This is a genomic window from Sphingomonas sp. Sph1(2015), assembly GCF_001970915.1.
Lineage (GTDB): Bacteria > Pseudomonadota > Alphaproteobacteria > Sphingomonadales > Sphingomonadaceae > Sphingomonas > Sphingomonas parapaucimobilis.
This window is the reverse complement of sequence record NZ_MQUI01000028.1, coordinates 1-50457: the sequence shown is the minus strand read 5'-3', so window position 1 is coordinate 50457 and position 50457 is coordinate 1. Positions and strand designations below refer to the sequence as shown.

Here is a 50457-nt window from a genome sequence, read left to right as displayed (position 1 = left end):
TCGGGCTACGCCCGCCCTACGCCGCAACCAGCGCGAACGGTGCACCCGTCATACCCGTCACGCTGCTCGACGAAGGGGGTCCCTTTTGGACGCCGATAGGGGGTCCTTTTTGGACGCCGATTGACACCCAGCGGTTGGGAAGCGCCTCGCAAACTTCTCGAAAACGCTCCACGTGGTCCTTGGTAATGCCCTGGATGGTCATGTTCCCGCCGCACGCAAAGTCGAACAGGCGGACGGCGGTACGGACCTGCTCGATGCTGTTACGGCTCCAGGCTTGCTCAGATTGAAAAGCTGTGACGCATTCCTCCATTGATTCCGTGAGCAGCTTCGAATGCTCCGCCTCGACATTCGGGGCCAGCTGGACGGGTGGCGGGAAAACGTCCGCAGATTTGGCAGATGAGGGAGGCGTAGCTTCAGCAGCAGCGGCTTTAGGTGTGACGCATGCTTCGAAAATTAGCGGATCGTGCGCCGCGAGTGCTTCTTTGGCCCATTGACCAAGATCGCCAGGTTCAGTGCCGAGGTGGTCGTTAGCTGCATCGCAAGCGGCCGCTCTCGCGCTAAAGACCACTTGTTGAACGCGCGCGTGATTGACGGGCGATAATTCGAAGCCGAAGTGCTCGGCATAACTTTGAAGTTGACGGAGGGAAACGAGAGGACCGCTATGCCGGTCCACTTCTTCCAGCAGGAGCTCAACGTCCGCATCCGACCATCCGCTGCGGATCAGGCGCTGTTGATCGTCATGCGGCCATCGGGCATCGGGTCCATGGTTCGCGCGGTGACGCCACAGTTCGGCATAGATGCGGTTGGTCTGTCGATGAGCGGCCACAGGCTCGATACTGCCGATCTGGCTTTGCAGGATGCGGTCCAGCTGCCACCGCATCGCGTCTTGAAAGATTCGCTTGAGCGTTACGGCGTCGATTGAGGACCCACGTTGTCCGTACGCCAATCGCAACTCCTCCAAAGCGCCACCAAGGCGTTCGGCGATACCGCGGGCATGGTAAAAATTTGCTGTACCTAGCGGTAGCCCGATTTGGATCGTCGTACCGTGAAGGGTGAACTTGCGACGCCACCAAAACAGGTGTCCGCGTCGTGTGAGGTTTGGATGCTTCATCGCATGCACGTCCGTGTACAGCGAGGGAGACACTCTGGGGGACAGAGATACCCTCGTGAAAGTTTAGGACGTATTCACAACGACTTAAATGCGTGTGGTCGGGGAGAGAGGATTCGAACCTCCGGCCCCTGCCTCCCGAAGGCAGTGCTCTACCAGGCTGAGCTACTCCCCGACTAGAGAGTACGGATCGGTTTTCAGAGCCTTTCGGGAAGGCCGATCCGTGCTGGAGGCGCGCCAATAGCCAGCGGCTCCGATGGGTGCAAGAGGTTTTTTATCCGTCGCCCGATTTATTACAGATTTCGCCCCAGTCGTCCCGCCAGATCGACGATATATTGCCATGCCACGCGTCCCGAACGGCTACCGCGGCGGGTTGCCCAGTTGACCGCCTCATGGCCGTCGAACGGCAGGTCATGGCGTGTCGCATAGGCGCGCACGATCGCCAGATATCCGTCCTGATCGAGCGTGTGGAAACCCAGGCTCAATCCGAAACGGTCGGCGAGGGCCAGTTGGTCGTCCACCACATCGCGCGGGTTGATCGCGCTGTCCTGCTCGCTGAGATCACGAGGCAGCAGATGGCGGCGGTTGGCGGTAACGAGCAGACGGACATGCGCCGGTCGCGCCTCCGCCCCGCCATCGAGCAACGAACGCAACTTGCGCGCCTCACCCGCTTCCTCAAAGCCCAGATCGTCGATGAAGACGGCAAAGGCCCGGTCGACGCTCTCCAGCATCGCGAACAGTTCGGGCAGGCTATCGAGCGTGTCCACCGACACCAGGGCCAGCCGCCCCGGACGATCCGCCTGAACGGCGGCGACGCCCGCCTTGACCAGCGCCGACTTGCCGGTGCCTCGTGCCCCCCACAGCAACACGTCCTGCGCGGCATGTCCGTCCGCCAGACGCGTCAAATTCGCGAGCAGAGCCGCACGCTGCTGGTGAAGCCCTTGCAACAGGTCGAGCGGCACCGGTGCGAAACCGCGCGCGGCATGCAGCGCCCCGCTCCGCCAGATATAGGCCGGATGCGCCAGCGGATCGGCGGACGGCGCCAGCGGCGGCGCCAGCCGTTCGAGGGCGGCGGCGATACGTTCCAGGACGGGGGTGGCGAGGTCGGTCATGGCGCCGCTGGTACGGCACCACTCCCCTCCTGCCAAGCGCGCCGCGTCAGAGTTGGGCGCGGTGTGCCAGGATCGTGGGGTCACCCGGTGCGAGGGCCAGCGCCTTGTCGAACAGCTGCCGCGCGCCCTCGCGCTCACCCGCCACGGCCAACGCTCGGCCATAGGCATCGGCCACGCCCGCATTCATCGGCGCCAGTCGATAGGCCGCCGCTGCATAGCGCCGCGCGACCACCCCATCCCCCGCCTCGGCATAGGCGACGGCCAGATCGTGGAGCAGCGCCACGTCGCGCAGACCGAGCTGGGTACGCAGCCCCTCCAGCGTCTCGATCGCATCGTCCCAGCGCCCGGCGGTCATCTGCCACTCGGCGAGCAGGCGGCGGGCGGGGATGCTCTGCGGATTTTGCGAGAGATACAGGCCCAGGCTCACCGCCGCGTCACGGGCATGTCCGGTCCGCTGATAACCGTCGATCAACCGCAACATGGTCGGCGCGTCAAAGGTCAGGTCCGCCGCCCTGGCATAAGGACCCAGCGCGGCGGCATGTTGCCCGGCGGTGGCCAGCGCATCGCCATAGGCCAGCTGCGCCGCCGGAGCACCCGGGCTTGCGCGGACCAAGGACCGGGCGACTTGGATCGCCCCAGCATGATCGCCCTGGCTCGCCAGCCCCCGGATCAGGCCGAGCGCATAGGTCGGGTCCGTCGGGGACTCGGCCGCCGCCATCTTCAGGTCGTCGACGGTGCGGTCGGGGCGGAAGATCGCGGCGTCGCCCCGCTGCCCCGCCGCCGTTCGATCGGTCAGCGTCAACGCGTTCTCGGGATCGGCTATCATGCCGAGCCGCAGCGCATATCCATCCGCATCGGCCCGCGTCAGGATCGGGCGCAGCGTCGCCAGCGCGGCGGGCCGGTCCCCCACACCGAGCTGCGCCGCCGCCAGCAGCTCGCGGGCGGCCACGTTCATCGGCTGCATCGTCACCAACCGCGTCCAGGCGCGCGCCGCGCGCTGCGGCCGTCCCTGCGCATAGGCGATCGCGCCCTCCAGCATCGCCGCGGCGGGACGCATCCGCAACGCACCGCCGGTAAGCTGGAGCAGTTGCTGCGCCAGTGCATAACGCCCCGCCCGCGCGGCGATCACGGCCTGAAGGTAGAAGGCGTCGGGATTGCCGGGCTGCGATACCAGCGCAGAGCGGGTCGCCGCCAGCGCCTCGCTCGCGCGCCCCAGATCACCCAGCGTCGCGGCATATTGGATGAGCGCTCGCAGATGATAGGCATCGCGGGCCAATGCCGCCCGAAACCAGGGCAGGCCCGCCGCCAGTCCGTAGCGGGCGCGCAGCACCTCGCCCTGCAGCGTCAGTGCATCGGGATCCGCAGGAGCCAGGGCCGCCGCTCGTGCCGCCGCCTGCGACGCTCCGTCCATATCGCCCGCACCGAAGCAGCTGCGCCCCAGATCGGTCCAGATGCGTGCGTCATCGGGATAGAGGGCGACAAGGCCTTGCAGCGCCTGTCGCAGGGGAACGCCGCCATCCTCTTGCGCCGCCACCTGCGCCGCGATCCGCGCCATCGCCGCGTCGCGCTCAACAGGCATATGGTCGACCGCATCCTGCGCGCCTGCCAGATCGCCCTGGAGAAAGCGCGCCTCGGCCCGCGCCGCCAGCGTCTGGTCCCGCGGCACGCCGTCCTTCAGCGCCCGGTCGAGCGCGGCGTCCGCCGTCACGCCCTCGCCCAGCAACAGGCTGGTCCGTGCCAGCATCATCTGCGCCGCCTGCGACCGGGGGGCCGCCTCGGCTGCCTGCCGGGCCTGGTCATGCGCCGCATGGTAATTGCCCGCGTCCAGCGCCGCCGTGGCGCGCCGCAGCGCCTGGGCCGGATCGACCGGCGGCTTGCTGGTGTAGACAAGGGCCAGCAGCCCCGTCACGGCCATCCCGATGACGCCCAGCACAGCCAGGATGCGGAGACGCCGCTGGACCGAGCGCCGCCGCCAGATGCGCCGCTTGCGCCGCATCATCGGATAGGGATGCGACCGCCGCCGGTCGCGTCCCCTTGATATCGCCCTCCTGTCCTCGCTCACGATCAGCGCGCGCCCGAGGGCCAGAGGATCACCCGCAACGTCTGAAGCAGGATCAGGGCGTCGAGGAAGGGGGAGTAGTTCTTGGCGTAATACAGGTCATATTCCAGCTTGTGCCGCGCATCGTCGATCGAGGCGCCGTAAGGATAGTTGAGCTGTGCCCAGCCGGTGATTCCCGGCTTCACCATATGACGCTCGGCATAGAAGGGAATTTGCTGCTCCAGTTGCTCGACGAATTGCGGACGCTCCGGGCGCGGGCCGACGAAGCTCATCTCGCCCATCAGCACCGACCAGATCTGGGGCAGTTCGTCGATCCGCACCTTGCGGATGAAACGCCCGACACGGGTGATGCGCGGATCGTCCTTCTCCGCCCAGACCGCCTGCCCGGCCAGTTCGGCATCCTGCCGCATCGAACGCAGCTTCGGGATATCGAAGGGCTGGTTGAACAGGCCGACGCGCCGTTGCCGATAGAAAGCTGGTCCGCGCGATTCCAGCCGGATCAGGATGGCCGTGACCAGGATTACCGGCACCGCGAAGACCAGCAGGATCAGGCTGACCGAAATATCGAAGGCGCGCTTGGCCATAGACGACCACATGCGGCCCGACGCGAAGCCATCGGAAAAGATCAACCAGCTGTGGCTGACCGAGGCGAGGTCGATACGGCCCGTCTGCTGCTCCAGAAAGGTCGATATCTCCGATACATGGACGCCCGTCGTACGAACGCGCAGCAAGTCCTGATAGGGCAGCGAGCCGCGTCGTTCCTGAAGCGCCAGCACCACCTCGCCCGCTTCACGCTCGAGCACGAAGGCCGACAGGCTCGGGATGGCGGAACGCGGCACGGCGCGCGGGACCGCATTCTCCTCCGGGCGCATCGCGATCGCGCCTGCGATCACGAAATTGGAGCCCGGCCGTTCCGCCAGCGCGGCGATTTGCGCCGCCCGCGCGCCCGCACCGATCAGGACCACCCGCCGCTTGAACCGATCCCCCCCCAGATATCGCCCGAGCAGCCCACGCACCACGACCAGAAGCACCGATGCGAAAACCATGGAAAAGAACAAGCTGGATCGCCAGTAGCTGACACTGGGAAAGAAGAAGAAGATCAGCGAAAGGAAGATCACGCCCAGCGAGATCGCCACCATCAATCGCGCTGCCGCGAACCGGAGCGACAGGAAGGACGCCGCCGTATAAGCCCCGACCGCCAGCAGCGAAATCTGAAGCGGGATCGCGAAGCTGAGCACCTGCGGCAGCCGTTCGGCAAAGCTGCCGACAGGATAGTCGATCTGATGCGCGCGCAGGACCCAGCCCAGCTCCGCCGCGACCATCAGCAGCAGGAAGTCGGCCAGGCCAAGCAGCAGCGCCGCATGGGGGACATAATGTTTGAACAGACGGATCATCTAATGGACCGGCTTCCCCGACGCACACCCTGAGCCCCGTCATTGGAGCGATTTTCCATATTTTTGCAAATAATGACAAACGAACCGTGAAGATATGCGTTATGCAGGCGTTACAACCGATCCCGCCGCCATGTCATTCCCGTCTGGCGCGGACAATCCTGAGGGGCATTCATGCATAATCCGATCGTGCCGGTCATCCTTTCCGGCGGATCCGGCACACGCCTGTGGCCGATGTCGAAACCGGAAATGCCCAAGCAGCTGCTGCCGCTGACCTCTGACGAGACGATGTTGCAGCTTACCGCGCAACGAACCATTTCCAACGACTTCGCCGCGCCGATCGTCGTTGCCGGACAGCGCCACGCCGACATCGTCGAGGCGCAGCTGACCGAAGCGGGCACGCCGCCCCAGGCACTCATCCTTGAGCCGGTGGCGCGCAACACCGCCCCCGCGATCGCGCTGGCCGCCCTGGCCGCCAAGCCCGAGGACGTGCTGCTGGTCATGCCGTCGGATCACGTCATCGCCGATCTCGACGCCTTCCACGCCGCCATCCGCTCCGCGCTGCCGATGGTGTCGCAGGGCTGGCTCGCCACCTTCGGCATCGCGGCCGACAAGCCCGAGACCGGCTATGGCTGGATTCAGGTGGGCCGCGAGATCGCGCCGGGCGTGCATCAGGTCGCGCGCTTCGTCGAAAAGCCCCGGCTGGAACGCGCAGAGGCCATGCTGGCACGCGGCGACTATGCCTGGAACGGCGGCATCTTCCTCTTCCGCGCCGACCGGTTCCTCGAGGAACTGGGCCAGCACGCCCCCGAAATGCTCGTCGCGGCCGAAAAGGCGATGCGTGCCGCCAGCCATGACGGCAAGCGTATCTGCCCGAACGAGGCCGATTTCGCCGCCTGCCCGTCGGACTCGATCGACTATGCCGTGATGGAGCGCGCGGACCGCGTCGCGGTCGTACCCGTCGCCATGGGCTGGAACGATGTCGGCAGCTGGGACGCGCTGCATTCGATCAGCGAGCTGGACGGCTTCGGCAACGCGCATCGCGGCGAAGTGCTGGCGATCGATACCAAGAACTGCTTGATCCGCACCGACCGGGTCCGGGTGGCGGCGGTCGATGTTCAGGACCTGATCGTCGTGGCCAGCGGTGACGATATCCTGATCCTGCCGCGCGGCCGCAGCCAGGACGTCAAGAAGCTGATCGAGGCGATGAAGCGCTGATAGCGGCGACCGGGCTGCCCGTACCCGGCAGCCCGGTCATCCGGTGACGGCCAGAATCTCGTCGATGGTCGTCGCGGTCACGCCATGTTTGGCCAGCCGCTCAAAGGCCTGATCCCACCACCGATCGAACATCGCCCGGTCGCGCGCATCGCGGACATAGGGCGTATGCCCCGGCTCCAGCGTCGGCGAGTGGAAGGAGAAGGTCAGCAGCCGCACATCATCGTCCAGCGCCCGGTCGATCCCCGCCAGTGCGTCGGTGATGCCCACGCCCTCGGGCGTCAGCGGAATCCGGTTCAGCAGCCCGGCCCGGGCGAGGATACCGTGCCCGCGCGGCCAGCGTCCTGCCCGGCGATACAGCCCCGCCCCGCCCCGCCGGAGCAACCCGGTATAGACACTGGTCAAGGGCAGTTCGACCATCCCCTCGCGGCGAAAGCCATGCGCGTCGATCGCGCTGAAATCCATGCCGCCGCCTGGCTCATAATCATGGCAGGCCCGCATGGAACTGTCGATCCGATAGCCCCGGGAAGCCAGTAACGCCAGCGAGGCGGGACCCAGGCCATAACGGCCCGACCGGAAGAAGCGCGGCCGCGCGCCAAAGGCCTGGGCGAGCCTGTCCGTCAGCGTGTCGAGCTTGGCGGCTTCCCATTCGAGCGGCAGATTGCCCGCATGGCTGGTGAAGGGATCGACAACCTCATGATAGGGCGGCGTTACCCAACCATGGAGTTGCGCCCCGATCTCGGAGCGGCCATCGGCCAGGCATTCGGACAATATGTCCACGGCGGCGGGGTCCACCGCGACCGGATAGTCCACCATGCAGGCCAGGCCGACACCTGCCTCGGCAAAGCGGCGATGGGCCGGACCGAAAGCCCGCATCGCCTTGGTCGAACGATGGCGCGGATCGAGCGGCGCGGTCCAGTCAAACTCCTCCTCGACATCGACCGTCACCAGGAACCGCCGCCCAAAGGCTTCGGGCCAGACGATCCGCTCGGCAGCGGAGGCGGCCTCATGGCGCCGGGGGCGAGCGGCGTTGGGCATGATCAGGCGTTCGACGCCTGCCCTGCGCGCTGGTCGCCACCGATGGGCAGCGCCAGTACGACCCGGTGCAGACCGATGGTCAGGCCGCCCCCCATCTCGGCCCCCAGCTTGTCGATCAGGCGCAGCGAGAAGCCCGTGCCCAGCAGGGGCGCGCCGTCGCGCTGTTCCTCGTCCCCCGCCTCGCTGAGCAGCGCGGCATCCGCCTCGACGGTCAGCGCGAGCGGGCGATCGATCCGCAGCGCCGCCATATCCTGGTCGACCGACAGGCTGGCCGACAGACGCTCTCCCACCACGCAATTGGACAGGAGCACCGAGAACAGACGGGTCAACAGCCGCTCGCACGCCCGATCATCGGCCAGTGCCGACAGGTTCGCGGACGCCGGATCGAAACGGATTTCGGCACGGCGCAATTGAGCCAGTGGCCCCAGTTCGGCCAGCACCCGCTGGATCAGCGGCGCGAGCGGAACGATGGTCGGTCGCAGCTCCAGCACATGCCCCTCGATCCGCGCGGCGGTGTCGAGATCCTCCACCGAGGCCAGCAGATCGGCAGCCATGGCGCGGATCGCGCTGGCACGATCGCGATAGACGGGCGCCACCGGCCCCAGCAATTCGCTTTCGATCAGTTCGGCAAAGCCCGCGACCGCATTGGCGGGCGTGCGGAGCTCATGGACCAGCTGGCGCAGCGAGTCGGAAGAGGACGTCTCGGGCGCTGCCTCGACCACATTGGCCATCTCGTCCCGGCGCGGGCGACGTCCGCTGCCGCGATAGCCCGCATAACGCCCCGACGCGGGGTCGAAAAAGGGCATGGCGGAGACCCGCCACGATCCTGCCGCCGCCGAACTGCCGCCGATTTCCAGCCGCGCGTCGCGAAAACCGGAGCGGCGGCGAAATGCGCCCATCGCCACGCCGTCGAACTGCGCCAGGCCCTGCATCGCGGTCTCGGCGATGCTGACGCCGACCAGCGGCCCACGCGTGACGCCCTCGACGCCCAGGATCAGGCCGTTGGCGTCGGTCTCGAAATCGAAATGGGCTGGTCCGGCATCATTCTGCGTCGCGCCGGTCACTTCCTCGCGCCGCTGGTTGAAGGCGTCGATACGCGCCACGAGATCCGCGATCTCGTAACGTGGCGGCGCGGCTGGCGGCGGGGCGTGGCGCATCGCCTCGGCCATGAAGGGCAAGCTGCGTGCAACCTGGCCCAGCGCGACGAACGGCGTGGCCGCCTGGGTCGGCAGCGGGTCGAGCATGATCGACACCGGCGCGGCGTCGGGTTCTTCGACGGGCTGCGGAGCCATCACAGGCTCCCCCCCTACGGGCGCGGCGGGGACCGGCTCGACCAGCGGTTCGGACACGGTTTCCAGCGGCACCGCGGCGACGTGCGGCGCTGGCTCGGCCGCGCCGGCGAGGTGCGGCAGGACAAAATCGACCGGGCCGAAACTCTCCAGCCCGCGAATCACCCTATCGGACAGATCACGACGGTGCCGCAGGACCGAGCGGGTTCGCGGGTTCAATGCGGGGAGGATGGCCAGCCAGTCCTCATCCGCCAGTTGCGCGCTGCGCAGCACGGTCGCGGCGACAGGTAGCGTGTCCTGGGCGAAGAATGCCACCAGCGCGATGGGCGGGCGACCGGTACTCAACATGCGTGCGCTGGCGATGCGCACCCCTTCGGCCACCCTGTGCCGCAATTCGGCGAGCCGCTCCAGCATCGGCGGATCGGCGGGCACGCGCCCACGGCTCATCAGGTCGATCAGCTGCCGCCAGGCAGTCTGCGCGCCGAAAGGCGTCGCAGTGTCGGCCGATAAAATCGTCGCCAGACTATCGTCGAACCGCACTGAGCTCCCTTCACGCATGGCCGATTGGCCCTAACGCCCCTGTCTTAACGTCCTTATCCTTCCAACTGGTAACCTGCAAATATCCTTATTGGTGGCGTTGCAATGCCCGAGAATTACGGTAGTGCGTAATTTTCTTATAGTACGCCGTCAAAGAGCATAGGGATTCGGCAGTTTATGTGGAGTATCGTGTAATGGCGCTCGATCGCATCGATCGGCAGATCCTGGCGCTGTTGCAGGCCGATGGCCGTATGACCAATGTGGAGCTGGCCGAACGCGTCGGACTGACCGCCCCGCCCTGCCTGCGCCGCGTCCGCGCGCTGGAGGAAGCTGGCGCCATTCGCGGCTATCATGCCGACCTCGACGCCGCGCGCCTGGGCTTTCCGATCACCGTCTTCGCGATGGTATCGCTGCGCAGCCAGGCCGAGCATGACCTCGCCGCGTTCGAGGCGCATGTCGCGGGCATCCCCGAAGTGCGCGAATGCCATATGCTCAACGGCGAGATCGACTTCATCCTGAAGATCGTCGCCTCGGACCTGAAGAGCTTCCAGGAAATCCTGACCGGCCATCTGACCCCTGCGCCGAACGTGGCCAGCGTCAAGACGTCGCTGACCATCCGGACGGCCAAGCAGGTTTCGGGAATTCCGATCGAAGCCGACTGATCCGGTTTTGGAGGCAATAAAAGGCCGGTTCTCCGTTCGGGAGGACCGGCCTTTTTTGTTGGCGCTTTGGCGTGGCCTTCGACTTCGCTCAGGCTGAACGGATGTGGGGTGTTGCGCCGATAAACAGCAACCGCCGCTCAGCCTGAGCGAAGTCGAAGGCCACGCCCCGCACCTCGCCAAGAAAAAAGACCCGCGCCGTCCCCGACGCGGGTCCCCATTCCTTACGCCTGGGTCGACAGCCAGGTGTTCCAGAAGCTCGCCAGATCGGCGCGCGGCGCGCCCTTGACGGCGTCGAACGCAGCCTTGGCACCCGCCTTGTCGCCGCTGGCGGCAAGTGCGATGCCGAGGCGGGTGTTCACCTCATTGGCGTCGACGCCGCCCTTTTGCAGCGCCAGACGATACAGCTCGGCCGCCTTGGCGTAGTTGCCCTGGCCGTAATAGGCCTCGGCGGTCAGCGCGGCGAGCTTGCCGTCGGCGGCCGACTTGGCGCGTGCCTCGGTCGGGGCGAGCGAGCCTTCCTGGCGGTTCTTGGTCTCGGCGGCGGTCAGCATCGCCTTGGCCGTGGCATTGCCGGCCGGGATCTTGCCGGTCGCCATGCCTTCCTTCAGCACGGTCGCGGCTTCGGCGGGCAGGCCCTTGTCGGTCGCGTACTGCGCATATTCCATATAGTCGTTCTGGTCGGCCAGCGACTTGGAAGCGCGCATCAGGCGGAACAGGTCGAGCTTCTGGTTCTTGTCCAGCGTCGCCAGCGACCCCTGCTGCAGGCCATAGATGACCAGTGCGTTACGCCAGTTCTGCGGGGTCGGATAGGCCGCGAGCCACTTGCGCATCCAGCTCAGCGTCTCGGGGACCTGCTTCGCCTTGTTGGCCCGACCGATGGCGAACTTGTAATAGTCCTCCGGCGCCTTCTGGCCCGATGCGTTCATCTGGTCGATCACCGACGCCAGCTCGGCATTTCCGCCTGCGACATCGCCCGTTTCGAACTTCGACTTGACGATCAGCATCGGCAGGTTGGGATCGTTATAGCCCAGCTGCTTGGCCTGCTGGAAATATTGCAGCGCGATCGGATACTGCTTGCCGTTGAAGGCCAGCGCGCCGCGACGATAAACATAGCGCGGCTTGTCGGCCGCCGGGGTCGACGGGCTGTTGATCAGCGCATCGAGCGGCTTGGCGAGCACCGCCTCGTCGATCGGGGCGTTCGGATTGGCCTGCTGGGCCGCGAACAGCTTGCCCGATTCGAGCTCGTAGCGCATCGCCGCGGCGATATACTTGTCATCTTCGGTCTTGGCGGCGGTTTCGACCGCGGCGACCAGCGGCTCGGCGGCGGCATAATTCTTCTGCTGCAGCACCGGCTGCGCGGCCTGGGCCGCCTTCAGCGCCTCGGGGCTCAGCTTCAGACCGCCGGCCGCTTCTTCCTTCTTCTTCTGCGCAGACAGCGGCGCGGTCAGCACGACGCTGCCCATGCCCGTCGCGAGCGCGGCCGCCAGCGCGAGCTTCGGTAGGATTTTCATGCGAATTCTCTCCAAGAATACAGCCGGTCGGTCCGGGATCGTCGATGGCAGGCTTGATAGGGACAGCGCGCGTCCCGTTCAAGCAGAGCGATTGATGGATGCCCCCTCTATCCAACAACCGCTGAACGCGGATTGAACGCGAACGCTCCCGACGCTAGCGCGCACGGCATGATCGCCGTCATCTCCCCCGCCAAGACGCTCGACTATCAGAGCCCCCTGCCCGACCTCGCGCCGACCGCGCCCCATTTCGCCGAAGAGGCGCAGACGCTGGCCAAGGCAGCCTCCGGGCTGGGCGAGGAAAAGCTCGCCTCGCTGATGCGGATCTCTCCCGCGCTGGCGCAACTGAACGCAGAACGCTTCCGCGATTTCGCCACCGCGCCGGAGCGGCCCGCGATGTTCGCCTTTGCGGGCGACGTCTATACCGGGCTGGAGGCCAAGTCGCTCGACGTGCCGGCCGTCCTGTTCGCGCAAGGTCATCTGCGGATGCTGTCGGGGCTTTACGGCCTGCTCCGCCCGCTGGACGCGATGCGCCCGTATCGGCTGGAAATGGGTACGCGCTGGGCGCCGGGTGGTGGCAAGCTGACCGACTGGTGGGGCGACCGCATCGCCGAGCGGCTAACCCAGGAGGTCGAGGCGGAGGGTTCCGGCACCGTCCTGAACCTTGCCAGCCAGGAATATTGGCACGCGGTCGAGGGAAAGCTGCCCGCCGCCATCCGGGTCATTGCGGTCGATTTCCGCGAGGGCGACCGTTTCGTCAGCTTCCACGCGAAGAAAGCGCGCGGCGCGATGGCGCGCTGGATGATCGAACATCACGTCACCGAAACCGATGCGATGCGAGGGTTCGATAGCGATGGTTATGCGTTCGATGCCGAGGCAAGCACGCCGACCCTATGGAGATTCGTGCGATGAGCGAGTGGAAGCGGGCGATCGTCATCGGTGCCTCGGGCGGGATCGGCCAGGCGATGGCCGATGCGCTGGCGGAAGAAGGCGTGAGCGTCACGCGCCTCGCCCGGTCGAGCCAGGGCGAGGGCCATATCGATATCGAGGACGAGGCCAGCATCGCCGCCGCCGCCGAACGGATCGGCAAAGGCCCCGCCCCCGATCTGGTGATCGTCGCCACCGGCCTGCTCCACGACGGAGAGCGGGGACCGGAAAAGGCGATCGACCAGCTTTCGCCCGAATGGCTGGCGCGCAATTTCGCGGTCAACGCAATCGGCCCCGCGCTGGTCGCCAAGCATCTGCTGCCGCTGATGCCGCGCACCGGCAAGACGCTGTTCGCCGTGCTGTCGGCGCGGGTCGGGTCGATCTCCGACAATCGCATGGGTGGCTGGTACGGCTATCGCGCGTCGAAGGCGGCGCTCAACCAGTTGGTTCGCACGCTGGCGATCGAGCATAAGCGGCGCAACGACCGCTCGATCATCGTCGCGCTGCATCCCGGCACCGTCGATACCGCGCTGTCCCGGCCGTTCCAGGGCAATGTCCGCCCCGGCGGCCTGTTCGCCCCCGACCGCGCGGCGGTCCAGTTGCTCGACGTCATCGATGGACTGAAGGCGCCGGACAGCGGCAAGCTGTTCGATTGGGAGGGGAAAGAGGTCCAGCCTTAGGCGGAAGACCGATCAACCCCATCATCCGTTCGCGCGGAGCGTAGTCGAAGCGCACGCCCGGCCATCGCGGCGTGGCCGCCGTCATCCCTTGGCCTTCGACTTCAGCGCGATGCGCCGAGTTTATCCTGAGCGGCTGGCTTGCCAGCCAGCCGAAGGGCTCAGGCTGAACGGAGGTTGGGACAGGCACGCTCGGCCGAAGCGCAACGAACTCCTTATTATCATTCAGATTACAACATCGTAACATCCGAGACATTCAGCCGAAACGCCTGAAATCCCATAAGAACCGGGCTGGCCGCCGTTTACTCCCGTCGGCGGCCAGCGCCTCCAAAGTCCCGCGAACATGCTGCCGAGGGGGGAGCACATTCCGTCGGGCCTGCCCCCGCCGCCCCGTCCCGCGTCTCCACCGGTCCTCCCGACTGGCCGCTCGCGAATGGGGCGGGCGGGGGTGGTCAGGCGGCTCACGCTCGGCTAGTACCTCTGGTTCCCATCTGACCATCAAGCCGGAAAGCAACAGACTTTGGCCGACGAGACGACCCTCGCGGAACCTTCCGATATTTCGACGATCTCCATCGTCGACGAGATGAAGTCGAGCTATCTCGACTATGCGATGAGCGTGATCGTGGCGCGTGCGCTGCCCGACGTGCGCGACGGCCTGAAGCCGGTCCATCGCCGTATCCTCTATTCGGCCGCCGAAAGCGGCTTCGTCGCGGGTAAGCCCTATCGCAAGTCGGCGCGTATCGTCGGCGACGTGATGGGTAAGTACCACCCGCACGGCGACAGCGCGATCTACGACGCGCTGGCCCGCATGGCGCAGGACTGGTCGATGCGGGTGCCGCTGATCGACGGTCAGGGCAATTTCGGCTCGATGGACCCCGATCCGCCCGCCGCGATGCGTTACACCGAGGCGCGCCTGGCCAAGGTCGCCAATTCGCTGCTCGACGATCTCGACAAGGACACGGTCGACTTCCAGCCGAACTATGACGGCTCGGAGCGCGAACCGTCGGTCCTGCCCGCCCAGTACCCGAACCTGCTGGTCAATGGTGCCGGCGGCATCGCGGTCGGCATGGCGACCAACATCCCGCCGCATAACCTGGGCGAGGTGGTCAATGCCTGCCTCGCGTACATGGAAAGCGGCGCGATCACGGTCGAGGAACTGAACGAGATCGTCCCTGCCCCCGACTTCCCCACCGGCGCGCTGATCCTTGGCCGCTCGGGGGCGCGCTCGGCCTACCAGACCGGACGCGGTTCGATCATCGTGCGCTCGCGCCACGAGATCGAGGAAAGCCGCGGCGACCGTCGCGCGATCGTCCTGACCGAAATCCCCTTCCAGCAGGGCAAGAACGCGCTGGTCGAGAAGATCGCCGAGGCCGCCAAGGAAAAGCGGATCGAGGGGATCAGCGACATTCGCGACGAGTCGAACCGCGAAGGCGTTCGCATCGTCATCGACCTGAAGCGCGATGCCACTCCCGAGGTCGTGCTGAACCAACTGTGGCGGCACACCCCCGCCCAGACCAGCTTCCCGGCGAACATGCTCGCCATTCGCGGCGGTCGGCCCGAGCTGCTGAACCTGCGCGACATCATCCAAGCGTTCGTCCAGTTCCGCGAGCAGGTTATCACCCGCCGCTCGAAGTTCGAGCTGGCCAAGGCGCGCGAGCGGGCGCACATCTTGCTGGGCCTCGTCATCGCGGTGACGAACCTGGACGAGGTGGTGCGGATCATCCGTGGCTCGGCCTCGCCGGTCGCCGCGCGCGAAGCCTTGCTTGCCCGCGAATGGCCGATCGCCGAGATCGCTCAATATATCCGACTGGTGGAAGCGGTCGAGCATGAAGGCTTTGGCGACACCTATCGCCTGTCGGAGACGCAGGTCCGCGCGATCCTCGACCTGCGCCTGCACCGCCTGACCGCGCTGGGCCGCGACGAAATCGGCGACGAGCTGAAGGGTCTGGCGGACTCGATCACCGAGCTGCTCGAGATCCTCGCCAACCGCGTGAAGCTGTACGAGGTCATGCGCGGCGAGCTGGTGGCGATCCGCGACCAGTTCGCGACCCCGCGCCGCTCGGAAATCGCCGCCGCCGCCGATGGCATCGACGACGAGGACCTGATCGAGCGCGAGGACATGGTCGTCACCGTGACCATGCAGGGCTATATCAAGCGCACGCCGCTCGACGCCTTCCGCGCGCAGAATCGCGGCGGCAAGGGCCGCTCGGGCATGGCGACCAAGGACGAGGACGTCGTCACCGAGCTGTTCGTGACCAGCACGCACACCCCGGTCCTGTTCTTCTCGAACCATGGCAAGGTCTATCGCTACAAGGTGTGGCGCCTGCCCGAGGGCGGCCCGGCGACGCGTGGGCGGCCGATGGTCAACCTGCTGCCGCTGGCACCGGGCGAGGTCATCTCGACCGTGCTGCCTCTCCCTGAGGACGAGGCGGAATGGGGTGCCCTGCACGTCATGTTCGCCACCGCCAAGGGCGCAGTGCGCCGCAACTCGATGGATGCGTTCACCAACGTGCCCTCGAACGGCAAGATCGCGATGCGCTTCGAGGAGGGCAGCGAGGACCGGTTGATCGGCGTCGCGCTGCTCGGTGCTGGGGACGACGTGCTGCTCGCCACCCGCTGCGGCCGTGCGATCCGCTTTGCGGCGGACGATGTGCGCGAATTCCAGAGCCGTACCTCGACCGGCGTGCGCGGCATCGCGCTGAAGGGCGAGGACGAAGTTATCTCGCTCTCGGTCCTGCACCGGGTCGGCACCACCCAGGAGGAGCGTGAGGCGTACTTGCGCTTCGCCCCCTGGAAGGGCGAGAAGGAAGGCGAGCCGGAGCTGTCGGTCGAACGGTATGAAGAATTGCGCAATTGCGAGCAGTTCATCCTGACCGTCTGCGCCAATGGCTATGGCAAGCTGTCGTCGGCCTATGAATATCGCCGCACGGGTCGCGGTGGTCAGGGCATCACCAATATCGACAATATCGCCCGTAACGGCGATGTCGTCGCCAGCTTCCCGGCGTCCAAGGGGCATCAGCTGATGCTGGTGACCGACCAGGCCAAGCTGATCCGCATGTCGCTGGCGTCGCTTCGTGTCATCGGGCGCGGCTCGGCGGGCCTGCGGCTCTTCAACGTGGCACCGGGCGAGCATGTCGTCTCGGCCGCACGCATCGAGGAAACCGAGGAGGATGCCGAGATGAACCTGGCCGAGGGCACTCCCGAGATCGCACCCGAGCCGGATGCGGCTATCGGCGAGAATCTGGCCGCCGGACCGGAGGATGGAGAATGAGCCATCCCGCTACCGCCTACAAGGTGCTGACCGCCGATCAGATGGCGGTGTTGGAGCAGGGGGGCGTCTTTGCGGGCGCCCCGGTGGATCTGGCCGATGGCTATATCCACCTCTCCACCGCCGGCCAGCTGACCGAGACGGTGGACAAGCACTTCGCGGGACAGAGTGACCTGCACGTCGCAGCCGTCGATCTGGAAGCGATGGGCGAAGCGGTGAAGTGGGAAGAGAGCCGGGGCGGTCAACTCTTCCCGCATCTCTATGCCGACCTGCCGCTGACGGCGGTGATCGCCTATGGACCGTTGAAGCGCGACGACGACGGCACGGTCCGTCTGCCAGTGGCGGGATAATCCCGCTATCGGTTTGACCGATACCGTTCCGTAACCGAAACGTCATAAATCTATCACGGCGTGTTTACGGTCTTGTCCTATGGCGTACCGTGATGAAGCCGCCCGCCTTCTCTTCCTGGTCCGAACGTGCGGAAAGCCCGGCCATCGGGGCGGATGCGTCGCTGATCGATGCCATCGCCCTGTTCCGGCAATGCCCCGACATGCGGCTGCTGCCCGTGCTCGATACCGAAAGGCGGCCGGTCGGCGCGATCACCGAGCGTGACGTGAAGGGGTTGCTCTACAACCCGTTCGGGCACGCCCTGCTCCACAATCCGGATTTCGGCGCCAGCCTGACCGCCTATATCCGTGCGCATCCCAGTTGCGAGGAGGATGCGCCCCTGGCCGACAAGCTGGCGCTTCATGCCGATTGGGGCGCGCCCGACGCGCTGATCCTGACCCGCAAGGGGGTGTTCACCGGCCTGCTCGACGCCGCGCGGATCGCCCGGCTGGCCGCCGATGCGCAGATGGCGCTGGCGCAGGAGCGCATGGCGCGGGCGGGGCGCATCGACAAGGCCGCGCGGGCCTTCACCGCCGACATCGCCGCCCTGTCGGAGGAACTGCTGCGCGCCACTGCCGAGATGGGCGGCATGGCCAGCGACCTCGCCCGCTATGCCGGGGAGACGCAGGGGGGCGCGGATCGCATGACGGAGGCGATGGCCGATACCGGCTCCGCGCTCAGCGACATCGCGGCGCGCGGGCACGGGCTTGCCAGCGCCTTTGCCGCCATTACCCGCGACATGGACCGGTCCCGCACGATCCGCGAGGACGTGCGCCACCGGATCGCGGCGACCGACCAGCGGGCCGATGCGCTGGCGGCCAGCGCGACGACGATCGATGCGCTCCTGGCGCTGATCGAAGCCGTGGCGGCACGCACCAATCTCCTCGCCCTCAACGCCGCGATCGAGGCGGCGCGCGCTGGCGAGGCCGGGCGCGGCTTCGCCGTCGTCGCGCATGAGGTAAAGGCGCTGGCCGGGCAGACGCGCGAGGCGGCACGCGACGCCGCCCGCAACATGGGCGAGGCGAAGGGGAACCTCCATGCGCTCGTCGCCGAACAGGCCCAGCTCAACCGGGCGGTCGACACCATCGGCGGCATCTCGCAATCCATCGACGAAGCGGTGGCGGCGCAGGGCTTCGCGACGACCGGCATCGCCGCCAGCGTCGACCAGTCGGTCGCCTCCGCGCATCGCGTGGGCCAGCAGGTGCATCAGTTGCAGCAGGACGCGAGCCGGATCGACCGGGATGCCGGATCGCTGCTGACCTTGGCCCAGGCGCTGGAAAGCAATATCGGCAGCTTGCGCGACCGCACCGACGCCTTCGTCGCATCCGTCCTCTGACGGATCAGACGTAGAGATCGACGACGGTCATCCCCTCCCCCACCGCTTCCAGCAACAGCGTCCGGTGGCAACGACAGGGATCGCGCTCATAGCATAGCAGCGCGCTGGGCTTCTCTTCTGCCAGGTCGAGCATCCGCGCGGCCGCGGCCTGCGCCTCGGGCAGGGCCAGCTGGTTATCATAGACCTCCCGCAGCGTGCCAACATCACCCTTCTTCGCCGCATCGCGCCCGCGTTTGGGCGTGCCCAGATCCTTCAGATGGACATAGTCGATCCCGACCTCCTTCAACGCGGCGGTGAGCGGCGATTTGGAGAAGCCCGGCCGCCGCGACAAAGGCAGCGCACGGACATCGATCAGCCGCTCGACCCCCGCCGTTTTCAGCGTCGCAAGGAAGCCGTCGACGGTCGCGCCTTCATAACCGATGGTGAAGATCGTCGTCATCACGCCCGAAATGGGGAGCCGCGTCCCTCAAGCCAAGTCCTTCCAACCGGGACCGTCCGGGTTTAAGGCCGACCGATGACTTATGACATTCATGTGATCGGTGGCGGGCTGGCCGGATCGGAAGCCGCGTGGCAGCTGGCCGAGGCCGGGCTGAAGGTGCGCCTGTCCGAAATGCGCGGCGGCGCGGACACGACGCCTGCCCATCATGGTGGCGACCTGGCGGAGCTGGTCTGCTCCAACTCCTTCCGCTCTGACGACGCGACTTCCAACGCGGTCGGTCTGCTGCATCAGGAGATGCGTGCGCTCGGTTCGATCATCATGGCCAAGGGTGACACCCATGCGGTGCCCGCCGGGTCCGCACTGGCGGTCGATCGCGACGGCTTTTCGGGCGGCGTCACGGCGGCGCTGGAGGCGCATCCGAACATCACCATCGTGCGCGAGCGGATCGACGCCTTGCCCGAGGGTCCTGCGATCATCGCCACCGGCCCCCTGACCGCGCCGTCGCTGGCGGGCGGGATCGGCGAGGCCACCGGCGCGGAGGCGCTGGCCTTTTTCGACGCGATCGCGCCCATCGTCCACCGCGAGTCGATCGACATGGACGTCGCCTGGTTCCAGAGCCGCTGGAACAAGGGCACGGGCAAGGATTACATCAACTGCCCGATGGACAAGGAGCAATATTACGCCTTCCATCAGGCGCTGCTCGACGGCGAAAAGACCGAGTTTCGCGAGTGGGAGAAGGACACCCCCTATTTCGACGGCTGTATGCCGGTCGAGGTGATGGCCGAGCGCGGGGTCGAGACGTTGCGCTTCGGGCCGATGAAGGGCGTCGGCCTGGACGATCCGCGCACCGGACGCTGGCCCTATGCCGTCGTCCAGCTGCGGCAGGATAACGCGGCGGGTACGCTGTGGAACATCGTCGGTTTCCAGACCAAGCTGAAATATGCCGAGCAGATCCGCATCTTCCGCACCATTCCGGGGCTGGAGAAGGCCGAGTTCGCGCGGCTGGGTGGCCTGCATCGCAACACCTTCATCCGGTCGCCCGAACTGCTCGACGCGACGCTGCGGCTGAAGTCGCGGCCGAACCTGCGCTTCGCGGGCCAGATCACGGGGTGCGAGGGCTATATCGAGAGTGCGGCGATCGGCCTGCTGGCCGGGCGGTTCGCCGCTGCCGAGCTGACGGGGAAGACCATCGCCCCGCCGCCGGTCGAGACGGCTTTGGGAGCGCTGCTCGGCCATATCACGGGGTTGGCCGAGGCCGAGACCTATCAGCCGATGAACGTCAATTTCGGCCTGTTCCCGCCCATCCCCGGCCGGACCAAGAAGGCCGATCGCAAGCGCATGTACACCGACCGCGCGCGCGAGGCGCTGCCCGGCTGGCTCAACTCTCTTCCGCCGGGGCCGCCTCCGGTGCCTCAGCCTGTGCCTTTTGCCCCGGCGGACAGCCCCGCGGAACAGCCGGTCGACGCTTGACGGCGGTGGTGGCGAACTCGGTCGCATTCATCGTGCCGGATTTATCACGGTCGGCGGTGGCGAACTTGGTCGTGGCCTTGATCGCCCATTCGTCGAACGACAGCTTGCCGTCGCCGTCGCGGTCCAGCTTGGCATAGGCCTTGCGCCGCGCGGCGAGATACTCCTCGCGGGTGATGTTGCCGTCACGATCCTTGTCGTAGCGGTCGAAGCGCTTCTGCTCGCGGGTGCGGGCGGAGGCTTCGGGTAAGGGCGCGTCGTCCTCGGCGGTTTGCGGAGAGGCCGCTGTCGCCGCGCTTGCGGCGGGAAGCGGGGATGGTGTGTCGGGTCGGCTTCCCCACAGGAACAGCCCTGCCCCCACCAGTATGAGCGTGCCCAAGCCACCGGCCAGATAGCGCCACATCGGTTCCGTCTCCCCCCGTTCGACAGGTTATGGTTAACCTGGGTTGGGGATGAGCGGCAAGGGATTCCCTTGGCCTTCGACTTCGCTCAGGCTGAACGGGATTGGCAGCGTCTGCCCTGACAGCGTCTGCCCTGACCTCGCGCGTACCCCGGCGAAGGCCGGGGTCCAGTTGCTCTGCCTTATCGACGGCGCAATATGCTTGCTTACTCGCCTAGGCATGGCGCGCCACAAGCCATGTAGAAACTGAACCCCGGCCCCCGCCGGGGTACGGGCCGTACTCAATCAAACGGGTCAACGTCCCGTCAGGCCATGCCAAGCCAGTCGCGCGGCGCGCATCGGGTGGCCCGGCAAGCGATCCGGATGACGCAGACCTTCACGTGCAAGGATGGCAAGACCACTCAATCCCCGAGCCGGCTTCGGCAATTTAAATGCCAGAACCGCGTCCAGGTCCGACAGAGCCGCCGCCCTGATTCGCGTACGGGTCGCCTGACCGAAAACATGCTGCGCCAGATCGGCCCTGGCCCATGCCGCCCCCAGCGGCTCTGTACCGGGCTGCCCGAGCAACCGCCCGACGCTTCCGAACAATACGCCCCCGCGCATATCGGCATGACGCGCGATACGCTCGTCATCCAACGGTTCACCGTCATCAAGCAGCGCCTCCCACCCCTCGATCATGGGTGCCAGATCCGCGCCCCGGACCCCACCGGGCAGGACGCATTCCGCCAGCCGCTGCAACACCGGATGCGCAGGGACCGGCTCGCGGTCGAGCTTCTCCAGCGCCTCATACCACCAGGTCAGCCGCATCTGGCCGATCATCGGCTCGGTCGTGCTTTGCAGGATCGACGCAAGCTGATGGTCCAGATCGAGCAGCGCCGCGAACCCGTCACGCGCCGAGGCGGGCGCGTACCCCACCGCCAGCGCCTGTTCGCGCATGACCGCTTCGATGGCGGACGACGGAATGGTGGCAGCATCGATCATCCCCTGCCCTTCGCACAGCTAGGCCCCATGAAAAAGGGCCTCCCGGTTTCCCGGAAGGCCCCCTTCATTTCGCAAGGTTACCCCACGGCTTAGCCGCGATAGGTGACCTTCTTGACCGCCGCGACGACCTTGTTCGCGTCGACCAGCGCCAGCTTTTCGAGGTTGGCGGCATAAGGCAGCGGCACGTCCTCGTTGGTCACGCGCAGCACCGGCGCGTCGAGGTCGTCGAAACCTTCCTCCATCACCACGGCGGTGATTTCCGACGCGATCGAGCAGGTCGGCCAGCCTTCCTCGACCACGACGAGGCGGTTGGTCTTGGCGAGCGACTTCAGGACGGTCTTGGTGTCGAGCGGGCGCAGCGTGCGCAGGTCGATGACCTCCGCCTCGATGCCCTCGGCGGCCAGCTTCTCGGCGGCTTCGAGCGCGACGCCCACGCCGATCGAGTAGGAGACCAGGGTCACATCCTTGCCTTCGCGCATGATCCGCGCCTTGCCGATCGGCAGGACGAAATCATCCAGCTTGGGCACGTCGAACGAACGGCCGTACATCAGCTCGTTCTCGAGGAAGACGACCGGGTCTTCCGAACGGATCGCGGCCTTCAACAGGCCCTTGGCATCGGCCGCATCATAGGGCGCGATCACGATCAAGCCGGGGACCGAAGCATACCACGGGCCATAGTTCTGCGAGTGCTGCGCGCCGACGCGGCTGGCGGCACCATTGGGACCACGGAACACGATCGGGCAGCGCATCTGGCCACCGGACATGTAGTTGGTCTTGGCGGCCGAGTTGATGATGTGGTCGATCGCCTGCATGGCGAAGTTGAACGTCATGAACTCGATGACCGGGCGCAGGCCGCCCATGGCGGCACCCGTGCCGACGCCGGCAAAGCCATATTCGGTGATCGGCGTGTCGATCACGCGGCGGTCGCCGAACTCGTCCAGCAGGCCCTGCGTGACCTTGTACGCGCCCTGATATTGGGCGACTTCCTCGCCCATCACGAAGACTCGGTCGTCGGCACGCATTTCCTCGGCCATCGCGTCGCGCAGCGCTTCGCGGACGGTGAGCTTCACCATCTCGGTGCCTTCCGGGATTTCCGGCGAGGCGGGCGCTTCCTGCTCGGCGGCGGCGACCAGCTTCTGCGTGCCGCTTTCCTGCTCGGCGGCCGCCGCGCCTTCCGGCATCGGCGGCGCATTGTGGTCGGTCGCCTCGTTCTTCGGCGCGGCATTGGCCGCATCGCCCGAACGCGAGCCCGACGCGGCGGCGGACGCAACGTCCTCGCCCTCTTCGGCCAGCAGCGCGATGGCGGTGCCGACCTTCACATTGTCGGTGCCCTCGGCCACCAGGATCTTGGCGATCACGCCTTCATCCACGGCCTCGAATTCCATCGTCGCCTTGTCGGTCTCGATCTCGGCCATGATGTCGCCGGACTTGACCGTATCGCCTTCCTTCACGAGCCACTTGGCGAGCGTGCCCTCTTCCATCGTCGGCGAAAGGGCCGGCATCTTGATCTCGATCGCCATCTTAGTAACGCTCCACCAGCACTTCAGTGTAGAGTTCAGCCACATCGGGCTCGGGGGTCTGCTCGGCGAAGTCCGCCGCTTCGTTGACCTGCTTGCGGATATCCTGCTCCAGTACCTTCAGGTCGGCCTCGGTCACGCCCTGCTCCTCGAGCAGACGCTTCACATGATCGATCGGATCGGACTTGTCGCGCACGCCCTGCACTTCCTCGCGGCTGCGATACTTGGCAGGGTCGGACATGGAGTGACCGCGATAGCGATAGGTCTTCATCTCCAGGATGACCGGCCCCTTGCCCGCACGGACCCAGGCCAACGCCTCTTCGGCCGCGCCACGGCACGCCAGCACGTCCATGCCGTCGACCTGGATGCCGGGGATGCGGAAGCTCTCGCCACGGCGATACAGCTGGTCCTCGGACGAGGCGCGGTTGACCGCGGTGCCCATGGCATACTGGTTGTTCTCGATCACGAAAATGATCGGGAGCTTCCACAGCTCGGCCATGTTGAAGCTCTCGTACACCTGGCCCTGATTGGCCGCGCCGTCGCCGAAATAGGCGAGGCAGACGCCGCCGTCATTGCTGTACTTGTGCCCGAACGCCAGGCCGGTGCCCAGCGACACCTGCGCGCCGACGATGCCGTGGCCGCCATAGAATTTATGCTCGGTCGAGAACATGTGCATCGACCCGCCCTTGCCCTTGGAGATGCCGGCGGCACGCCCCGTAAGCTCGGCCATGATGACCTTGGGGTCGATGCCGTAAGCCAGCATGTGGCCATGGTCGCGATATCCGGTGATCACCGAATCCTTGTCGCCGTCGAGCGCCGACTGAAGACCAACCGCCACGGCCTCCTGGCCGATATACAGGTGGCAGAAACCGCCGATCAGGCCGAGGCCGTAAAGCTGACCCGCCTTTTCTTCGAAGCGGCGGATCAGGAGCATCTGCTTGTAGAAATCCAGCAACTGTTCCTTGGTAGCCTGGAACGGTTGCGGTTCGGCGGGACGCTCCCGATTGGGGATGGGGGGCTCGCTGGTACGGCTTGGAGCTTTTGCCACAGTCGGGAACACCTTTGTTTCCGTTAGGGAAGGATGGACGCCTATTGGCGTGCTTTGTCATGAAACTCAATTCCCCCTCTTAATTCCCATCGTGACAGCAGGAATTTAGGGAGGAATAGCTTTGCCTCGGTTGCCTTGTCGGCGAACCGCAGCCTACAACGCTGGCCGATTATGGATAGACCCCAACACCCGTTCCGCATCGCCAATTTCCGCAGCTATTGGCTGTCGCGGTTCAGCGGGACCATCGCCGTCTCCGCCATGTCGATCGTGATCGGCTGGCAGGTTTACAACCTGGCCCGCGAGACGATGGACGTGCGGCAGGCCGCGTTCATGCTGGGCATGATCGGGTTCGCGCAGTTCGTGCCGCTGTTCCTGCTGACCCCGATCACCGGACTGGTCGCCGACAGCGTCGACCGGCGCTGGATCGTGCGGGCGACGACGGCACTGCTGGTGCTGACCGCCGCCTCGCTCTGGTTCCTCACCTGGTCCGGGCATCTGACGCTGGGGGCGCTCTTCACCGCCGCCGTCGCTTTCGGCATCGCGCGGGCCTTTTCGGGACCGGCCTATTCCTCGCTCGCCCCCAATCTGGTGCCGCGCGAAAGCCTGCCCACGGCCATCGCGGTCAGCTCGATCGCGTGGCAGGTCGGCACCATCGCGGGTCCCAGCGTCGGCGGCCTGCTCTATGCCGTGCATCCCGAGTTCGCTTATGGCGTCGCGACCCTGCTCTTTGCCGTCGCGCTGTTCTGCATCTTCCTGATCGGTCCGGTGCCACAGCCGCCCGCGCAGACCGACCGGCGCCCCCTCACCCGAATCGTCGAGGGGTTCAGCTATGTCCGCCGCAACCGGCTGGTGCAGGCGGCGATCACGCTCGACCTGTTCGCGGTGCTGCTGGCGGGCGCGACCTCGCTGCTGCCGGTCTATGCGCGCGACATCCTGCATGTCGGATCGCAGGGTCTGGGCGTGCTGGCGGCGGGCATGGGGATCGGGGCGGCCACTACCGCGATCTGGTTCTCGTTCAGGCCGATGACGCAGAATGTCGGGGTCAAGATGCTGATCGCCGTGGTCGTATTCGGCCTGTCGATCCTGACCTTCGGCGTCGCCAGCCAAATCACCGGCGCGCTGGGCCTGGATACCGGAACGCTGGCGGTGAACGGCGTTGCTGTTTTCATCCATCCCGCCTTCCTGCTCAGCCTGATCGCGTTGATCGTCGCGGGCGGTGCGGACATGGTGTCGGTCTATGTCCGCCAGTCGCTGATCCAGCTCCACACCCCCGACGCGATGCGCGGGCGGGTGAGCGCGGTGTCGCAGCTGACCATCTCGGCGTCCAACGAACTGGGGGAGTTTGAGAGCGGGGTCATGGCCTCGATCCTCGGCCCCGTCGGCGCGGTCGTGTTCGGCGGGCTGGGCGCGATCGGGGTGACGTTGCTCTGGTCGCGGCTGTTCCCGGAACTCCGGCGCGCGCGAACCTTTGATCCGCCTGAAATCCTCAGCACCGAACCTAGCCACGGAGAAGCCAAGCCATGAAGGCCAACACCATCCTGGAAACGATCGGCAATACGCCGCACATCAAGCTCCAGCGGCTGTTCCCCGGATCGGAGGTCTGGATCAAATCGGAACGCTCCAATCCCGGCGGCTCGATCAAGGACCGCATCGCCCTCGCGATGATCGAGGCCGCGGAGGCCAAGGGCGACCTGAAGCCCGGCGGCACCATCGTCGAGCCGACCAGCGGCAATACCGGCGTCGGCCTGGCGATGGTCGCGGCGGTCAAGGGATACAAGCTGATCCTGGTCATGCCCGAATCCATGTCGATCGAGCGCCGCCGCCTGATGCTGGCCTACGGCGCGACCTTCGACCTGACGCCGCGTGAAAAGGGCATGAAGGGCGCGATCGAACGCGCGCTGGAGATCGTGCGCGAGACGCCCGGCGCCTGGATGCCCCAGCAGTTCGAGAATCCGGCCAATATCGACGTCCATGTCCGCACGACCGCGCAGGAAATCCTGACCGACTTCCGCGATTCGCCGATCGACGTCATCATCACCGGCGTGGGCACCGGCGGCCATATCACCGGCGTCGCCGAGACGCTGAAGAAGGAATGGCCCAGCCTGAAGGTCTATGCGGTCGAGCCCGCCGCCTCGCCCGTCATCCAGGGCGGCCAGCCCGGCCCGCACCCGATCCAGGGCATCGGCGCAGGCTTCATCCCCGCCAATCTCCACACCCAGGCGATCGACGGCGTGATCGAGGTCGATGCCAATGTCGCCAAGGACATGGCGCGCCGCTCGGCGACCGAAGAGGGTATCCTCGTCGGCATTTCGTCGGGTGCGACGCTGGCGGCGATCCTGCAAAAGCTGCCCGACCTGCCCGATGGCACCCGCGTCCTGGGCTTCAACTATGACACGGGCGAGCGTTACCTGTCGGTGCCGGACTTCCTGCCCGAGCAGTGAGCGACACGTCCCGGCCGCGCGGCGGCATCCGCGCGGTCTTGTTCGCCATCGCCGGTACGGCCAGCGTCGTACCGGCCTTGCTCGTGGCGAACGCGCCCGACATTCCCCGCATCCGGCATGGGTCGGCCCAGCGGGCTCGACCGGCGCCGCGCGTCGTCCCGTCCGCCGAGCTGCCCCCGGTCGAGCCGGTCGCGTTCGTCGACATGAGCCCGGACGAGGCGCGCGCCTATAATGCGGGCCTGCCCTTCTCGGCCGATCCCAACCCGGCCGCCCGGCCCTTCCTCTATCGCGGATCGGCGGAGGACAAGGCGCGGGCGCTCGACTGTCTGGCGGCGGGCGTGCTGTACGAAGCGGGCGACGACGCCAGGGGCGAACAGGCCGTGGCGCAGGTCGTGCTCAACCGGCTTCGCCATCCCGCCTTTCCCAAGACGGTCTGCGGCGTGGTCTTCGAGGGGCAGGAGCGCAGCACCGGCTGTCAGTTCACCTTCACCTGCGACGGCGCGCTGACCAAGTGGCAGCCGCCCGAAGCCGCCTGGACCCGCGCCCGCCAGATCGCGGCGATGGCGTTGAACGGCAAGGTCTTCCCGGCGGTCGGCCATTCGACCCATTATCATACCGACTGGGTCGTGCCCTATTGGCAGGCGAGCCTGGACAAGGTGGCGCGGGTCGGCAGCCATTTGTTCTTCCGCTGGTCCGGCTGGTGGGGCACGCCGCCTGCCTTCAACCGGCACATGCTAGCGGGCGAGCCGGTCATCACCCAGCTGGCGGCCTTCTCGCCCGCGCATCGGGCAGGGACCGATGCCAGCGCCGATGCCGGGGCCGCTCTGGCCGAAGGGGCCGTCGCGACGGGGACCATGGCGCCACTGGCCAGCGAGCCCGACACCTTCCTCATCACCCTGCCAGCCGGACTTTCGCCGGATGGCTTCCCGGCGCTGGCGACGAGCCTGTGCGGGGCGCGCAAGGATTGCACGGTCATGGCCTGGCGCGACGCCGCTGCAACCGCCTCCTCGGTGCCGCTCAACCAGGCCCAGATGGAGACGATGGCCTTCAGCTATTTCCGCAACGCCGGCATCGGACTGGAACGGACCCTATGGAATTGCGGCGTCTATCCGGCGTTCAAGGGGCCACGCTGCATGAAGCGCATGTCGACCGCCATCGTCCCGTTGGCCGCTCCCACGCCGCAGCCCAGCCCGACGCCGACTCCCACCGGCGAACTGACCGGCGTCCGTCGCGCTAGCACGCCACCGGCCGAGCCCAAACCCAAAACTCCGCCGCTATAAGCTTCTCCTGCCTTAAAATTTACGGCCACCCCGGCGAAGGCCGGGGTCCAGTCGCAAAACGAGGGAGTGGCTCACTGACCTCACCCCACCTGGATCCCGGCCTTCGCCGGGATGGGCGGAAAGGGCGATTCATCGCTTAGAGCGACGCGCGTCTTCCTAATCCCGGTGCGATTCGACCAGCGCGACGAACTCGGTCAGCTCGGCGATCGCCGCGTCGATATCCCGCTTCTGCGCCTGAAGCGCCTCGATCTTGGCGGTGCAGCGTTCCAGCGTCACCTCGCGCTGAAGGCGGCGGCCATCGCCCAGATCGTACAGGTCGATCATCTCGCGAATATCGGCCAGGCTGAACCCGACCCGTTTGCCCCGCAGGATCCAGGCAAGCCGCGCGCGGTCCCGTTGCGAATAGATACGCTGCGTGCCCCGCCGCTGCGGCGAGATCAGCCCCTCATCCTCATAGAAGCGCAGCGCACGGGCGGTGACGCCGAATTCGCTGCACAGCTCGGTGATCGAATAATCGTCGCGATCGACGCTGGGCAGCGGTTCGGCGGAGGCGGCGACCTGGGTCATGACAGTTGAGGCTAAATACCGTTTACGTGAACGTCAATCGGCACAAAGCGCGGTGCCGTTCGCACTGCGCAGGGTCCGCGCCTCGGCAACCGAGGCGCTGATCCGTTCGACATTCAGCGCCGAGAGCGTAGCCCGGCCGGTGCAGAAGGCATTGCAGGTGGAGGGCAATGTCGCGGGGAACTGGATGGCATCGCCGTCGAACCGCGCGGTAAAGCGACATGCACCGAGCGTCAGCTTCAACGCCGCACCCGATCGCTCCATGGTGCCGATGGCGGTGCAGCCCTGCCCCTCGCCATAATCCAGCATCACGCCGACCCGGCGGGCCGGACCCGTGCCGGCCGGCAGGATGCACATGCGATCCGTGTCCCGCGACCAGATACCGTCCAGCGGCGCAGCCGCCGGATCGGCGACCAGCCCGGCGGCGATGCTCGCCGCTTCCAGCCTTTCGCCCGCCTTGTCGTCCCCGCCCTCCCCCGCTTGCCCACAGGCGGCCAGCAGCAACAGGGACGCCAGCGCACTCGCCCGCCGGATCACGCGACCGGTGCCAGCCCGTCGCCCTCGATCCGACGATAGAAGCAACTGCGCGCGCCGGTGTGACACGCCGGACCAGCCGGATCGCAGATCAACCAGATCGCGTCCTGGTCGCAGTCGATCCGCATCTCGACCACGCGCAGCACATTGTTAGAGCTTTCGCCCTTCTTCCAAAGCCGCCCACGGCTGCGCGACCAGAAATGCGCGTCGCCGGTCGTTCGCGTGGCCTCCAGCGCCTCGGCATTCATATGCGCCACCATCAGCAACTCGCCGGACGTCCGATCGGTCACGATCGCGGTCAGCAAGCCATGGGCGTCGAATTTGGGGTCGAGCGTCAGCCCGGTGTCGCGGTGGTCGGCCATGCGGCGGGGTTAGAACGGAATGGCGTCGAAGTCATCCGCTACGAAAGATGACGCCCCTCCATCACCCGTGACCGCGAATCGCCTCGATCAATTCCGACTTGCGCATCTTCGACCGGCCCGCGATCCCGATCTTGCGCGCCTCGGCCATCAGATCGTCCTTGGTGCGATCCTCCAGACGGGTCGAATTATGCTCCAGCGTGCCCTTTGCCCTGGCATTGGCGATACGGGCCGCTTTTTCCTTGGATTGGCCCTGCTTGCGCAGCTCCTCATACAGGGCGTCATCCTTGATCTGGGCGCCGTGGTCGCGTGCCATGTGACATCTCCTGCTTTCGGCTGCGAAACGCGGTCTTGCCGAAAATGATCCCGCCAACGATGACAAACAGGCGACAAACGCGGACGACGTTCCTATATGCGCCCCGTCTGCCCCTTAGTTGCGAACGTTGCGAGCGCCTCTCCCATGCTGACCACCAACCCCTTCGACGACGACAAACTCCGCGAGGAGTGCGGTATTTTCGGTGTGACCGGCGCCGATGGCGCGGCGGCGCTGACCGCACTCGGCCTGCATGCGCTCCAGCATCGCGGGCAGGAAGCGGCGGGCATCACCAGCTTCGACGGCACGCTGTTCCATACCCACCGCGCGATGGGGCATGTCGCGGGCAATTTCGACCGTGACGACGTGATCCGTGGCCTGCCGGGCGACGTCGCCTGCGGCCATGTCCGCTATTCGACGACCGGCGACACCTCGCTGCGCAACGTCCAGCCGCTTTATGCCGATCTGTCGACCGGCGGCTTCGCCATCGCGCATAACGGCAATATTTCCAATGCGATGAAGCTGCGTCGCGAACTCGTGCGTCGCGGTTCGATCTTCCAGTCGACCAGCGATACCGAGACGATCATCCATCTGGTCGCGACCTCCAACTACCGCACGCTGCTCGACCGCTTCATCGACGCGCTGAAGCAGGTCGAGGGCGGCTATGCGCTGATCGTGATGACGCCCGAGGGCATGATCGCGTGCCGCGACCCGCTGGGCATCCGTCCGCTGGTCATGGGTCGCCTGGACGGCGCGGTGATCTTCGCATCGGAGACGGTGGCGCTCGACGTGTGCGGCGCGACCTTCGAACGCGCGGTCGAGCCGGGCGAGCTGGTCATCGTGCAGGGCACCGAGATTCGCTCGATCCGTCCCTTCCAGGCGGTCGATCCGCGCCCCTGCATCTTCGAATGGGTCTATTTCAGCCGCCCCGATTCGATCGCAGGCGACCAGTCGGTCTATTCGGTGCGCAAGGAGATCGGCGCACAGCTGGCCCATGAGTCGCCGGTCGAGGCCGATCTGGTCATCCCGGTCCCCGATTCGGGCGTCCCCGCCGCAATCGGCTATGCGCAGGCCTCGGGCATTCCGTTCGAGCTGGGCATCATCCGCTCGCACTATGTCGGCCGGACCTTCATCCAGCCGGGCGACAAGGTTCGCCATCTTGGCGTCAAGCTGAAGCACAATGCCAATCGCGCGCTGATCCAGGGCAAGCGGATCATCCTGGTCGACGATTCGATCGTGCGCGGCACCACCAGCCTGAAGATCGTGCAGATGATGCGTGAAGCGGGCGCGGCCGAAGTGCATATGCGCATCGCCTCCCCGCCGACGCGCCATTCCTGCTTCTACGGCGTCGACACGCCGGAGCGTGCCAAGCTGCTCGCGGCCAAGCTGGACCTTGGCGGCATGACCGACTTCATCCATGCCGACAGCCTGTCCTTCGTGTCGATCGAGGGGCTGTACAAGGCGCTGAACGCCTCGCGTGGCGACAAGCCCAGCTATTGCGACGCCTGCTTCACCGGCGATTATCCGACGACGCTGACCGACCATGACGAAACCGCGTCGGTCGACCAGTTCGCGATGCTGGCCGAGCGGGTCGCCTGATGGCGGGTGCGCTCGACGGCAAGCTGGCGCTCGTCACGGGTGCCAGCCGGGGGATCGGCGCGGCGACCGCCATCACGCTGGGCGCGGCGGGCGCGCATGTCGTGCTGACCGCACGTACCCCCAAGGGATTGGAGGAGGTCGAGGAGACGATCTTCAACGCCGGGGGATCGGCTACCATCGCGCCGCTCGACCTGGCCGAGAATGAGGCGATCGGGCGGCTTGCGACGGCGATCGGCGAGCGCTGGAAGGCGCTCGACGTGCTGGTCCTGAACGCCGGGATGCTGGGTTCGCTGGCCGCCGTGCCCGCGATCGACGCCAAGGAATTTGCGCGCGTGCTGACCCTGAACGTCAGCGCGCAGGCGGCGATGATCGCGGCCTTCGACCCGATGCTGCGCCGTTCGAAGGCTGCGCGGGTGATCGGCGTCACCTCCTCGGTCGGGCGCAAGCCGCGGGCTTATTGGGGGGCTTACGGCGCGTCCAAGGCGGCCTTCGAGACGCTGCTCGGCGCTTATGGTGACGAGACGTCCGAGATCAGCGCGATCCGTACCGCCATCGTCGACCCCGGCGCGACGCGGACGCAGATGCGGGCCAAGGCCTATCCGGGGGAAGATCCGGCTTCGGTGAAGGCGCCCGAGGTGGTGGCGGAGCGGATCCTGGCGCTGGCGATCAAGGGGTTCGAGCCCGGGCATTTCGAACGGGTTGGGCTGTAAAAGGGCGTCGGGGCGTGGCCTTCGACTTCGCTCAGGCTGAGCGGAGCTTGGGGTAAAGACCTTCTTCAACCTCCGTTCGGGCTGAGCGAAGTCGAAGGCCAAGGGATACCCTCACCGCCCAATCCTACCGCAACGTCGCGATGATCCCCGCCATCTCGAACACCGTCCCTTGCGCATCGAGTGACAGCCCGCGCGCCGCCCCCGCAAGGTCCTGCGAAGCGGCATAGGCATCGAGCGCCACCTTCAACCCCGGCCCCGAACGCCCCCGCGCACGGCCCGCGATAAAGGCAGGGACGCGATCCAGAAACGCCTCGTACCGCGCCTGCGACGCCTTGCCCGCCAGCGACTTGGCCAGCTTCACCCGCTCGGCGTTGCCGGGATCGCCCGTCTCCGCGATCCGCGCAATGGCGCTATCCAGCCCGGCGATGTTGAGCCCGGCAAACCGCAACGCCCGGCCCGGCGCACCGTCCGCCACCGCGACCAGCGAGGTGATCTCGTTCTCATCCGCTTCGGGCAGCTGCTGGCGCAGCACGCGCGCGACATCGGCGTCGGACAGCCGCTCGAACCGCAGCAACCGGCAGCGCGAGCGGATCGTCGGCAGCAACCGTCCCGGCGCATGGCTGACCAGCAGGAAGACCGTGCCCGCTGGCGGCTCTTCCAGATTCTTCAGCAGCGCATTGGCCCCGCCGCGCTCCAGATCGTCGATCGCGTCGATCAGGACGACCCGCGCCGGACCCATGGCGGGCGCGGTCGCGAACATCGGTTGCAGCGTGCGGACCTGCGCGATGGTGATCGACCGCGCGAGGTCCTGATCCGGTTTCTCGGCATCCTTGGGCAGCCGCGCCATCACCCGGAAATCGGGATGCGACCCCGCCGCCATCAGCCTGGCGGCCGGATGATCCTCCGGCACGGCCAGCCCGGGCGGCAAGGCCCCCGCCCCGCTCGCCCGCGCCAGCAGCCGCGTGGCCGCCGCGCGCGCGAAACTGGCCTTGCCCACGCCCTCCGGTCCGGCGATCAGCCAGGCATGGTGCAGCTTGGCTCCGCCCAGCGCGGCGGCAAAGGCGGCCTGTGCTGCATCATTGCCGACCGGCAGCATGGTCAGGCGATCAACCGAAGAACGAGGTCAGCCCGGCCCAGGCGCGACCGAAAAAGCCCGCTTCGTTGACATCCTTGTCCGCGACCAGCGGCAGGCGCTGGGCGGGCATGTCGGGCGAGGTGACGACCAGATCGGCGATATGCTGGCCTGCCTTGATCGGCGCCTTGATCGGCCCCTGATAGACGACCTTGCCGCTGATCGCGGGGTCCAGTCCGGCGGGCAGCGTCACGGTCAGCTGGCGCGGCGCGACCAGGCCGACCTTGCTCGACGATCCCATCTGGACCTCGGCATCGGCGACCTTCTTGCCCTTGGCGACGACCGGCTTGGCCTGCCACGCGCGGAAGCCCCAGTTCATGAACTTGACCGACTCCTCGGCACGCGCGTTGGAGCTGTTCAGGCCCGCCATCACCATCACCAGACGGCGACCATTCTGCTCGGCCGAGCCGGTGAAGCCGTAACCCGCCTCTTCGGTATGGCCCGTCTTCAGGCCATCGGCACCCGCGACGCGGCCCAGCAGCGGATCGCGGTTCGCCTGGGTGATCGCGTTGCCGCCCATGGTCTTGCCCCATGAGAAATCGCGGCGCGAATAGAATTGCTTGTAGAGCTGCGGGAAGTCCTGGATCGTGTGCTCGGCCAGGTCGGCCAGGTCACGCGCGGTGACATAGGTCACGCCGCCGTCCGGCCAGCCGTTCGACGTACCGAAATGGCTGTTGTTCAGGCCGATCTGCTTGGCGGTGCGGTTCATCCGCTCGGTGAAATTCTGCTCGGTGCCCGCGATATGCTCGGCCAGCACGACGCACGCGTCGTTGCCCGACAGGGTGACGATGCCGTAGAGGAGGTTGGCGACGCTGACCTGCTCGTTCGGCGACAGGAACATGGTCGAACCCGCCTGCGGCCCGTGCCACTTCTTCCACGTCTCCGGCTGCACCGTGACCATGTCGGTCAGCTTCAGCTGGCCCTTCTTGACGAGGTCGAAGGCGACATAGACCGTCATCATCTTCGCCATCGAGGCGGGCGGCATCCGGCGATCGGCATCGCGCTGGAACAGGATCGCGCCCGAGGACAGGTCCTTCATGAAGGCGACCGGCGCGGGCGTGTCGAACTGCGGCGCGGCGGCAACCGAGGGGGTGACCATCGCGACCAGGGCGAGCGGGGCGGCAAAAGATGCGTACAGGGTCTTCATGGGTGTTCCGTGACCAAAGGGAGCCGACAGGTCAATCCTGATGCAGGATGCGGGCGTCGTCATAACCCGCCTCGGCCGCCGCGTCACGCAGCGCTTTGGCGGAATCGGCATTCAGTCCGGCGCGCTCCACCCGCCAGACGCGACCGGCCGGGATCGCGCGGGCGGCGAAGCGCAGGGCCAGCGCCTGGGCACGCGCATGGCTGGAAAAACTGGCGATCTGGACACGGTAGCGGGCCTGGGGGTCGAGCGCGATCGGGCGCGCGACCGGCGGAACGGCACTCGCCCCCGCCAGGATCAGGCCCGGCCGGTCGCCGCCCGGCGACAGCGCGCGCACCCGGATATGCGCGACGGCGCGCCGGTTCGTACCCAGCAGCTTGGCCGCGCCCAGCGACAGATCCGCCACCCGGTCGGCCCGCCCCGGCCCGCGATCCCCGACGCGCGCGACGATCGCCCGCCCGGTATCGACATCCGTCACCTCGACCATCGATTCGAGCGGCAAGGTGCGGTGTGCGATCATCACGTCGTCGGGATCGAAGCGCTTGCCCGTCGCGGTGCGCCGCCCGGCCAGCTCATGCCCGTACCAGCTCGCCTGGCCGGTGGCGTCATATTTGCCGTAGCGCACCGGCGGCGCGTCCTCGGCGGGGGCAGCCGTGACCGGCGTGGCGAATGCCAGCGCCAGCAGCGCGATCGCCTCAGCCCGCAATCGCATCGGCCAGCAACCCCACCGAGAGCGCGTAGAAGTTCGAGCAATTGTAATCCAGGATGACCCGGTAATTGCCGGTCAGCAGATAAGCCGTTGCCCCCTGCCCGTCCGGCTCCATCAGCGTCGCCAGCACCTGATCGTTCGGCCAAGCCGCACCCTGCGGCACGATGCCCATCGCGCGCCACTCGGCGATCGTCCGCCAGCCGCTATGCCGCTCGAACACGCGCGGGCAGCGCGGGCTGACCAGCCGGTTGCGCACCATCGAACGGTCGAACCCGGCGGGCACGGTCACCGCAAAGCCCCAGGGCTGGCCTGCGCGCCACCCGGCATTGACGAAATAATTGCCGATCGAGGCCAGCGTATCCGCCTCGCTGTTCCAGATATCGGCGCGCCCGTCGCCATCGCCGTCCCGCGCGAGCCGCAGATAGATGGAGGGCAGGAATTGCGGATTGCCGGTCGCTCCGGCCCAGCTGCCCTTCAGCTGGTCGCGGGTCACGCCGCGGTCCATCATCTTCAGCGCGGCGATGAACTCGCCCTCGAACAGAGGCCGCCGCCGTCCCTCATAGGCCAGGCTCGCCAGCGAGCGGAGCAGGTCGAAATTGCCGGTATAGGCGCCGTAATTCGTCTCATGCCCCCAGATCGCGACCATGATCGATTCGGGCACGCCCGTCTCGCGCTCGATCCGCGACAGGCGCGGGCGCTGCGCCAGATATTTGGTCCGCCCCCGCCCGATGCGCGCGGCATCGACATGCGCCGCCTTATAAGGGGCAAAGGGGCTGAACCCGCTATTGGCCGGGCCGCCCGGCTGGCGCCGGTCCAGCTCGATCACACGCGAATTCAGCGTCAGCGTCGGCAGCACGGAGTCCAGCGTCGCGCGGCTGACTCCTTGCGCCATCGCGGTGCCGCGCACCTGTTGCAGATAGGTCTGAAACCCGGCCTCGTCCTGCGCGCAGGCGGGTGCCGCGCTGACCGAAGCCGCAAAGATCGACACGATGGCGAGGCGCTTCAGGCGCCGGGTAATGTCCCCCCACATGGATGCCTATGTGCCATAGCCGCGCCGAAGCCGGAACCTCGCACCACCGCAAGGCGGGCACGTCCAGCCGCGCGGCGCGCCCTCAAATCGACAGTGGATTCGGCCAGCGGCTTGGCGTAGAGGCCCCTTCCACCGCGACCCCGGAAGAGTGGCCGAGCGGTTTAAGGCACCGGTCTTGAAAACCGGCGATGGTGCAAGCCATCCGTGGGTTCGAATCCCACCTCTTCCGCCATCGCAATATACAAGCCATTGAAATCCTTGCTTTATTCAATGGATTTCGCTCCCCACCCAACATTTCGACCACCTTTGCATGTTGGGCTGACGTGTGCTGTATCGTGTCTGCAAAAGGGGATTTACAATGGCTTCCGTACCGCCGCGCCGCAGGGTCCGCAGATCACCCCCGCCCGCCCAGATAACGGGCGTCGGCGTCGAGCAGCTTTTCGGCAAATATACCTACGACCACATTCCAATAAATGCGGACAGCGCAAACCAAGGTCGTGTCTCCGTCATATATGGAGACAATGGCACCGGAAAAACAACAATTCTCCGCCTCTTGTATGCCGCGCTTTCAACAGAGAGGCACAGAGGCCTTCGAACATTTATTGCAAAGACTCCGTTGAAAAAATTTTCTATATTTTTTTCTGATGGTAGCTCTATTGACATATTAAAACCGGAGCTAGTTGGATCATACTCTGTAACTTTCAACTTGCCTAATGAAACAGTTGTTATTGGTATAAGCGCTAACGCCGATGATGCGGTCAAATTTCAAGAAGATGTTGTTAAGCTCGAATATTATCTCGGCCGCCTAAATCTTGACGTTTTGTTTGTAGATCACAACAGAGTTGTGCAGTCTACATACGCATTTCTTTCGGACATGCAGGCTTCTGCCAGTAACATACAATTGCTAGCCGAAGCAGAGCAATACGCGCTCAATTATGAAGTGCGCCATCGCGTGGGCGGACGCAGACTCAAGGAGGATGACCTCCAATTCCCGCTACCGCAGGTTGTTGGAGCACTTGAAAATACCTTTCGCTCAATGGCCTACCGACAAGGCGCGGTTGGCGATCAAGGCGCAGCGGCAGTTTACAGTGAAATTGTCAAATCCATAACTAAAGACCGGCGACGCGCTGACGTTGCAGGTCCGGCCAAACCTATTGACATAGTTGCCACGCTGGAAAGCCTAAAAACCACGACAGAATCTTTTATAAAACATGGCCTTCTGTCTGAATACCCGTTTGACGGTCTTATATCTGCCTATAGCAATGCCTCACGGTCAAAGAAGCAGCAGATTGAAACGGTTCTGGCACCGTTTCTTGATTCTATCGAACGCCGACTAAGTGCGTTGGATCAAGTTCACAAAAGAATTACGATTTTTGAAACGGAGTTGTCGAAGTACCTCCCAAACAAATTAGTCTATTTTAACATGCTTGAAGGCCTCGTAATATCTGATGGCACCGACACGCTAAAGTTGGACTCCCTTTCCTCCGGGGAGCGGCAGCTCATATTTCTACTATGTTCGGCCGCAATTTCCAGAGACAAAAGAAGTCTAATCCTGATTGACGAACCAGAGCTTTCACTTAACTATAAGTGGCAGAGAATGATTGCAGGATCACTTGCAAGCATATCGGCTGGCGGTCAGACTCAATATATTCTGGCTTCCCATTCTATTGAAATTATTACTCGCTACGTTGGCTCTTCTTTTGAATTGGCTTCGTCATGATATCCAGAACCGCTGATGAATGGGTTACTGTCGCTAAGATTTCCAAAAACATTAAACACCTCTTTGTTGAGGGAGAAAGTGATGCGAGATTGCTCTCTCACGTTTATGGATACCCTGATGATGTTGATCTTAGGGTTGCCAGAGAGATCGAACGGCCAGACATTCAAAGCCACCCCCTTTGCGGTGGCTTCAAACTACGACTTGTCGATCTAGCAAAGTCGGCGTCGGACGCAAATATTGCCAATCTTAAGTGCTTAGTAGATTCAGATTTCGAGAATTTATCTCCCTACGTGCAGAGAAATGCCAATCTGTTTTTAACCAAGTATGCAAACTTACCGGTTTCAACACTACAATATGAATGGACGAAGGCATTTCTTCTTAAGGCCTACGGCTTTGTACTAAAAGATGCAACGTGGGCCTTCATTGTTGACACTTTACACTTTTGCTTTGTAGCTCGATATTTTTCGGCACGATCTGAAAATCCAAACTCTGCACCGGATATGAGCAAATGTGTTGATTATGCGAAAGGTTTATTTTCATTTAATCAAGTCAAGTACTGCTCCCAGTTCTTTGATTTGAATATCAAATCGACCTCCCCAATCATTAAAAAGATAAAAGATGAAATAGATACTATAAATGATGATGCACGGCGATACATAAATTCAAACGATACGTTCGACATTTTGCATGCCATTCTCCGCGCATCTAAGCTTATTGGTGGAGGCGTCAGCCGAGATGCCGTACGCCAAAGCTTCTTAGGAGCTGCTGATGATGACAGCCTGTTAGAGGGGACGATGGATGCGTCTCAATGGGCTAACCCAGGAGTTTGCAAATGAAATAAATGCGTGTTGTATACGATCGGTTTCGATACATCTCCCTAGGACGTAACGTATAATAGGGAATCGACTTTACGATACACTGGCGATATATGAGCTAGGTATTCGATACAGGAGTCGGTCTCATGGTGCGTACGTTCCTCTACTGCCGCGTCTCGACCGCAGACCAATCAACCGACAATCAGGTAAGCGAGGTCGAAGCCGCAGGCTTTAAGGTGGAGCCGCGCCGTATCGTCGTTGAAACCGTGTCAGGCTCTGTTCCCGCTATGGAGCGCAAGGGCTTCGCGAAGCTGCTCGACCGTATGGAAACTGGCGACGTGCTACTCGTGACCAAGCTCGACCGCCTAGGTCGAAACGCTATGGACCTTCGCTCCACCGTGGATCGGTTGTCAGATGAAGGAATACGGGTTCATTGCCTCGCGCTCGGGGGCGTCGACCTGACTTCCCCCGCAGGCCGCATGACGATGCAGGTTATCGCCGCCGTTGCCGAGTTCGAGCGTGATCTACTCATTGAGCGCACCCAAGCGGGCCTTAAGAGAGCTAAGGCGCAAGGAAAGGCCCTGGGAAGGCCGCAGAGTCTCAATGCGCCCCAACAGGAGGAAATCCTTGCCGCACGAAAGGAAGGCGTCTCATTGGGCGTTTTAGCGGCTAAATACGGCGTATCTCGCGCTGCCATCCAGCGCGTCGAGAAGCGGGCGCAAGGCGTTAATTAAGGCGATGGGCGCAATAACGCAGTTTCATTGAAAAAGCGATCGCGCACCATGCGCCTCGTGAGATGGCTGATTGTTATTGCCCAGGAAGCAGACCGGCTCTTTCGCAAAGGTAACTGTTAAGCTCTTTTCCTGGCGAGTCTATGGATAGATGTTTTATAACGTTGTTTTCTATTACGGCGGAGAAGGCCATCTTTCCTGAATAACCCCCCATTCTATTTTTGGAATTTACATATCCGCAAGTCACCCATCCAAGGACGCGCTTTTCAAACAAGTCAGGCTTCCAAGAAGCATGCACAAATAGAGATGACCACTTATATTCAGCCGAGTGGGGATCAATAAGGCGGTCTGTTATCGCTTCTTCAATTGTCACTCGCCATTTTTCCCATACCTTCTTTTCATCTTCGGCAGGCTTTATTGGGTCTTCTTTGAAGACGTAAGGGATACCCTGCCGCCAAGAAAAGTAAGCCGTAGCCGCGCCTTCCCAATTGGTTACGCCATTCGACGTGTGGTCGCGGATTATATCCGACATTTTTTGACGCTGGACCTCTGTCGTGGCCTGTGCACCCCAAGCGGTATGCAGTCGGTTTGCATACTTATTATCGATCGCTGCGCATGCAGGAGAGCCGCAAGTTTGCATGACCGATTGAGCAGCGCAAGGAAGTGCGGCTAGGAGCACCGCACTTGCAAGGACCATTGCCTTCTTAATCTGCAAAGAAAATGAGCGCATGAAACCTCCCTGAAATATGGAGGCTTACCCGACCATGAGCCGGGTGTGGTTACCTCGCACTAGGACAAGGCCCGCCGCTTTTGGGACGAGTCCTTGGACAGCACGACGGCACCCGGCCGAAAGCGTATCTCGACCGGACCTAGTGTCAGCGGGGTAACCAGCCCCACGCTTGGTTTTTTGCCAAAGCGCATGAGGGGAATGCCTCAATCAATTGGATTGATCAAGATGGAAACAGACGAAGTCCTACATACAAATAAAATGCTGCTAAAACTAGTACCTCCCCTGGGCTCCTGTGCCAATGTTACCTCACACCAATAATTCCTAAATGCTAACTCGAAAATATAGCGTATAGAGAATCGGCCATAGAAGCCCGTACAGCGATTTTGTTGGCTCGTTGCACGATATTACTTGCCTAACCCGGAATCGTGCTGTACGGGGCTCTAATGGCAATATGAAGGAGATTTGCAAATAGGATAAGAATGAGTAAAGTTTTAATCGGACATGCAACCATGAGAGAAATGGTTGATAGGGTGGAACCCGACACCTTTATTACGCTAAGCGTGAAGCAATCCCTGCCCGCAGTCTTGGGGCCTCACTTCGTAGGCAATCATGAGCGGTATGACAGGGTAATGGCGCAAACCTTGAAGAAGGTTGGCGAGAAGATTTACGGTAGACGTAAATCACGTCGCAAGGGCCATCTCATAAAAAATATTAGCACCCTAGAGCGGGGCGAAGATGGTCGCTGGCACATACATTGTTGCCTAAAACGGCCCGATCATGTTAGTATTGAACAATTCAAAGAGACATTCCTAAAATGCTGGGAAAAATCTCGATGGTATATGCGCAAACATGACTTTCAAGAAATTGATGGTAACGCGGCATATTATATAATGAAGACCGGACAGGATAGTATCCTAGTAGAATCGCTACATTTTTGATTATTTGCGCTCAACGGCGAGCCCCTTCAAACGCGATATCTGCTCTCGGTTTTCAACCTCACGTACATTTTGGACGTTTTACAAGCCAGCCCTAGAAAGCTGTACTTGTCTTTATTTGTGTCTGAATAAGAAAGATAAATATAAAATAACTTGGATATAAAATTTTACAAATGTTATATGAAAGTTAACTCTATAACATGAAATTCAATAAAAACGTTAAAATTATTAAACAAAATATAATCCTTCATATTACCAGCCTTTATTCGACGGAATTGCCATCTCCCGGCTTTCAAGCCAGCTTTCCAGATCGGACATACGCCAACCAACTGCACGTGGACCTGGCTGGATCGGACGAGGAAATAGGTCTCGATCCATCGCGGCATAGATGGAGCTACGGCTTAAGCCGACCATCTTTTCCACGGCAGGACGACGAAGAATTTGAGTATTCATTTTGGCTCTCCAAAAACCTGATGAACACTCGAAATCCCATTTTTCAAACAGCGTCAATGGGCTGATTTTGCTTGATAATTTACATGCTTTAAACAAAATTACCTATGATGACGAAAACAAAAATCGTCCCTTCAATCGCCTGAAACATCAGCGCTTTTTGAGGGCGCTTTTGAAATGTAGTCAGACCAATCCGCCATTAAAATTTTTCGCTTATCCAGCAGATCGGATCGATTATAGGCAGCTTCGACCTTGTCTTTCTGCTTATGGGCCATAGCGAATTCCGCCACCTCCCTGGGGTGATTCGCAACCTCTCCCGCCCAAACCCTAAGCTGCTACGGAACCCATGGGGCACGGCGTCGATACCCTGCTCCCTGACAAGCTTGGATAGCGTCATATCCGATAAGACCTTTCCTCGAAGGCTAGGAAACACGAGGTCGCAATCATCCCGCCTCAAAGCCTTGGCTCTTTCTAGGATGGCCATCGACTGTTGAGTTAAAGGGACCCGATGATCCCGCTTCATTTTGGTCCTGCTTCCAGGCACGACCCATACCCGGTCATCAAGGTTTATCTCTGACCACATCGCGCCCCGAACCTCCCCAGACCGGCACACCGTATGAAGGAGGAACTCGAAAGCGAGCTTAGTCGCGTCCAAAGCGCAACTTTCAGATATTTTCTTAATCGCGAAATAAACCTCACGATAATGCAAGGCTTTCATATGATTTACGATTGAAGTATCTTGCTTAGGTAAAGCCTGCTTTATGTTCGAAGTCGGATCATCGCTTCTATATCCCTGGGCTACACCCCATTTCAACACGGTACCTATACGCTGTTTTACGCGCCTAGCTGTCTCTGGCTTGGAAAGCCAAATGGGTATAAGAGCATCAAAAACATCCCTACTATCTATTTTATCTATGCGCTTATTGCCAATAACCGGGACCGCATACTTCTCTAACGTTGCAAGCCACTGCTTTTGATGTTTTTCACTACGCCAAGTTGTTTCATGATGGCCATGCACAATAGATACGGCTTTTTCGAACGTAGGAATGGTCTGTGAACGCCTTTTAGCGGCAAGAGGGTCTTCACCTGCCCTGGCAAGCTTTCGCTGCTCTAGCGCCTTCTCTCGGGCTTCTTTCAAGCTAACAAGCGCAACAGACCCTAGGCCCAAGTCTCGACGCTTACCGTGAATGACGATGCGTTGAATCCAGCGCTTAGCCCCGGATGCATCGACTTTCAGGTATAAACCCTGCCCGTCATTATAAAGGCCCGGCTCTTTCGCTGCCCTGACGGCGGCGGCGGTTAGGCGGTTATCCTGATGGCGACCAGTTGGCTTCGTTCCTGACATAGCCCCACATACCGTACCACATTCAAAAAGCGAATAGCCTCGCATATGCTGGAACGTGCTGGAACCTATTGTTTAAATAGTCAAAAGAAACAGCATGTTATAGAATTTTATGGAACTTGCTGGAACTACCTATGGAAGACACCTCTTCCGCCATCCGACGCTCGCGTCGATGCGCTTTCGGGCTTGATGAACCCTATCGCCGTTCGCCCGTTAAGAACCCACGCAATTTCAGGTAACTGGCTTTCCGCCATCGCCTGCGACATTGCCGGGAGAATGATCGCATGGCGAAGATGACGCTGCCTGAGCTGGCGAAGAAGATGGCCAGGCTCGATTTCGCGATGCTCGCGACGCAGAGCGCGTCCGGGGCGATGACGGCACGGCCGATGAGCAACAATGGCGATGTCGATTATGACGGCGACAGCTATTTCTTTGCCTATGCCCAGTCGCGCAAGGTCGCCGAGATCCAGGCCCAGCCGCTGGTGACGCTCAGCTATACCGGAGCGGTCGGTATGCTGGGTGGGCCGCCCCTGTTCGTCGCGATCGAGGGGCGCGCCGCGCTGATCCAGGACCGTGCGCAGTTCGCGGCGCACTGGACCAAGGATCTGGACCATTATTTCCCCGATGGCATCGACACGCCGGGCGTGGTGATGATCCGGGTCCATGCCGAGCGCATCCGCTATTGGAACGGCGAGGACGAGGGCGAGATCGCCGCCTGAACCCTTCCCTTGTCTTTCGTGAAGGACATCGACATGAGCGATTACGAAACCTCGCGGCGCGGCGTCCTGGGCGGGGCGGCGTTGGGGTTGGCGGCAACGGCCGCGCCGGGCACGGCGATGGCGCAAGCGGGTGGCGACGGCGTGCCCAGCCTGCGCGATCCGCGCTCGGCCTATACCCGCACGCCCTTCCCCGAGCAGCGCCAGCCTTGGCCCGCGCTCGCCAGCAAGATGACGCCGCGCCCCGATCATGGCGAGACCAGCTATCGCGGATCGGGCAAGCTGACGGGTCGCAAGGCACTGCTGACCGGCGGGGACAGCGGCATCGGGCGCGCCGCCGCCATCGCCTTTGCGCGTGAAGGGGCCGATGTCGCGATCAATTATCACCCCAGCGAGCAACCCGATGCGCGCGAGGTCGCCGACCTGATCCGTCAGGCGGGGCGCAAGGCGGTGCTGCTGCCCGCCAACATCCGCACGCAAAAGGCCTGCGAGGAGGTGGTGCGCAAGGCGATCGCGCAGCTCGGCGGGCTCGACCTGCTGGTCAACAATGCCGCCTATCAACAGTCCAAGGCGGACATCATGGAGATCAGCGACGAACAGTTCGTCCGCACCTTTGAGACGAACGTCTATCACGTCTTCCGCTTTTCCAAGGCGGCGATCCCGTCGATGCCGCCAGGATCGGTCATCATCAACACCATCTCGCAGAACAGCTATGATCCGGGCGAGGACCTGATCGACTATGCATCGACCAAGGCGGCGATCCAGAATTTGACCCGCGGCATGGCCAAGCAGCTGGCGAAGAAGGGTATCCGCGTCAACGCGGTGTCGCCCGGCCCGATCTGGACCCCGCTTCAGGTCGCGGGCGGGCAGTTGCCGGGCAAGATGCACGAGTTCGGCCAGGACACCTCGCTCGGCCGCGCAGGGCAGCCCGCCGAACTGGCCTCGCTCTATGTCGCTCTGGCGAGCGGCGAGGCGACCTTCTCCACCGGCACCGCCGTCGGCGCGCATGGCGGCAAGGGCTTTCCATAAGCAGGGATCATGACGCGAAGTTCATGTTATGATCCTTGACTTGGGGGCGGTGAAGGGTGCTCCATCGGGCGTAAACTCCCGATTGCAGGATCATCATGAAGCGCTTTGCTTTTGCCGTCGCCCTCCTCGCCTCCTCCGCCGCCATTGCCCAGACGGGTCTGTTGCCTGGCGTCGACAAGGCGCTGATCGACCCCAGCGTCAAACCCGGCGACAATTTCAACGACTATGCCAATGGGACGTGGATCAAGACCGCGCAGATTCCGGCGGATCGCTCCTCGATCGGCGTCGGGCTAGACGTGTCGCTGCGGGCCGAGGCGCGCACCGCCGCGATCATCAAGGGGGCTGCATCGGCCAAGGGCGCGCCCGGCAGCGATGAGCAGCGGATCGCCGATTATTATACCGCCTATACCGACACGGCCGGGATCGAGGCGCGCGGGCTGAAGCCGATCCAGGGCGACCTCGCCGCCATTGCCGCGATCAAGGACAAAAGCGACCTGTCACGCGCGATCGGCGCGGCGATGCGGTCGGACACCGATCCGTTCAACAACAATAACTACGCCAGCACCAACGACCTGTTCGGCCTGTTCGTCAGCCAGGACCTGAACCACCCGACCCGCAACGTGCCCTATCTGATGCAGGGCGGGCTCGGCCTGCCCGACCGGGATTATTATCTGTCGGACAAGCCGGAGATGGCGGAAATCCGCACCGCCTACCGCGCCTATCTGACCCAGTTGATGACGCTGGCCGGGCTGTCCGATCCGCAAGGAAGGGCCGACCGGGTCTTCGCGCTGGAGATGAAGATCGCCGCCGCGCAGACCGACATCATCGCCAGCCAGGACGCGCATAAGGGCGACAATCCCTGGACCCGCGCCGATTTCGACGCCAAGGCGCCGGGCATCGACTGGAACGCCTTCTGGACCGCATCGGGCGTACCCGCCAGCCAGCGCGACTTCATCGCATGGCAGCCCGACGCGATCACCAAGCTGTCGGCGCTGGTCGCCAGCGAGCCGCTGCAGAGCTGGCAGGACTGGCTGGCCTTCCACAGCATCAACCAGGTGACCAGTTCGCTGCCCAAGGCGATCGACGATGCGTCGTTCGGCTTTTACGGCCGTACGCTGAACGGCACGCCCGCGCAGCAGCCGCGCCAGAAGCGGGGTATCTCCGCCGTCAACGGCGCGCTGGGCGAAGCGGTCGGCAAGATCTACGCCGCACGCTATTTCCCGGCCTCGTCCAAGGTCGAGATCCAGAAGATGGTGAAGAACATCGTCGCCGCCTTCGACCGGCGCATCGCCGCGCTCGACTGGATGGCGCCCGCGACCAAGAAGGAAGCGCGCGCCAAGCTGGCGGTGCTGAAGGTCGGCGTCGGCTATCCCGACCATTGGTGGAATTATCCGAAGTTCGAGGTTCGCGCCGACGACCCCGTCGGCAATGCCCAGCGCGCCAAATTGTCCCTCTATCGCTATCACCTGACCAAGCTGGGCAAGCCAGTCGATCGCGGCGAGTGGTGGATGACGCCGCAGACGGTGAACGCGGTCAACCTGCCGCTCCAGAACGCGCTGAACTTCCCCGCCGCGATCCTCGAGAGCCCCTATTTCGACCCGAAGTTCGACGCGGCGGCCAATTACGGCGCGATCGGATCGGTGATCGGGCATGAGATCAGCCACAGCTTCGACAATCTGGGGTCCGATTTCGACTCCACCGGCCGCCTGCACAATTGGTGGACGCCGTCTGACCTCAAGCGCTTCGAGGGAGCCGGTCAGGCGCTGGTCGCGCAGTACAGCGCCTATGAGGCATTGCCGGGCCTTCATCTGAACGGCGAGCAGGAACTGGGCGAGAATATCGCCGACGTCGCCGGGCTGACCGCCTCCTATGAGGCGTACAAGGCCTCACTGGGCGGCAAGCCCGCGCCCGTGATCGACGGGCTGACCGGCGACCAGCGCTTCTTCCTGGCCTTTGCGCAGAGCTGGCGGACCAAGATGCGCGAAAAGGCGCTGCGCGCGCGGATCGCGACCGATGTCCACGCGCCGGCCCCGTGGCGCGTGCTGACCGTGCGCAACCTCGACGCCTGGTACGGCCCGTTCAAGGTGCAGCCGGGCCAGAAGCTGTACCTGACCCCGGAACAGCGCGTCCACGTCTGGTAAGTCTTTTCTCATGCTCCCCTCTCCCCTGGACAGGGGAGAGGGTTAGCGGAGCTTGCCAGCCTGCTGGCTAGCGCAGCTTGGGTGAGGGGTCGAGCGAGCCGGAGGCTCGCGCGCTCGGCTAGCGAGCGCAGCACCCCTCACCCAGCTCCGACTAAGCCTTTGCTTTCGCAAAGACCAAGTCTGCGCAACCCTCTCCCCTCTGAGAGGGGCGAGGGAACATAAATGACGAACATCGTTCGAATGGGCGGCATTCGATCATCGCGTTGGCCAACCATCCGTCACCACCAAGCCAACCTTATCGCCCCCCAAGGAAGCCTTGCGCCCCAATTCCCAGCATCGGTGTAGAGATACGAGCAACAAGTCTCATCTTGATAAGAATAGGGGGAATGATCCTATGCGCACCGCGCGATCCATGCTGCTTGGCGGCACCATGTTGCTGAGCCCGCTGCTGGCGGCACCCGCCCTGGCCCAGAGCACGACCGAGCCGACCGCCCAGACCGAGGCCGAACCCGCCGCCGCCCCGGCGCAGAACGACATCGTCGTCACCGGCACCCGGGCACAGGGGCGCAGCCGCCTCGACTCCGTGTCGCCGGTCGACGTGCTGAGCGGCAACGCCCTGCGCGCGCAGGGAACGACCGAGCTGGCCCAGGCGCTGTCAAGCGTCGCCCCCTCGATCGACTTCCCGCGTCAGGCGGCGGTGGACGGCACCGATGCGATCCGCCCCGCCACGTTGCGCGGCCTGTCGCCCGACCAGACGCTGGTGCTCATCAACGGCACGCGCGCGCATACCTCCGCGTTGCTCAACATCAACGGCTCGATCGGACGCGGTGCGGCAGCGGTCGACCTGAACACCATCCCCACCGTCGCGCTCGACCGGGTAGAAGTGCTACGCGACGGCGCGTCGGCGCAATATGGCTCGGACGCGATTGCGGGCGTGGTCAATCTGCGACTGCGCGAGGCCCGCTCGGGCGGCGGGGCGAACGTGACCTTCGGCACCTTCGCCACCCAATATGACGCCGCGCGCACCTCGCGCTCGGTCCGCGACGGCGAGTCCGTGACGATCAGCGGCTGGAAGGGCTTCGGCCTGGGCAGCGACGGCTTCCTCACCCTGTCGGGCGAATATGTCGCGCGCCAGCCGACCAACCGCGCCGATATCGACCCGCGCGGCCCCGCGCCCTTGCGCATCCGCGCCCGTTTCGGCGATCCGCAGATCGAGCAGGGCACGGTGTACCTCAACGCCGCGCTGCCGCTCGCCGACAGCGGCTGGACCGCCTACGCCAATGGCGGTTTCCAGCAGCGCAGCAGCGAAAGCGCGGCCTTCCCGCGTGTCGCGGGCGCGAACAACGTAAATGCCGAGGCGGTACGGGGCCTGTATCCCGACGGCTTCCTGCCGCTAATCGGCACCACTTCGCGCGACTATAACGCGACCGGCGGCGTGCGCGGGACGATCGGCGACTGGAATGCCGACCTGACCGTCAGCTATGGCCGCAACACGATCGACTTCGCGACGCTGAATTCGGCCAATTCGACCTATGGCAATGCGACGCTGCGCAACTTCGACGATGGTCGCCTCACCTATGACCAGCTCGTCACCGGGCTGGACCTGTCGCGCGAATATACGCTGGGCGCGGCGGTCTTCAATGTCGCGGCGGGGGCCGAATATCGGCGCGAAGGCTTCAAGATCGATGCGGGCCAGCCCGAAAGCTACAACCGCGCGCCCGGCGCGGCGGCCAACCTGGCCTCGGGCGCGCAGGGCTTTGTCGGCTTCCGGCCCGAAAACCAGGTCGATGCGCATCGCAGCAACGGCAGCCTGTACCTGGATGTCGAGGCCAAGCTGTGGGATCGCCTGACCCTGGGCGCGGCGGTGCGGGGCGAGAGCTATTCGGACTTCGGCGAGACGGCGACCGCCAAATTCTCGGCCCGGTATGACGTGGCCCCGTGGCTGGCCTTCCGGGGTACGCTGTCGACCGGCTTCCGCGCGCCGTCGCTGCAACAGCAATATTATACCTCGACCCAGACGCTGGTGACCAACGGCACCATCCTGGAGACCGGCCTCTATCCGGTCGACAGCCCCCTTGCCCGCAGACTGGGCGCGCTGCCACTGGAGCCGGAGAAGTCGCGCAACTATTCGCTGGGCACGGTCGTGCGCTTCGGCGGGTTCAGCCTGACCGTCGACGGCTATCGCATCCGCATCCGCAACCAGATCGTGCTGTCGGAGAATATCCAGTCCTCAGCCAGCACCCAGGTTGGCGACCTGCTGTCCCCCTTCGGGGTGCAGGCCGCGCGCTTCTTCATCAACGGCGTCCAGACCACGACCAAGGGCCTCGACATCGTCGCGGCCTATAACTGGCGCAGCGAGACGCTCGGCAATTTCAACCTGAGCGCGGCGGCGAACATCAACGACCTGTCGGTCGATCGCGTGCCGACCTCGACCGCGGCGCTGAACCCCGCGCCCAGCCTGTTCGGCCGCAATCGCATCCTGACCATCGAGCAGGGCACGCCGCGCACCAAGATCGTCGGCTCGGTGGACTGGACCCGCCAGGCGGTCGGCGCAACGCTTCGCGCGGTGCATTATGGCGATGTGCTGCAACCCGGATCGGTCGTCGCCAACGACCTCTATACGGGTGCGCGCACCATCGTCGATCTCGAGGGGCGCTATCGCTTCAACGACAATGTGTCGTTCGCCCTGGGCGCATCGAACCTGTTCGACGTCTATCCCCGCACGACGCCCGCCGCGCTCAACAACAATGGCGTGACGGCATTCCCCTATTACTCGCCCTTCGGCTTCAACGGGCGGCAGCTTTACGGCCGGTTGAACCTGACCTGGTAAGGCCCGCCAATTCCTCCCCATCGTCAGATGGGGAGGGGGACCGCGCTCGAAGAGCGTGGTGGAGGGGCACGGGCACCGGCCCCTCCACCACCGCTGCGCGGCGGTCCCCCTCCCCAAGCGAGCTTGGGGAGGATTTTGATCAGCGGGTCAATTGCGCTTGAAACGCCTGCATGGTGCATAGCCCTATGACGCCGCGCGCCTTGCACCCCGCGATCGGCAGCACCGCCACGTAAGGCGCCTCCACCGCCGGATCGGCCAGCGTGCGAATCTGCTCGATAGTCTGCGACCGATACAGCGCGCGGACATAGGCTTGGCCCCGCGTATCGACCAAGCGCTCCAGCACGATGGCCCCGCCCGGCGCGGGATCGTCCGCGGCCAGCCCCGGCACCTTCCAATGCAGGTCGAGCAATCCACCCAGGCTCGCGATATTGGTGTCGTGACCCGAGATCATGGTCACGACCGGCCCCTTGCCCCGCGCCAGCCCCTGAACCACCAGCGGCGCGATCCCCGCCATATTCGCCTTGGCGACATAGCGCGGCCGGGCGAGAAGACGGAACTCCTCCGCATGGAACACGCCCAGCCGCTCGATATCGGCGGGAGTCGCACGCCCCCAGCCCACCTCAGCCATCGGCTTGCCTTCGGCATATTCGAGCAGCAGGATTTGCGCCGCCGTCGACGCCCGGTCGACCGCGCCCGTCAGCTTGGGCCGCTTGCCGGGTTTGGCCGGGGCCAGTCCGGTCGGCTTCTGCCGCACGCCGCAGTTCAGCGAAGCGGGCGCGCAGAGGATCGCGTCCAGCCGCGCCAGTTCGGGCGCCAGCCGCGTGTCGAGCGCCGCCA

Annotated in this window: 45 protein-coding genes, 2 tRNA genes and 1 pseudogene; 22 read left to right on the top strand and 26 right to left on the bottom strand. The window is 64.2% G+C overall.

What is annotated here, in order from left to right; all coding sequences use genetic code 11:
• Positions 1–16: 16 nt before the first annotated feature.
• The 5 genes from BSZ14_RS19350 to BSZ14_RS12330 all read right to left on the bottom strand — a co-directional run bounded on the left by BSZ14_RS19350 (position 17) and on the right by BSZ14_RS12330 (position 5673).
• Positions 17–1111, bottom strand: a complete 1095-nt coding sequence (locus BSZ14_RS19350) for a hypothetical protein (RefSeq protein ID WP_139330437.1) — start codon at positions 1109–1111, stop codon at positions 17–19.
• A 95-nt stretch (positions 1112–1206) separates the two neighbouring features.
• Positions 1207–1283, bottom strand: a tRNA-Pro gene (locus BSZ14_RS12345).
• A 118-nt stretch (positions 1284–1401) separates the two neighbouring features.
• A complete protein-coding gene (locus BSZ14_RS12340; protein ID WP_076711147.1) occupies positions 1402–2220 on the bottom strand; it encodes an ATP-binding protein in 819 nt (272 codons plus the stop codon).
• Positions 2221–2266: 46 nt separating this feature from the next.
• Complete coding sequence (locus tag BSZ14_RS12335; protein WP_076711146.1) at positions 2267–4219, bottom strand: tetratricopeptide repeat protein; 1953 nt, start codon at positions 4217–4219, stop codon at positions 2267–2269.
• 65 nt (positions 4220–4284) lie between these two features.
• Positions 4285–5673 (bottom strand): TIGR03013 family XrtA/PEP-CTERM system glycosyltransferase, encoded by a 1389-nt coding sequence (locus BSZ14_RS12330; RefSeq protein ID WP_076711145.1) that lies wholly within the window; start codon positions 5671–5673, stop codon positions 4285–4287.
• 171 nt (positions 5674–5844) lie between these two features.
• On the opposite strand from BSZ14_RS12330, the gene BSZ14_RS12325 reads away from it, so the two are divergent.
• Positions 5845–6888 (top strand): mannose-1-phosphate guanylyltransferase/mannose-6-phosphate isomerase, encoded by a 1044-nt coding sequence (locus BSZ14_RS12325; protein WP_076711144.1) that lies wholly within the window; start codon positions 5845–5847, stop codon positions 6886–6888.
• Between the two features lie 36 nt (positions 6889–6924).
• Here BSZ14_RS12325 and BSZ14_RS12320 read toward each other — a convergent pair whose 3' ends face one another.
• Both BSZ14_RS12320 and BSZ14_RS12315 read right to left on the bottom strand, forming a co-directional pair.
• Entirely contained in the window at positions 6925–7923 is a 999-nt protein-coding gene (locus tag BSZ14_RS12320; RefSeq protein WP_076711143.1) for a polysaccharide deacetylase family protein, read from the bottom strand.
• A gap of 2 nt (positions 7924–7925) precedes the next feature.
• Entirely contained in the window at positions 7926–9752 is a 1827-nt protein-coding gene (locus tag BSZ14_RS12315) for a sensor histidine kinase (protein WP_241823743.1), read from the bottom strand.
• A gap of 191 nt (positions 9753–9943) precedes the next feature.
• On the opposite strand from BSZ14_RS12315, the gene BSZ14_RS12310 reads away from it, so the two are divergent.
• Positions 9944–10411: an Lrp/AsnC family transcriptional regulator gene (locus BSZ14_RS12310; protein WP_042487895.1), complete on the top strand. Its 468-nt coding sequence runs from the start codon at positions 9944–9946 to the stop codon at positions 10409–10411.
• A gap of 221 nt (positions 10412–10632) precedes the next feature.
• Here the strand turns inward: BSZ14_RS12310 and BSZ14_RS12305 are convergent, their stop codons facing one another.
• A complete protein-coding gene (locus BSZ14_RS12305; protein WP_076711142.1) occupies positions 10633–11922 on the bottom strand; it encodes a hypothetical protein in 1290 nt (429 codons plus the stop codon).
• A 168-nt stretch (positions 11923–12090) separates the two neighbouring features.
• Here BSZ14_RS12305 and BSZ14_RS12300 point away from each other — a divergent pair, with 168 nt between their 5' ends.
• The 5 genes from BSZ14_RS12300 to BSZ14_RS12280 all read left to right on the top strand — a co-directional run bounded on the left by BSZ14_RS12300 (position 12091) and on the right by BSZ14_RS12280 (position 18514).
• Positions 12091–12831, top strand: a complete 741-nt coding sequence (locus BSZ14_RS12300) for a YaaA family protein (protein WP_076711141.1) — start codon at positions 12091–12093, stop codon at positions 12829–12831.
• Positions 12828–13526, top strand: coding sequence for an SDR family NAD(P)-dependent oxidoreductase (locus BSZ14_RS12295; RefSeq protein ID WP_076711155.1), 699 nt, complete (start codon positions 12828–12830; stop codon positions 13524–13526). Before BSZ14_RS12300 ends, BSZ14_RS12295 begins: the two co-directional genes overlap by 4 nt.
• Before the next feature lie 517 nt (positions 13527–14043).
• Entirely contained in the window at positions 14044–16794 is a 2751-nt protein-coding gene (gene gyrA / locus BSZ14_RS12290; protein ID WP_076711140.1) for a DNA gyrase subunit A, read from the top strand.
• The gene (locus BSZ14_RS12285) at positions 16791–17141 is read left to right on the top strand and encodes a DUF952 domain-containing protein (RefSeq protein ID WP_042487881.1); all 351 of its coding nucleotides are present in this window, start codon (positions 16791–16793) and stop codon (positions 17139–17141) included. The genes gyrA and BSZ14_RS12285 overlap by 4 nt, the downstream gene beginning before the upstream one ends.
• Positions 17142–17233: 92 nt before the next feature.
• Positions 17234–18514: a methyl-accepting chemotaxis protein gene (locus BSZ14_RS12280; protein ID WP_083748236.1), complete on the top strand. Its 1281-nt coding sequence runs from the start codon at positions 17234–17236 to the stop codon at positions 18512–18514.
• Positions 18515–18518: 4 nt separating this feature from the next.
• On the opposite strand, the gene BSZ14_RS12275 is transcribed toward BSZ14_RS12280, so the two are convergent.
• Positions 18519–18953 (bottom strand): DUF488 domain-containing protein, encoded by a 435-nt coding sequence (locus tag BSZ14_RS12275; RefSeq protein ID WP_076711139.1) that lies wholly within the window; start codon positions 18951–18953, stop codon positions 18519–18521.
• Between the two features lie 75 nt (positions 18954–19028).
• On the opposite strand from BSZ14_RS12275, the gene trmFO reads away from it, so the two are divergent.
• Positions 19029–20423, top strand: a complete 1395-nt coding sequence (trmFO, locus tag BSZ14_RS12270) for a methylenetetrahydrofolate--tRNA-(uracil(54)-C(5))-methyltransferase (FADH(2)-oxidizing) TrmFO (protein ID WP_076711138.1) — start codon at positions 19029–19031, stop codon at positions 20421–20423.
• Here trmFO and BSZ14_RS12265 read toward each other — a convergent pair.
• The 4 genes from BSZ14_RS12265 to pdhA form a co-directional block, all read right to left on the bottom strand.
• Positions 20332–20823, bottom strand: a complete 492-nt coding sequence (locus BSZ14_RS12265) for an EF-hand domain-containing protein (protein WP_076711137.1) — start codon at positions 20821–20823, stop codon at positions 20332–20334. The two genes, trmFO and BSZ14_RS12265, sit on opposite strands and share 92 nt — an antisense overlap.
• Before the next feature lie 291 nt (positions 20824–21114).
• The gene (locus tag BSZ14_RS12260) at positions 21115–21801 is read right to left on the bottom strand and encodes a squalene/phytoene synthase family protein (protein WP_083748235.1); all 687 of its coding nucleotides are present in this window, start codon (positions 21799–21801) and stop codon (positions 21115–21117) included.
• An 89-nt stretch (positions 21802–21890) separates the two neighbouring features.
• Positions 21891–23321 carry a pyruvate dehydrogenase complex E1 component subunit beta gene (locus BSZ14_RS12255; RefSeq protein ID WP_076711136.1) on the bottom strand — a complete coding sequence of 477 codons (1431 nt, stop codon included), beginning with the start codon at positions 23319–23321 and terminating at the stop codon, positions 21891–21893.
• A 1-nt stretch (position 23322) separates the two neighbouring features.
• Positions 23323–24366, bottom strand: coding sequence for a pyruvate dehydrogenase (acetyl-transferring) E1 component subunit alpha (pdhA, locus tag BSZ14_RS12250; RefSeq protein WP_056432896.1), 1044 nt, complete (start codon positions 24364–24366; stop codon positions 23323–23325).
• A gap of 171 nt (positions 24367–24537) precedes the next feature.
• Here pdhA and BSZ14_RS12245 point away from each other — a divergent pair, with 171 nt between their 5' ends.
• The 3 genes from BSZ14_RS12245 to BSZ14_RS12235 are packed head-to-tail and all read left to right on the top strand — an operon-like array spanning position 24538 to position 28087.
• A complete protein-coding gene (locus BSZ14_RS12245) occupies positions 24538–25890 on the top strand; it encodes an MFS transporter (protein ID WP_042487863.1) in 1353 nt (450 codons plus the stop codon).
• Positions 25887–26807, top strand: a complete 921-nt coding sequence (gene cysK / locus BSZ14_RS12240; RefSeq protein ID WP_076711135.1) for a cysteine synthase A — start codon at positions 25887–25889, stop codon at positions 26805–26807. The genes BSZ14_RS12245 and cysK overlap by 4 nt, the downstream gene beginning before the upstream one ends.
• On the top strand, positions 26804–28087 hold the full coding sequence (locus BSZ14_RS12235) for a cell wall hydrolase (protein WP_083748234.1): 1284 nt from the start codon (positions 26804–26806) through the stop codon (positions 28085–28087). Before cysK ends, BSZ14_RS12235 begins: the two co-directional genes overlap by 4 nt.
• Positions 28088–28243: 156 nt before the next feature.
• On the opposite strand, the gene BSZ14_RS12230 is transcribed toward BSZ14_RS12235, so the two are convergent.
• The 4 genes from BSZ14_RS12230 to BSZ14_RS12215 all read right to left on the bottom strand — a co-directional run bounded on the left by BSZ14_RS12230 (position 28244) and on the right by BSZ14_RS12215 (position 29860).
• Entirely contained in the window at positions 28244–28654 is a 411-nt protein-coding gene (locus BSZ14_RS12230) for a MerR family transcriptional regulator (protein ID WP_042487859.1), read from the bottom strand.
• A gap of 33 nt (positions 28655–28687) precedes the next feature.
• The gene (locus BSZ14_RS12225) at positions 28688–29188 is read right to left on the bottom strand and encodes a hypothetical protein (protein ID WP_241823742.1); all 501 of its coding nucleotides are present in this window, start codon (positions 29186–29188) and stop codon (positions 28688–28690) included.
• Positions 29185–29547 carry a phosphoribosyl-AMP cyclohydrolase gene (hisI, locus tag BSZ14_RS12220; RefSeq protein WP_076711134.1) on the bottom strand — a complete coding sequence of 121 codons (363 nt, stop codon included), beginning with the start codon at positions 29545–29547 and terminating at the stop codon, positions 29185–29187. Before hisI ends, BSZ14_RS12225 begins: the two co-directional genes overlap by 4 nt.
• Before the next feature lie 61 nt (positions 29548–29608).
• Positions 29609–29860 carry a DUF7218 family protein gene (locus BSZ14_RS12215; RefSeq protein ID WP_076711133.1) on the bottom strand — a complete coding sequence of 84 codons (252 nt, stop codon included), beginning with the start codon at positions 29858–29860 and terminating at the stop codon, positions 29609–29611.
• A gap of 144 nt (positions 29861–30004) precedes the next feature.
• On the opposite strand from BSZ14_RS12215, the gene purF reads away from it, so the two are divergent.
• Both purF and BSZ14_RS12205 read left to right on the top strand, forming a co-directional pair.
• Positions 30005–31456 (top strand): amidophosphoribosyltransferase, encoded by a 1452-nt coding sequence (purF, locus tag BSZ14_RS12210; RefSeq protein ID WP_174435530.1) that lies wholly within the window; start codon positions 30005–30007, stop codon positions 31454–31456.
• Complete coding sequence (locus tag BSZ14_RS12205; protein ID WP_076711132.1) at positions 31456–32166, top strand: SDR family NAD(P)-dependent oxidoreductase; 711 nt, start codon at positions 31456–31458, stop codon at positions 32164–32166. Before purF ends, BSZ14_RS12205 begins: the two co-directional genes overlap by 1 nt.
• A 124-nt stretch (positions 32167–32290) precedes the next feature.
• On the opposite strand, the gene BSZ14_RS12200 is transcribed toward BSZ14_RS12205, so the two are convergent.
• The 4 genes from BSZ14_RS12200 to BSZ14_RS12185 are packed head-to-tail and all read right to left on the bottom strand — an operon-like array spanning position 32291 to position 36181.
• The gene (locus BSZ14_RS12200; RefSeq protein WP_076711131.1) at positions 32291–33262 is read right to left on the bottom strand and encodes an AAA family ATPase; all 972 of its coding nucleotides are present in this window, start codon (positions 33260–33262) and stop codon (positions 32291–32293) included.
• 10 nt (positions 33263–33272) lie between these two features.
• Positions 33273–34445 carry a D-alanyl-D-alanine carboxypeptidase family protein gene (locus BSZ14_RS12195; RefSeq protein ID WP_076711130.1) on the bottom strand — a complete coding sequence of 391 codons (1173 nt, stop codon included), beginning with the start codon at positions 34443–34445 and terminating at the stop codon, positions 33273–33275.
• 31 nt (positions 34446–34476) lie between these two features.
• Entirely contained in the window at positions 34477–35154 is a 678-nt protein-coding gene (locus BSZ14_RS12190) for a septal ring lytic transglycosylase RlpA family protein (RefSeq protein ID WP_083748233.1), read from the bottom strand.
• Positions 35138–36181 carry a lytic murein transglycosylase gene (locus tag BSZ14_RS12185; RefSeq protein WP_076711128.1) on the bottom strand — a complete coding sequence of 348 codons (1044 nt, stop codon included), beginning with the start codon at positions 36179–36181 and terminating at the stop codon, positions 35138–35140. The genes BSZ14_RS12190 and BSZ14_RS12185 overlap by 17 nt, the downstream gene beginning before the upstream one ends.
• A 142-nt stretch (positions 36182–36323) precedes the next feature.
• On the opposite strand from BSZ14_RS12185, the gene BSZ14_RS12180 reads away from it, so the two are divergent.
• The 4 genes from BSZ14_RS12180 to BSZ14_RS12170 all read left to right on the top strand — a co-directional run bounded on the left by BSZ14_RS12180 (position 36324) and on the right by BSZ14_RS12170 (position 39450).
• Positions 36324–36413 (top strand) — tRNA-Ser (locus BSZ14_RS12180).
• A 126-nt stretch (positions 36414–36539) separates the two neighbouring features.
• Complete coding sequence (locus tag BSZ14_RS12175; protein WP_076711127.1) at positions 36540–37901, top strand: AAA family ATPase; 1362 nt, start codon at positions 36540–36542, stop codon at positions 37899–37901.
• Positions 37898–38737 (top strand): hypothetical protein, encoded by an 840-nt coding sequence (locus tag BSZ14_RS19345; protein WP_139330435.1) that lies wholly within the window; start codon positions 37898–37900, stop codon positions 38735–38737. The genes BSZ14_RS12175 and BSZ14_RS19345 overlap by 4 nt, the downstream gene beginning before the upstream one ends.
• Before the next feature lie 125 nt (positions 38738–38862).
• Entirely contained in the window at positions 38863–39450 is a 588-nt protein-coding gene (locus BSZ14_RS12170; protein ID WP_076711126.1) for a recombinase family protein, read from the top strand.
• 73 nt (positions 39451–39523) lie between these two features.
• Here the strand turns inward: BSZ14_RS12170 and BSZ14_RS19340 are convergent, their stop codons facing one another.
• Complete coding sequence (locus BSZ14_RS19340) at positions 39524–40177, bottom strand: hypothetical protein (RefSeq protein WP_139330433.1); 654 nt, start codon at positions 40175–40177, stop codon at positions 39524–39526.
• Between the two features lie 479 nt (positions 40178–40656).
• On the opposite strand from BSZ14_RS19340, the gene BSZ14_RS20330 reads away from it, so the two are divergent.
• The gene (locus BSZ14_RS20330; protein WP_445190545.1) at positions 40657–41115 is read left to right on the top strand and encodes a rolling circle replication-associated protein; all 459 of its coding nucleotides are present in this window, start codon (positions 40657–40659) and stop codon (positions 41113–41115) included.
• A 249-nt stretch (positions 41116–41364) separates the two neighbouring features.
• On the opposite strand, the gene BSZ14_RS12165 is transcribed toward BSZ14_RS20330, so the two are convergent.
• From BSZ14_RS12165 to BSZ14_RS20325, 3 genes and pseudogenes are all read right to left on the bottom strand, one after another.
• On the bottom strand, positions 41365–41622 hold the full coding sequence (locus BSZ14_RS12165) for a helix-turn-helix transcriptional regulator (protein WP_198930506.1): 258 nt from the start codon (positions 41620–41622) through the stop codon (positions 41365–41367).
• Between the two features lie 74 nt (positions 41623–41696).
• Complete coding sequence (locus BSZ14_RS20065; protein ID WP_241823741.1) at positions 41697–41837, bottom strand: hypothetical protein; 141 nt, start codon at positions 41835–41837, stop codon at positions 41697–41699.
• 62 nt (positions 41838–41899) lie between these two features.
• A pseudogene (locus BSZ14_RS20325) lies at positions 41900–42907 on the bottom strand (tyrosine-type recombinase/integrase); the annotation flags it as partial.
• A 281-nt stretch (positions 42908–43188) separates the two neighbouring features.
• Between BSZ14_RS20325 and BSZ14_RS12155 the strand changes: the two are divergent.
• The 4 genes from BSZ14_RS12155 (at position 43189) to BSZ14_RS12140 (ending at position 49620) form a co-directional block, all read left to right on the top strand.
• A complete protein-coding gene (locus BSZ14_RS12155) occupies positions 43189–43623 on the top strand; it encodes a pyridoxamine 5'-phosphate oxidase family protein (RefSeq protein ID WP_076711124.1) in 435 nt (144 codons plus the stop codon).
• A 33-nt stretch (positions 43624–43656) separates the two neighbouring features.
• Positions 43657–44649 (top strand): SDR family oxidoreductase, encoded by a 993-nt coding sequence (locus tag BSZ14_RS12150; RefSeq protein WP_076711151.1) that lies wholly within the window; start codon positions 43657–43659, stop codon positions 44647–44649.
• Positions 44650–44744: 95 nt separating this feature from the next.
• Positions 44745–46790: a M13 family metallopeptidase gene (locus BSZ14_RS12145; protein WP_089413643.1), complete on the top strand. Its 2046-nt coding sequence runs from the start codon at positions 44745–44747 to the stop codon at positions 46788–46790.
• A 394-nt stretch (positions 46791–47184) separates the two neighbouring features.
• Positions 47185–49620, top strand: coding sequence for a TonB-dependent receptor plug domain-containing protein (locus tag BSZ14_RS12140; RefSeq protein ID WP_083748232.1), 2436 nt, complete (start codon positions 47185–47187; stop codon positions 49618–49620).
• A gap of 139 nt (positions 49621–49759) precedes the next feature.
• On the opposite strand, the gene BSZ14_RS19675 is transcribed toward BSZ14_RS12140, so the two are convergent.
• A partial coding sequence (locus tag BSZ14_RS19675) for a histidine-type phosphatase (protein ID WP_338012087.1) occupies positions 49760–50457 on the bottom strand: 698 nt, incomplete at its 5' end.

Bases quoted from the DNA above. Each gene is read 5' to 3' on its own strand.
- BSZ14_RS19350 (WP_139330437.1), bottom strand. From the start codon at position 1,111: ATGAAGCATCCAAACCTCACACGACGCGGACACCTGTTTTGGTGGCGT.
- BSZ14_RS12190 (WP_083748233.1), bottom strand. From the start codon at position 35,154: ATGCGATTGCGGGCTGAGGCGATCGCGCTGCTGGCGCTGGCATTCGCC.
- BSZ14_RS19345 (WP_139330435.1), top strand. From the start codon at position 37,898: ATGATATCCAGAACCGCTGATGAATGGGTTACTGTCGCTAAGATTTCC.
- BSZ14_RS12170 (WP_076711126.1), top strand. From the start codon at position 38,863: ATGGTGCGTACGTTCCTCTACTGCCGCGTCTCGACCGCAGACCAATCA.
- BSZ14_RS12140 (WP_083748232.1), top strand. From the start codon at position 47,185: ATGCGCACCGCGCGATCCATGCTGCTTGGCGGCACCATGTTGCTGAGC.
- BSZ14_RS12330 (WP_076711145.1), bottom strand. From the start codon at position 5,673: ATGATCCGTCTGTTCAAACATTATGTCCCCCATGCGGCGCTGCTGCTT.
- BSZ14_RS12255 (WP_076711136.1), bottom strand. From the start codon at position 23,321: ATGGCGATCGAGATCAAGATGCCGGCCCTTTCGCCGACGATGGAAGAG.
- BSZ14_RS12280 (WP_083748236.1), top strand. From the start codon at position 17,234: ATGAAGCCGCCCGCCTTCTCTTCCTGGTCCGAACGTGCGGAAAGCCCG.
- BSZ14_RS12295 (WP_076711155.1), top strand. From the start codon at position 12,828: ATGAGCGAGTGGAAGCGGGCGATCGTCATCGGTGCCTCGGGCGGGATC.
- BSZ14_RS12305 (WP_076711142.1), bottom strand. From the start codon at position 11,922: ATGAAAATCCTACCGAAGCTCGCGCTGGCGGCCGCGCTCGCGACGGGC.
- BSZ14_RS20330 (WP_445190545.1), top strand. From the start codon at position 40,657: ATGAGTAAAGTTTTAATCGGACATGCAACCATGAGAGAAATGGTTGAT.
- BSZ14_RS12275 (WP_076711139.1), bottom strand. From the start codon at position 18,953: ATGACGACGATCTTCACCATCGGTTATGAAGGCGCGACCGTCGACGGC.
- BSZ14_RS12215 (WP_076711133.1), bottom strand. From the start codon at position 29,860: ATGGCACGCGACCACGGCGCCCAGATCAAGGATGACGCCCTGTATGAG.
- BSZ14_RS12340 (WP_076711147.1), bottom strand. From the start codon at position 2,220: ATGACCGACCTCGCCACCCCCGTCCTGGAACGTATCGCCGCCGCCCTC.
- BSZ14_RS12265 (WP_076711137.1), bottom strand. From the start codon at position 20,823: ATGTGGCGCTATCTGGCCGGTGGCTTGGGCACGCTCATACTGGTGGGG.
- BSZ14_RS12335 (WP_076711146.1), bottom strand. From the start codon at position 4,219: ATGATGCGGCGCAAGCGGCGCATCTGGCGGCGGCGCTCGGTCCAGCGG.
- purF (WP_174435530.1), top strand. From the start codon at position 30,005: ATGCTGACCACCAACCCCTTCGACGACGACAAACTCCGCGAGGAGTGC.
- BSZ14_RS12310 (WP_042487895.1), top strand. From the start codon at position 9,944: ATGGCGCTCGATCGCATCGATCGGCAGATCCTGGCGCTGTTGCAGGCC.
- BSZ14_RS12285 (WP_042487881.1), top strand. From the start codon at position 16,791: ATGAGCCATCCCGCTACCGCCTACAAGGTGCTGACCGCCGATCAGATG.
- BSZ14_RS12300 (WP_076711141.1), top strand. From the start codon at position 12,091: ATGATCGCCGTCATCTCCCCCGCCAAGACGCTCGACTATCAGAGCCCC.
- BSZ14_RS12260 (WP_083748235.1), bottom strand. From the start codon at position 21,801: ATGATCGATGCTGCCACCATTCCGTCGTCCGCCATCGAAGCGGTCATG.
- BSZ14_RS20065 (WP_241823741.1), bottom strand. From the start codon at position 41,837: ATGGCCCATAAGCAGAAAGACAAGGTCGAAGCTGCCTATAATCGATCC.
- trmFO (WP_076711138.1), top strand. From the start codon at position 19,029: ATGACTTATGACATTCATGTGATCGGTGGCGGGCTGGCCGGATCGGAA.
- BSZ14_RS12195 (WP_076711130.1), bottom strand. From the start codon at position 34,445: ATGAAGACCCTGTACGCATCTTTTGCCGCCCCGCTCGCCCTGGTCGCG.
- BSZ14_RS12175 (WP_076711127.1), top strand. From the start codon at position 36,540: ATGGCTTCCGTACCGCCGCGCCGCAGGGTCCGCAGATCACCCCCGCCC.
- BSZ14_RS12320 (WP_076711143.1), bottom strand. From the start codon at position 7,923: ATGCCCAACGCCGCTCGCCCCCGGCGCCATGAGGCCGCCTCCGCTGCC.
- cysK (WP_076711135.1), top strand. From the start codon at position 25,887: ATGAAGGCCAACACCATCCTGGAAACGATCGGCAATACGCCGCACATC.
- BSZ14_RS12150 (WP_076711151.1), top strand. From the start codon at position 43,657: ATGAGCGATTACGAAACCTCGCGGCGCGGCGTCCTGGGCGGGGCGGCG.
- BSZ14_RS12145 (WP_089413643.1), top strand. From the start codon at position 44,745: ATGAAGCGCTTTGCTTTTGCCGTCGCCCTCCTCGCCTCCTCCGCCGCC.
- BSZ14_RS12205 (WP_076711132.1), top strand. From the start codon at position 31,456: ATGGCGGGTGCGCTCGACGGCAAGCTGGCGCTCGTCACGGGTGCCAGC.
- BSZ14_RS19340 (WP_139330433.1), bottom strand. From the start codon at position 40,177: ATGCGCTCATTTTCTTTGCAGATTAAGAAGGCAATGGTCCTTGCAAGT.
- BSZ14_RS12185 (WP_076711128.1), bottom strand. From the start codon at position 36,181: ATGTGGGGGGACATTACCCGGCGCCTGAAGCGCCTCGCCATCGTGTCG.
- BSZ14_RS12200 (WP_076711131.1), bottom strand. From the start codon at position 33,262: ATGCTGCCGGTCGGCAATGATGCAGCACAGGCCGCCTTTGCCGCCGCG.
- BSZ14_RS12155 (WP_076711124.1), top strand. From the start codon at position 43,189: ATGGCGAAGATGACGCTGCCTGAGCTGGCGAAGAAGATGGCCAGGCTC.
- BSZ14_RS12245 (WP_042487863.1), top strand. From the start codon at position 24,538: ATGGATAGACCCCAACACCCGTTCCGCATCGCCAATTTCCGCAGCTAT.
- BSZ14_RS12325 (WP_076711144.1), top strand. From the start codon at position 5,845: ATGCATAATCCGATCGTGCCGGTCATCCTTTCCGGCGGATCCGGCACA.
- BSZ14_RS12230 (WP_042487859.1), bottom strand. From the start codon at position 28,654: ATGACCCAGGTCGCCGCCTCCGCCGAACCGCTGCCCAGCGTCGATCGC.
- hisI (WP_076711134.1), bottom strand. From the start codon at position 29,547: ATGGCCGACCACCGCGACACCGGGCTGACGCTCGACCCCAAATTCGAC.